This window comes from Dactylosporangium sp. NPDC051541 (assembly GCF_044454505.1).
Lineage (GTDB): Bacteria > Actinomycetota > Actinomycetes > Mycobacteriales > Micromonosporaceae > Dactylosporangium.
The window spans coordinates 1-42,993 of sequence record NZ_JBITDU010000009.1; the positions used below are offsets into that span (position 1 = coordinate 1).

Sequence of the window (42,993 nt, forward strand, 5' to 3'; positions counted from 1 at the left end):
TCCGAAGAAGCGCAGCCCATGCCACGGGGTATATCTATTGGCACTGGCTTAACAAGCACCCTGTTGAGTTCTCAAACAACCAACACACACCGTTTTCACTCGCGAGTGTCTCGCTCGTTGCTGCCCGGTGGCGCTTTGTACCGTTCTAGTCTAGCATGTCCGCTCTGCCGTGTCAAGTCCGTCTTGCGGTACTATGTCCGGTATTGCGAACGCACAACAGCTCTTCCGGTCACCCGGCTGAGTGTTGTAGGTTGTCGGCAGGACGTCCGCTGCGGCTCGCTTTCGCGACCCGCGGAGCTCGTCCGTGTCCCTGCCGGGGTCTTACTCTACCCGCTCCCTGTCTGACATCCAAATCGTGGCTGTCGTTCAGGTCTCGGGCACGACCAGGCACCGGTCACCCGGCTCAAGGTCGCTTCTGGCTTCCGGCAGGACGACCGCGACGGCGCGACTAGCGCTCCGCTTCTTCGTCCGTTTCCCTGCCGGTCATCTACATTACCCGGCCTTCCGATCTCCACCAAATCGATCACTCTCTCTGGTGGCTGACCGGCGCGCCGGGCGCCTGTAGCGAGGACAGAAGTTACACGGCGCCCGGCGGCAGAATCAAATCGAGGCCACGTCGAGGTCACCCGGAAGCGAGCTCGACCCCCGCGAACGTCCGCTTTCCCTTGCGCAGCACCAGAAGCCCACCGGCGAGGGCCCGCTCAGCGGCCACGACCTCCTCGGCGTCGGACACCCGCTCGTTGTTCACGTACGCACCGCCCTCGGACACCGTCCGCCGCGCCTCATTGCGGCTCGCGACGAGCCCGGCCGCGATGAACAGATCGGCGACGGTCGACCCCGGCGGCGCCTTCACCAGGCCGGCCTCGCTCAGCGCGGCCCGCAGCGTCGACGCCGACAGTTCGCCGAGCGAACCGCGGCCGAACAGCGCCTGACTCGCGGCGATCACCTGGGCGGTCTCCTCCGGCCCGTGCACGAGCTTGATCATCTCTTCGGCGAGGCGCCGCTGCCCGATCCGGGCCGCCGGCCGTTCGGCGGTCTCCTTCTCGATGGCCTCGATCTCCTCGCGCTCCAGGAACGTCAGCTTGCGCAGCAGCCCGCCGACGATCGCGTCCTCGAGGTTCACGAAGTACTGGTACAGCGCGTATGGACTCGTCAGCTCCGCGTCCATCCACAGCGAACCCCCGCCGGTGGACTTGCCCAGCTTCTCCCCCGCCGAGTTGGTGAGCAGCGGTGTCGCCAGAAGGTGCACGGACGCGCCCTCCACACGGTGGATCAGATCGGTGCCGGCGGTCAGGTTGCCCCACTGGTCGCTACCGCCGGTCTGGAGCTTGCAGTCGTAGCGACGGTACAACTCCAAGAAGTCCATCCCTTGGAGGATCTGGTAACTGAATTCGGTGTAGCTGATCCCCGCATCGGAGTTGAGCCGGGCGCTCACCGCGTCCTTCGTGAGCATCTTGTTGACCCGGAAGTGTTTGCCGATGTCCCGGAGGAAGTCGATCGCCGACATGGACGCGGTCCAGTCGTAGTTGTTGACCATCCGCGCCGCGTTGCTGCCGGTGAAGTCCAGGAACGGCTCGATCTGCGCGCGCATCTTCCCGACCCACTCGCCGATCTGCTCGACCGAGTGCAGCTGCCGCTCCGCCGACGGCCGCGGGTCGCCGATGAGCCCGGTCGCCCCGCCGACCAGCGCGAGCGGCTTGTGCCCGGCCAGCTGCAGCCGCCGCACCGTCAGCACCTGGAACAGGTGGCCGATGTGCAGGCTCGGCGCCGTAGGATCGAATCCGCAGTAATACGTGATCGGCCCCTTCGCCATCTCCTTGCGGAGTTCGTCGAGGTCGGTCGAGAGCGCGATCATCCCGCGCCACTGCAGATCTTCGAGCACATCGGTCATGGCCGCGATTCTCCCACCGCCCCCTCACCTGGTCCCACGGGGTTTTGTCATACCCGGCGGTTAGGGTGGGTCCATGGCAGTCGTGAAGATCAACGCGATCGAAATCCCCGAGGGCGCCGGCCCCGAGCTCGAGCGCCGCTTCGGTGCGCGGCACGGCGCGGTCGAGGGTCAGCCCGGCTTCCTGGGCTTCGAGCTGCTCCGCCCGGTCGCGGGCGAGACGCGCTACTTCGTCTACACGAAGTGGGAGTCCGAAGAGGCGTTCCAGGCCTGGTCCAACGGCCCCGCGAAGGAGGCCCACGCCGGCGAGCGCAGCCGCCCCGTCGCGAGCGGCTCGAGCCTCCTGGAGTTCGAGGTCGTCCAGCACGCGGACCCGCAGGCCTGACCATGCGCAGATTCGTCCTGTTCCCCGGCCGCCATCACCTCCTGACCCGCTTCCAAGCGGTCTATTTGCGCGGCCTTGCAAAGGACGATTTCCGCATTGGTACTCCCAGTGCCCGCGCAACCGCAGCACCGCAACCGTCGCCAGGTGAAGACCCCACCGCCCGCACCACGATCGTCTGGGCGGTGACGAGCGCCAACCACCAGAACACGAAGCGCAACCCCGTCTCCTACGACCGCCGCGAGGCCGCCATCGAGCGCTTCAGCGTCCAGGAGGACCTCCGCTCCCTGGTGGTGCCCGTCTTCGACACCGCACCGACGGACCGCTTCGCCGAGGTGACCCTCAAGAGCGTCGAGTCCGTCCTCGGCCACCACCTCACCCCGGCCGACACCGTCGTCGCCTGCTCGACACCGGAAGTCGCCGCCCTCTACACGGACCTCGGCTTCGACATCGCTCTGGTGGAGTCGGACCCCGCCTTCGGCACCGCTCCACCCGCGGCTTCCCCCAGCTCGTCCGGCCCGGCGGGGCTCACCGCGCCACCCGGCCGCGACACCGGCGCAGCGGCGTCGGCGACTCGCGAGGACGGCCCGCCGGGCGGTGGGGTGCCGACGCGCGACGCGGCCCGGCCGGAGCGACCGTGGGACGTGCTGCTGAGGCTGGCCGCCGGCGATCCGACGTGGCGGGAGCTGGCGCATCCGGCGACGCTGGACGTCTACGACCGCTATCGCCTCGACGAGCAGATCGCCCTCGTGGTCAATGATCCGGTCGTGGGTGATGAGGGGGGCCTGACCACGACGCGGGACTACCGGACCTACGCGGAGGCGTTCGAGGCCAGCGCCGAGCGCAAGTGGGACCTGGTCAAGCGGCACGTGCGGCCGGGCCGGATCGTCGACGTCGGCTGCGGCGCCGGCGCCGTGCTCGGGCTGGCCGACCGGGAGCCGGCGCTGCGCGAGAGCGACCTGATCGGCGTGGAGGTCGCCCGCCACCTCTACGAGGAATGTGTGCACCGCAAGGCCCAGGGCTGGTTCACCAACCCCAACGTCTACTTCTACTGCCGCAACGTCCTCGGCGGCGCCGTCTTCCCGGCCCGGTCGATCGACACGACGCTGACGTTCGCGCTGACCCACGAGATCTGGTCCTACGGCCACCGCATGGACTCGCTGCGCGCCTTCGCCCAGGCCATCTACGACCACACCGTCCCCGGCGGCGTCTGGATCAACTCCGACGTCTGCGGCCCCGACAACCGCGAACGCCGGGTCCGCCTGAGCCTGCAGGGCACCCCCGCCCCGGCCGGCCCGCTCGACGGCCTCGACCGCGCCGAGATCGCCACGCACGTCGAGTCCATGTCGACCAGGGCCCGGCTGGACCGGTTCGCCGCCGACTTCCACTTCCCGGTGCCCTACAAGGACCTCGACGACCCCACCGACCCCGGCGCCGTCGAGATCGCGCTGTCCGACGCCATGGAGTTCCTGACCCACAAGGACTATCCGGACAACTGGCTCTCCGAGGCTCACGAGCAGTTCTGCGGCCTCGAGTTCGCCGACTGGAAAGCCCTGCTCACCGACATCGGCTTCGAGGTCGACCCGGCCTCCCACGCCTGGCGCAACGACTGGATCGTCGACAACCGCATCCGCCCCTACGCCCACCTGTCCACACCGGACGGCCGCCCACTCGACTGGCCGGACACCCACGTCCTGCTCATCGCCCGCCGCCCACTGAACACCTGACTCCCGCAACACGCACAACCCAACCGCAGACCTGACACGCCGATCCAGGCGGCGGCCAAGGCGTTCCGCGCGGAGGCCTCGACGTTTCCCGCGACCGCCCGGACGATCCGCACGGCTGGCGGGACGTTCCGAGCGGCGGCCCCGGCGATTCGCGCGGCGGCCGGCTGACGGACGATGGGCACCGACCGGCCGGGCGCTGACCGATTGCCGGCCGCGGCCAACCGTGGACGGCACCGCCGAACAGAATTTGGAGCACATCGTGAAGGCGTTGCAATACTCCGAGTACGGGCCGTCGAGCGTCCTGCACGTAGCCGACGTCCCCGAGCCGCAGCCGTCCGCCGGGCAGATCCGGGTCGCGGTGCGGGCGGTGGGGGTCAACCCGTTCGACTGGAAGGTCCGCAGCGGGGCGTTCGGTGACACCACGCCCAGCCGGCTGCCGGTGATCCCGCACTCCGACGTGGCCGGCGTTGTCGACGCCATCGGGGCCGGGGTCACTGATGTCGCCGTCGGCGATCGGGTGTTCGGGGTGGCGGTCGGGGGTGGCGCGGCGGAGCACGCCGTGCTGCGGGCGTGGGCGCGGATGCCCGTCGACATGGAGTTCCCCGAGGCGGCCGGCCTGCCCAACGTCGTCGAGACGGCCGGTCGGGCGCTTGGGCTGCTCGGCCTGGAGAAGGGCCAGACGCTGGTCGTCAACGGCGCGTCCGGCGGCGTGGGGATCGCGGCGGTACAGCTCGGCGTCTCCCGCGGTGCGACCGTCATCGGCACCGCGAGCGAGCGCAACCACGACTTCCTGCGGCAACTGGGAGCGATCCCGGTTACGTACGGTGCGGGCCTGGCCGACCGCGTGCGTGCCCTGTCCGAGACCAGCGCGGACGGCGCCGAGGGCGTCGGCCGCAGCGGCGTCGACGTGGCCCTGGACACCGCCGGCCAGGGCGCGGTCGCGGAGCTCGTGACCCTGACCCCGACCCCCGCCGACGTGGTGAGCATCGCCGACTTCGAGGCCGCGAAGCTGGGCGCCCGCGTCACCGACGGCTCCGAGGGCCGCGCCTACGAAACCCTCCAGGAGGCCGCCATCCTCTACTCCGAGGGCCAGTTCACGATGCCGGTCGAGCGCACCTTCCCCCTGTCCGAAGCCGCCGCCGCCCACGACCTGAGCGAGTCCGGCCACGTGCGAGGAAAGGTCATCATCACGCTGTAACTCCCGCGCCTCCGAACCCCGGCCGGGGTCGACAAGGGTCCCCGGCCAGGCGCCCCAACGCGCGCTCCGCCCCACGCCGCCGCGCTCAGAACAACGCCGCCGCGCCCGAAGCAACGCCGCCGCGCTCAGAACAACGCCGCCGCGCTCAGAACAACGCCTCGCGCAGGCTGCCGCGCTTCAGACCATGCCCGCCGCGCTCGAAGCAACGCCGCCGTGTTCCCAACCGCGCCGCCGCGCTCGTCGCCTTGGCCCAGCGGCGCACCGCGACACCGCTTGGCCGCCGACAATGGCCTCGGCGATGCCCACGCCGCGCATGGCCGACGCGTCGAGGTGAGCATCGGCATCGAGGGCGGAACTAGGGCAGCGTCGGCGTGGAGGGGAACTATGGCGGCGTGAGTGGGTCAGGCTTCCAGGTGGACTGGGGTGGGGGTGGCGCGTTTGCATTCGCGGTTGTCGCCGGAGCTGCGGCCCAGGAGGTGGCGGCCCGCCCATGGGAGCATGTGGCGCCTTATCCACGCCAGTTCGGCGGCTATCGCTCGGTGGCGGGGGCGGCGGACGGGGGGTGGGAGAGATACGTTCCAGGAGTCGTCGAAGCCCTCCAAACCCAGAGCGTAGGCGAGGGCGTTGCCGATTCGTTCGTGGCCGGCACTGTTCGCGTGGAGGCGGTCGTCGCTCCACAGGCGGGGGTCGGAGGCTACCGGGTACGCGCCCAGGTCGAGCAGGATGGCGCCACTCTCGGCGGTTACCTTGCGGATGGCGTCGTTGAGGGCCAGGACGCGGCCGCGGAGTGGTTTGGCCAGCGGCATGACCGGGGCCGGGTCGGGCAGGGTGAAGGTGAGGACGGTGGCGCCGGTTGATACCAGAGCGTGCTGCATGGTGAAGATGCCGGACGCTACCGCCTGCAGGTCGAAGGAGCCGCGCAGGATGTCGTTCATGCCGGCCACCACCGTCGCCAGGTCCGGCTCCAGCGCCAGGGCGGGAGCCAGCTGCTCGGCCTGGATTCGGGCGGTTGTGCGGCCGCGGATGGCCAGGTTGGCGTATTCGAGTGGCTCCGGGCTCTGCGCTCTGGCCACGTGCTCGGCGAAGCGGTCGGCCCAGCCCCGGTAGCCGCCGTTGCCGTCGGGGTCGTCCATGCCTTCCGTGGTGCTGTCGCCCACGGCCACATAGCGGCGATACACCCTGGTCATGACGTGCGCGACGCGTAGGCGGTGCGGGCCGACTCGACGGCCGCCAGATGTCGCTGCGCCCACTCCCGGCAGGCATCCATCGCCGGGAACAGCGTGCGGCCCAGGTCGGTGATCGCATACTCGACGCGAACCCGCCGCAGACCGACGGCGCTGCCACCGACGGGGCCCGTGTCGCCTGACCGCCGCCGCAGACCGCCCGCGCCGCCATCAACCGCGCCGGTGCCGGCCGACTGCCGCCGCAAACCAACCGCGCCGCCATCAACCATGCCGCCACCGACCGGGCCGGTGCCGTCTGACTGCCGCCGCAGACCAACCGCGCCGCCATCAACCGCGCCGCCATCAACCACGCCGGCACCGACCGGGCCGGTGCCGTCTGAGTGCCGCCGCAGACCAACCGCGCCGCCATCGGCTGCGGCGCCACCCACGGAGGCTGGGGCGCCGGGCTGCTGCCGCCGGGGCGGTGCGGCGCCGTCGGTGGGGGGTGGGGCGGCCGGCGGTGAGGGCTCTTCGTAGGCGTGGCGGGTGATCATGCCGTCGCGTTCCAGGGCTCGCAGGGTTTCCGACAGGACCTTCGCTGAGACCTGGCGCATCGGGACGCGCAGTTCGTTGAAGCGGCGGGGGGTGCCGTCGCGGAGGCAGGTCAGGACCATGCCGGCCCACTTGTCGCCGATCTGGAACGGGGTGGCGGACGACGGGCAGGCCGGCTCGAACAAGTCCGGCGGGAGCGGGGCGGCGCGCATCCGGTCACCGTAACTCCCGTGGCTTTCTCCGCGCTGTGACGCACGATCCAATCGGCGGGCGGTTACGTTGCGGTTACCTCGGGAGGTCGTTCTACGGTCCGGGCATGACCTCAGTAGTGGTGTTCGGCGCGGGTGGGCGGGCCGGGCGGGCGGTTCTGGCGGCGGCTCGGGCCCGTGGAGTACCAGCGACGGCAGTTGTGCGAGATAACACGAAATATCCGGATATTTTGGGAGCTCGAACTGGGGACGCAACGGACGCCGCGCTTGTGGCGGACGTCGCGCGCGGGCATGACGTGGCGATCGTGGCCGTGTACTCGGCGGAGGTCGGAACGGGCGACTACGCCAAGCACACGGCCGCGCTCCTGGCCGGGCTCGAGGCGGCGGCAGTACCAAAACTGCTGCTTGTCGGGTTGGCAACCACGCTTCGAGCCGAGCCCGGCGGGGACCGGATCTTCGAGGCGGCCGAGTTCAACCCGGAGTGGCGGCCGTTCTCCGAAGGGCGGGCGGGCGAGCTGGCGGTCCTGGAGGGGTACACGGGGACGGTCGACTGGGTGGTCCTCACGCCGCCGATGGCGCTGGTCGAGGGGGACGATCCGGGCTACCGCATCCAGGATCTCGGCTCGCCGCTGACGTATGCGGGGCTCGCCGCGGCGCTGCTGGATGAGGTGGCCGCGGATCGTCACCATCGCGTGCAGATCGGTGTCTCCGGGAACTGATCTAGACCGACTTCTGGTACGACCGGAAGGTCAGCGACGACAGCACGAGCAGGGCGGCGGCCAGCAGCAGGAGGCCGCCGCCGTACTGCAGCGTGCGGGGCCAGTCCGCAGCGCCGGCGAGGGCGGGGCGGCACACCTCCAGGGCCCAGTTCACCGGGTTGCCGCGAGCCACCGCCCGAATCCAGGCGGGCATCAGGCCGGGGACCATGAACGCCGAGGACAGGAACGTCAGCGGCAGCAACAGCAGCGTGTTGAGGCCGATGATCGACTCACGCTGGCGGACCAGCATGCCGGCGATGTTCGACAGGGCGCTGAACACCACCGCCAGCAACGCCGCGGCCGCGAGGAGCAGCAGCACGCCGCCCCACGTGTACTCGGCGCCGGCGGCCAGGCCCAGCAGGACGATGACGACGGCCTGGAAGGTGACGCTCAGCGTCGTCTCGATGACGACGGCGTCGAGGATCGCGCCGCGACGGGCCGGGGTGGCCAGGAAGCGGTTCATGGTGCCGCGGTCGATCTCCTCCAGGACGCCCATGCCCGACCACATGCTCGACGAGACCGCGGTCATCACCACGATGCCGGGGATCAGGTAGGTCAGGTAGTTCCCGCCGCCGAAGCCGGGCAGGTCGACGATCCGGCGAAACAGGTTGCCGAACAGAAACAGCCAGATCACCGGCTGGATCAGGGTCGCGAGCAGGAACGCGGGCTGGCGGAGGAAAACCTTCAGGCGGCGCCCGGTCAGATGGAAGAGGCTCATGCCGCCACCTCCAAACGACGACCGGCATGTTTGTGGTACACGTCGTCGAGGCTCGGTCTGGCGACGGTCACGGTGGCGACGCCGAGGCCGCGGGCCTCCAGAGCCGCGAGAGCACCCGGGACCGCGGCCGCACCGTCGTCGGCGCGGGCCGAGAGGCGCTTGCCGTCGACCGTGAGCTCGCGCAGGCCGGGCAGGTTCAGGGGGCTCGCCGGTGGGTCCAGGAGCTCGATGAGTACCGAATCACCGCGCAACTCGCCCTTGAGGTGATCCGGAGTGCCCTCCGCGACGACCCGCCCGCCGTCCACGATGACGAGCCGGTCGGCCAGGCGGTCGGCCTCGTCGAGGTAGTGGGTGGTGAGCAGGATCGCGATGCCCTCCAGGGCCTTGATCTCGCGCCACAGGGCGGTGCGGCCCTCGGGGTCCAGGCCCGTCGTCGGCTCGTCGAGGAACAGGACCTCGGGCCGGTGGATAAGGCCCATGGCGACGTCGAGGCGCCGCTGCATGCCGCCCGACCAGCCCCGGGCGAGGCGGTTGGCGGCGGCGCCAAGATCGAAGCGTTCGAGGAGCTCGTCGACGCGGCGGCGCAGGCCGGCACCGCGCAGGCCGAACAGGTGGCCCTGCAGGGTGAGGTTGTCGCGGCCGGTGGCGGCCGGGTCGAGGCCGGAGCGCTGGGCGACGACGCCGATCACGCGGCGGACGCGGGCCGGGTCCTTCCCGACATCGTGGCCCATGACCTCGGCGTGGCCGGAGTCGGCGCGGGCGAGCGTCGTGAGGATCTTGACGGTGGTGGACTTGCCGGCGCCGTTCGGGCCGAGCAGGCCGAGGATCTCCCCCGGCTCCACGTGCAGCGCGAGGCGGTCGAGGGCGCGGACGCCCTTCGGATAGGTCTTGACGAGGTCGCGTGCCATGACGGCAGCGGGCATGACGGTCTCCCGTTTCGGTCGGACCGAGCCCGCGGGGTTCGCTATCCTGGCGGTTGCAGACACCAGAGACCGGATGCGTTCCCGCGGATTCGGTTGAGGTCGTTTCCCGGGTCGTGGTGTTCCCGCACCGCGACCCGGGTTTTTCGGTTACTCCGCCTGGCGTTCCCGCGCCAGGCGTTCGTGCTCCGCGCGCCAGAGGTCGACGCCGGACAGGGTGCCGGCCTCGATCTCGGCGACGATCCCGCGGACGAACTCGGCCTCGGCGCGCAGCAGCGCCAGCCCGAACTCGGCCTCGACGGTGAAGATCCGCGGGACGGCGCCGGACGCGGCCGTGAGCTGCGCCTCCTCGGCGGCGATCTGGTGCCCGAGGATCTCCACCCGCTTGTGCAGCAGGTAGACGGCCTCGTCGGGCGGCAGGACGCCGAGGACGGACAGCGCCGCCCGCAGCTTCGGGTACTCCCGCTCGGGCGCGCCCACCAGCTCCCGCAGCCAGTCGACGCACTCGTCGCGGCCGGCCTCGGTGAGCGAGTACACGGTGCGCTCGGGCCTTCGGCCGGCCCGCGTCGTCTCGGCGGCCTGGATGAAACCGTGCTTCTCCAGGTTGCCGACCACGGTGTAGAGCGACCCCCACTGGATCTTGAAGTCCTGCTCCTTGCCGCGGCCGCGCATCTCGGCGGCGATCTCGTAGGGGTGCATCGGCCGCTGGTACAGCGTCGCCAGGATGTGCAGGGCGAGCAGGTTGCCGACCTTGCGTCGCCTGGCCATGCCCACCTCCACATCCCCGCACACGAGTACTCGCCGCCGAGTATAGACACATACTCGTCGGCGAGTAAACGAACGTTACGAGCGACGCGGGCCCGCGTCGGGGCGACCCAGCGGTGCCGGATCGAGCGGAGCGCCTCGTGCCGGTCGCGGCAAGGTCAGGAGCTGGCAGCGAAGGCCTGGAACTGGTCGGCGACACCGGACAGATCGGCCTGCTCCGAGGTGGAGGAGCCGGTGGACACGAGCCAGCGCCGCTGGGCCGGGACGAACGCGACCTTGATCGACGAGCCGTCCTCCCGCCAGAGCTCGGCCGTCGTGTTGTCCTCGTCGAGCCGCCCGATCAGGTCCCGGATGTCGTCACCCGTCGGGTGGTGCGCGAGGGAGCCGTCCTCGGTGGTCATCCGCGGCACCGGCACCCGCAGCAGCCGCCGTGGCTGCCACAGCGCCGCGGGCTGATGGCGCCCGGGCCGCTGGAAACAGAGCAATTCGCACTCGTCGGCCAGCTTGTGGATGAAGTGCAGGGCCTCCCTCGGCGCGTCGCGGTGCAGCGCCACCAGCACGTGCGTGGGCGCCCCGAAGACCGGCTCGGCCCAGAGCGCCGGATCGACGCCGGCCCGCACCTCGCGGTCGAACCGCTCCACCCCGGGATCGACGATCGCCCATTCCGCGTCACCGCGCCGCAACGCCTCGTATCGGTCGACACCCTGGTCAACCGTGATCGGCCGGGCTTCGTACCAGACACCAGCCTCGATCAACTCCGCCATGGAAGACCACCGTACGGAACCGCCGGAAAGCCGTGCAACTCAGCCACGCAGCGTGCCGTGTCCGTCACCCATTCCCGGTTTCACCCTCGGTGATCGCCATTCTGCGCTATGTGGTGTTCGGCCACGGCCGCGACCAGCCCGCCGGCCCCGCGCCCGGTGATGATCAAGGGTCCGCCCGTATCGCCTGGTAGGTCGAGGGTCACCACCGTCAGCGGCAGCAGCGCGACCCGTCCGTGGGCGGTCAGCCACCCGGCCGGCTCGGCCCGCGCGCCGGCGATGTCGGGCCACAGGACCGTCACGGACGGGTGACGCTTCCGCAGTGGCCATCGCGGGCAAAGGGTCAAACCGCCGTCGCCCAGCGTGACCACGACCGGGACACCACCGCCGAACAGCAGCGCCAGACCGGCCCCGACCTCCCAGATGAGGGCCGCCCGCTCCAGTGGGATGCGCCCGCACCAGCGCAGTGCCCCTTGCACCATGTCAAGGCTACGCGGGAACGGGGGGACGAATCCCGCTCCGGCACCGCTACGACGGCGCTGACCGGGCATGATGTGGCATGCCCTCTGCACGCCTGTTGCGGCTGCTCCCGGTGGCGGCCGTCGTCGCACTCGCCACTGCCGGCTGCGGCGGGGAGCAGGACCCGCCGGCCGCGGCACCGCAGTTCGCCTCGGCGTCGGTGGCCCCCTCGTCCGCGGCCGCGCCTCCGCCGTCGAGCGCGCCGCCGTCCCCGTCGCCGACCAGTGCCGCTCCGGTGACGATCCCGGCCGGCGTGACCGCGGGCATCGTCGTTTACGACCGAGAAGCGGCGGCATTCGTACTGCAACAAAAGGGTGCCTGGCGCTTCCGCTCGGCCTCACTGGTGAAACTGCTGATCGCTCTGGACTACTTCTGGAACAAGGGCCCGGCATACTCGGTGCCGGCGGGCGACCAGCCGAAGCTGCAGATCATGTTGCGCAGCAGCGACGACAGTGCCGCCACCGCGCTCTGGAAGGCCAATGGGCAGCGCGAGATCGTCAACCGGATGGTCAAGCGGCTCGGGCTGCAGGACACGGAGCCGCCGCCGGTGAGTCAGCCCGGGTACTGGGGATACACCGCGGTGAGCGCCGGCGATCTCGTGCGGGTGTATCAGTACATCCTCGACAAAGCGCCGGCTCCGGTGCGCGAGTTCATCATGGGCAACCTGCACCAGACCACCAAGTGCGGCACCGACCACTACGACCAGTCCTTCGGCATCCCGAGCGTGTTCAAGGCGCCGCGGGCCGCGAAGCAGGGCTGGTCCGGGTTTGGCGACAACCCGGCGACGCCGTGCGTAGCAAACGCCGGCTACTCGGGGGCGCCGGGGGCGTTCGTGCCCGCGGCGGCGGCTCCGAACAAGCCCGACATGATGGGTGAAGTGCTGCACACCACCGGCACCGTCGGCGAGAACGACCGGTACATCGTCGCCGTGTTGTCAGTACACCCGGATGGATCGCAGTTCGCGAAGGCGGCCGCGAATCTGACCAAGATCGTCAAGGCGCTGCCGCTGCCGGCGTCGACCAGGCTCTGAATTTATGTAGAGACGGCCCGGGCGGCTCCGACCGTGTGCTGACCGCTTTCCTCGGAAGGGATATCGCCGTGAAGTATCTGTTGCTGATCCACATGAACCCGGACATCTGGTCGACGCTGACGCAGGACGACATCGACGAGGTGATGTCCGGGCACGACCAGTTCATCAAGCACATCACGGAGACCGGTGAGCTGATCCGCACCGACGCCCTCGGACAGCCCGCGCAGAGCGCGGTCGTGCGGGTCCGGCAGGGGGCGCCGACCGTCACCGACGGGCCGTACGTCGAGGCCAAGGAGTTCCTGGCCGGGTTCTACTTCGTCGAGTGCGACACCAAGGAGCGGGCCCTCGAGCTGGCCGGGATGATCCCGGACGCGAAGTGGAACGCGATTGAGGTCCGCCCGATCGTGCACACCCAGGAGAAGTAACGCTGTGTCGCGGGTTGGTGGCCGGTCCGTCACCGGGCGGATCGGCCCCAACGGTTTTGTCGGGGGTGGTCCGTAGAATCGCGGCCATGGAGAACGCACTCGATGTGTTACGCAGGGTGTTCGGCTACGACGAGTTCCGCGGCAGCCAGCAGGACATCATCGAGCACGTGATCAACGGGGGCGACGCCCTGGTGCTCATGCCCACCGGCGGTGGCAAGTCGCTGTGCTACCAGATCCCGGCGATCGTCCGGCCGGGCACGGCGGTGGTCATCTCCCCGCTCATCGCCCTCATGCAGAACCAGGTCGACACCCTGCGCGAGCTCGGCGTCAAGGCCGGGTTCATCAACTCCACGCTCGACTTCGACCTGCGCCGCACCGTCGAGGCCGAGTTCACCGCGGGCGAGCTCGACCTGCTCTACCTGGCCCCCGAGGCCCTCGCGTCACAGGGCACGATGCGGCTGCTGGAGCGCGGGAAGATCGCCCTGTTCGCGATCGACGAGGCGCACTGCGTCTCCCAGTGGGGTCACGACTTCCGCCCCGACTACCTCAACCTGTCGATGCTCCACGAGCGCTGGCCCGACGTCCCGCGGATCGCGCTGACCGCGACCGCCACCAGTGCCACCCACAAGGAGATCGCGACCCGCCTCGGGCTGGACCAGGCCCGGCACTTCGTCTCGAGCTTCGACCGGCCCAACATCCAGTACCGGATCGTCAGCAAGCAGGAGCCCCGCCGCCAGCTCCTGGACTTCCTCCGCGGCGAGCACCGCGGCGAGGCCGGCATCGTCTACTGCCTGTCCCGCAACTCGGTCGAGAAGATCGCCGAGTTCCTGAAGACCAACGGCATCCCGGCGCTGCCCTATCACGCCGGCCTCGACGCCCGCACCCGCGCCACCAACCAGGACCGCTTCCTGAAGGAGGACGGCCTGGTCATGGTGGCCACCATCGCGTTCGGCATGGGCATCGACAAGCCCGACGTCCGCTTCGTCGCCCACGTCGACCTGCCGAAGTCCATCGAGGGCTACTACCAGGAGACCGGCCGCGCGGGCCGCGACGGCGAGCCGTCCGTCGCCTGGCTCGCCTACGGCCTGCAGGACGTCGTCCAGCAGCGCAAGATGATCGACACCTCCGAGGGCGACGCCGCCCACCGCCGCAACCTGGGCCAGCACCTCGACGCGATGCTCGCCCTGTGCGAGACCGTCGAGTGCCGCCGCGGGCAGCTCCTGGCCTACTTCGGGCAGGAGCTCGGCAAGCCCTGCGACAACTGCGACACCTGCCTGGCGCCCCCGGAGTCCTGGGACGGCACCATCGCCGCGCAGAAGCTGCTCTCCACCGTCTATCGCCTCGACCGCGAACGCGGCCAGAAGTTCGGCGCCGGCCAGTGCATCGACATCCTGCTCGGCAAGAAGACCGACAAGGTCGTCCAGTGGCACCACGACGAGCTCTCCGTCTTCGGTGTCGGCTCCGACCTGCGCGACACCGAGTGGCGGGCCGTCATCCGCCAGCTCCTGGCCCAGCGCCTGCTCTCCGTCGAAGGCGACTACGGCACCCTGGTCCTGACCGAGGCCAGCAGCGAGGTCCTCGGCCGCCGCCGCACGGTCATGATGCGCCGAGAACCGGAGCGCACCGTCTCGACCGCGAAGGCCGCGAAGTCCGCCCGCCAGGAAGCCGCCGCCGCCATGCCCGCCGCGGCCACCCCGGTCTTCGAGCACCTCCGAGCCTGGCGCGCCGCCACGGCCAAGGAACAGTCAGTCCCCGCCTACGTCATCTTCCACGACGCCACCCTCCGCCAGATCGCCACCGAACGCCCCCGCACCCTGGCCCAGCTGTCGTCGATCTCCGGCGTCGGTGAGAACAAGCTCGCCAAGTTCGGCCAGCCGATCCTCGACGCTTTGGCCGAGCTCGACGACTGACAGCGACCCCACGCCGGCGCCCGGCCGGCTCATCAATTCGCGACCGGACCGGGGACTCAACCGCCGGTCGCGCAGTCCCAACGCCTTCACGGCCGGACGCCGCCTCCGTCGCTGCCCGCGCTCCGCTGACCGACCGACGCCGGCCGTCCGCGCCGGCCGCCACCACCACGGTAGGAGCGCCTGCTCCGGGTACCGGCGAGACCCGTTTCCCACGTTCGCCTCGCTCCGCGGCACCGCAACATTCGGCCCGACCGGCTACGCATATGTGTGCTTCACCTGCGGCACGCACTGTTGCATGAACGTCGCCATCGGCGTTGCAGGCGTCACTTCGGCTGCCCGGACTGATGCGGTCCCGGCGCGGTGGCGGCTCGGCTGAGCGGCCGACACGACTGCTGCGGCGGCTACCTGCTCGGACCGTCGGCCGACCGGGAGACGACCCGGCTGAGCGCTGATCGTCAGTGCGGGAACGCTCGTGGGATGCGGGCGGTGGCCAGTTCGTCGCGGAAGGTCTGGATGCGGGTGATGACCTGGCGGCGGCCGATGGTGTTCTCGATGCGGTCCAGGTACAGGCAGCGGGCGGCGAGCTGGTCCAGGTCGACGGTGAAGTAGACGGCCATCAGGGGGTTGACGAACAGGTCGCCGTGCCTGGTGCGGGTGGTGAAGCGGACGTCGCCGAATTCGCCGTTGGTCGCGGCGGCGATCTGGCCCTGGACGATGCTCGGGCGGTCCGGGGTGGCGGCCTGTGCGTGGGCCACCGCCGCGCGATACAGGCGGGCCTCGGGACTGGTGCGCGGGATGGACAGGGCGCCCAGGTAGCCGCCCGCCCGGTCCAGGGCGGCCAGGTTTTCCAGGACCTGCACGTGGTTGACGCCGTCGTGGGCATCGATGCCGAAGCCCAGGCTGACGACCAGCTTGGTCGGCACGTCGAGTCCGTGCACGGCGGCGACGCTGGTCATGTCCTCGACGGGTGTGCCCAGGTCACTTTCGTCGCCGCGCAGGAGGATGTCGGTGCCGCCGTCGACCAGGCCAGGTGTACTCGGGTGCCGCCGGACTGCAGCGCGAACGCCAGCGGCAGGCCGGCGTAGACGTCGAACCCGCCGCCCGCACCGGCGATGAGGACGTTGCGAGCCGGGGCCAGTGCGGTGAACAACGGCGGTGCGGCCAGTGCGAAGGTCACCGCCCCATCATGACGGCCAATTGCGTAAGCTGGAGCTTACGCGTAAGGTGCAGCTTACCGATGAACCTCGAGCAGATCTTCGTCGCGCTGGCGGACGGCTCGCGCCGGGCCATACTGCAGCGCCTGTCCTACGGACCGGCTACCACCGGCCAGCTGGCCGAGCTGCTGCCGGTCAGCCGACCGGCGGTCTCGCAGCACCTCAAAGTGCTGCAGGACGCCGGCCTGATCGAGACCGAGCAGCGCGGCCGCCACCGCTGGCACCGGGTTGTCGCCGCGCCGCTGACCGCCGTCGCCGCCTGGGCGACCGACCTGACCACGCGGAGTGTGTGATGACCCAGCCGGTGAGCTACATCGAGATCAACAGCCCGGACCTGGCCGCGACCCGGCAGTTCGTCACCGCCGTCTTCGGCTGGGACCTGGCCCCGTTCTCCGCCCCCGACTACCTGGTCGCCCCGCACGGCGACGCCCCCGGTGTGGACACCGGCCTCCTGCCGTCCCGCGACGGCCAGCCGCGCACCGTCCCGATCATCCGCGTCGGCGACCTGGAAGCGGCCACGCGGCTGGTCCGCGACCACGGCGGCCAGGTGGTGGTGGAGCCGTTCACCCTCCCGGGTGTCGGGCGGGGCTGCTACATCACCGACCCGGCCGGCGTGCTCATCGGGCTGCACGCCTACGACCCGCAGGCCTGAACCCGGCTACCAGCAGGGGTCGCGGGACGGGACGCGGTCCTCGTCGGGGAGGCGGATGGCCGTGGATCGGGGCGGGCGTTCGTATTCGCGGTCCGTCACTGGGTCGCCCCACTCGGCGCCGGCCGTGTCCGGGTCGGTTTCGCTGGTCGAGACCATGGCCACGAACGTGGTCGGGGCGGCGCCGTGCCAGTGCCACTCGCCCGGGGCGACGACGATGGTGTCGCCGGCCTTCACCTCGTGGACCGGGCCGCCGCGGCGCTGGACCCGGCCCGTGCCGTGCAGCACGTGCAGGACCCGGCCGTACGGGTACCGGTGCCACGCCGTCCTGGCACCGGGGTTGAACTGGGCGTGGAACGTCGACAGGCGCGACGGCTCCATCGTCGTGACGTCCCGGCCGATCCAGGCGACGCCGGAGTAGCGCTGCTGCGGGGCCGGACGGCTCGTGCTCGGCGCTCGGATGACCTCCATGACAACGCTATCCCTTCTGGTACTCGCTCCAGGGCAGATCCCACGCCGTCCAGCCGTCGCCCGGGTCCAGCGGCACCTCCGTGCCCCTCGTGGTCACCGGATCGCCGACGAGGACCTCGTCGTAGAGCCAGCGGGCGGCGTCCGTGGAGACGTTCGTGCAGCCGTGCGACACGTTGCGCTTGCCCTGGTCGCCGACGGACCACGGTGCGGCGTGGATGTACTGGCCGCCCCACGTCAGGCGCATCGCGTACTGCACGGTCGTCGTGTACTCCGGCGTGCGGAAGACGGCCGACGGTTCGCGGGACATGATGACCGTCGTGCCGCTGGACGTCGGGGTCGACGGTTTCCCGAGACTGACCGGCATTTCCCGAATGAGAGCGTCATTGCTGTACACCCGCATCGTCTTGCTGCTGTTGTCGATGTCGATCGTCAGCTTGCGGCCGATCGTGACGGTCGCGGCGAAGTCGTCGTCGGCGTGCCCGGTGCCGATGGGGACGCCGTTCAGGGCCTTGCGGGCGGTGATGGTGGTACCGGGCTGCCAGTATCGCTCGGGCCGGTACATGACCTGGCGGCCGCCGAACCAGTGCCAGGCGCCCGGCTGCGGCGGGTCGCTGGTGACGAACAGGCGGTGTTCGACGGCGGCGCGGGACGCCTCGGGGACGTCGGTGCCGAACTCGACCACGATCGGCATGCCCACGCCGTAGGTGCCGCCGTTGGTGAGCAGGAGGTCGGAGCTGACCGCCGGCCCTGTCGGCTTCACCGCGGTGGTGAAGGTCGTCTCCTGCGTGAGCGGCTGGCTCGCCGCGCCGACGGCGGTGACTTTCGCCGTGTAGGTGGTGTTGTACCGCAGCGCCGAAGCCGGGATCCACGACGAGCCGTCCGCCCGCGGCGCCCCCGCGATCAGGTTTCCGCCGGCGTCGACGAGCGTGACCGCGGTGACCTTGCCGTCGCTGACCGTGGTACCGATCTCCGCGCTGACGGGGACCGCCGCCGCGCCTTTCGCCGGGGTGACGCTCAGCGCGACCGGCTTCGGCGGCGGCGGCCCGGGCACGAGGGCGGCCTTTGTCGGCGGCGACCCGTGGCCGGCGGTGAGCCCGGCCGCCACCAGGACCAGGGCCACGACAGTGTTTCGTTTGCGCATGCGGGCATCCTCGGACCCGGGCGGGCGAGGGTACTGCCGCATTCGGAGTGAGATCGCGGGTCTACATGGTGGCGTCGGCGATCTGCGTGGCCAGGGACTCCCACTTGGCGTACGCGTCCGGGAAGGCCGAGCGCTGCACCATCTGCGCCGCCACCGTCACCGCGTAGTCGCCCCACCCCGGGATGCCGGTCAACGCGGAGTAGAACCGGCGGGCCGACTCGTGCGGGTCCATGAGCTGCTCGACGCTGCCCCAGTTGGGGCGCTGCTGGAACAGGCCCACGGAGTCGTAGTCGAAGCCGACACCCTGGTTGGGGCGGCCCAGCGACTCCGGCAGGTTCGCGTTGGCCAGGTTGCGCAGGTGGCTCTCCTGCAGCGCGGTCGCGAGCGCGACCACCGCGGCCCGCTTGGGCAGTTGCTCACGCTTGGCCACCTCGACGATCGCCAGCGCGTTGTCCATCTCCGCCCGGGACAGGCCGCCGACCGGCTCGGTCGGGACCGGCTTGGCCGGGGCCGCAGCCGCGGCCGTGGGTGTCGGCTCCGTGGTGCGGTGCGTACCGCGCGCGGCCGGGGCCTCGGTCGAGCGCTCGGCCATGACGACCGGCTCCGGCCGGGCGGCCGGTCGCGTGGTGGCGGTGAGCGAGGAGGCCAGGGCGAACGTCGCTACCGCGAGGAGGGTCACGGCCGCGGCACCGCGCCGGGCGGCCGGTCGGATCGAGACCGGGGCCGCGTGGGCGAAGCGCTGCGGCCGCAGGTGACGGGGACCGCTGATCAGCATCCGGCGAGACTAGGTTTGCGCTGGTCCGCGGGTGGTTTCGGGGATGAGAAACGGCGCTCGGGCTTACCGCCCGGTAGCCGTTTCACCCGGGGGTGAGATGGCCTCTGAGCGGCGCGTTTAGCGTCGGCTCCCATGTCGTACCTCTACCGATCCCGGCACACGCAGCGCATCCTGAAGTCGCCGCGGCTTCCGGTCGCGGCGGCCTCGGCGGTTCTGGCGCTCGCGGCCGGCCTCGGCGCGTCGAAGCTGGACGACCCCGCGCCCGCGCCGCCGCCGGCCGCCGCCGCGCCGGCACCGGCTCCACGGGAAACGGCCACCGCGGCCAGCCGGGCCAAACGCCCGGAGCCCACGCCGGCACAGACCCGGACGCCGGTCCCCGCGGAGATGAACCTGCAGTACCAGTTCGCCTGGCAGGAGAACTTCTACTTCTGCGGACCGGCGGCGACGCGGATCGCGCTGACCGCCCGGGGCCTCACCCCGTCGCAGTCGCAGGTGGCGCAGGCGCTCGGCACGACCGTCAACGGCACGAACTCGTCGGCCGACACGACGCGCGCTTTGAACGAGTACACGGCAAGCGGCTTCTACAGTTCGCACTTCATTCGCGGTCAGGCCGCGTCGGAGGGCGATGTCGCCGAGCTCAAGCAGTCGGTGGTGCACGCGATCGGCAACGGCTACGCGGTGGTGGCCAACATCGCCGGGTCCACAGTGGACGACGGCGGCCACGCGCACGCGTACCCGGGCGGCCACTACCTCACGATCGTCGGCTACCGCGACGGCGGCGACACCGTGAAGATCGCGGACCCGGCGGACGCGCTCGGCGTCGGCTCATACACGTTGAGCGTCAAGAAGATGGCCGACTGGATCGCCCTACGTGGCTATGCGGCGTGACGGAGGCGGGAAGGCCTGGGGTGGCCGGCCGCGGAGGGCGGCCGCCATGGTCTGGGCCACCGCCGCGTTCACGGCGTTGGACACGCCCGCGCCCACGTGGTCGCCGGGGTTGTCGGCGTTGACGGCGATCCCGGCCGCCGCCACCTGCGGGGTGAAGCCGGCGAACGTCTCCGTGGCGTTGTTCTCGGAGCTGCCGGTCTTCCCGGCGACCGGGCGGCCGGCCAGGATCGCGGACACGTTCTCGGCCGTGCCGCCGTCGCACCTGCCGGCCGCGGAGGCCTTGCCGACCGGGCAGCGGGCGGCGTCGGTGGCGGCCGCGGCCACGTCCGGGTCGACGGCCTGGCGGCAGCGGGGCGCACCGACGTCCAGGGTGCGGCCGTCGGGGTCGGTGATGGACAGCACCGGCAGCGGCTCGCAGTACACGCCGCCCGCGGCCACCGTCGCGTAGGCGTTGGCCAGGTCCAGCGGCGTGGTCGACGCCACGCCGAGCGTGAACGAGCCCCACTGGTCGGCCTTCGCGGCCATCGCGGCGTCGGCGTCGCCGCGGAAGACGATGCCCAGCCGCTGCGCCATCTCGACCACGCGGCGGGCGCCGACCTGCTGCTCCAGCCACACGAAGTAGGTGTTCACGGAGCGGCCGAACGCGTTCCACATGGTGCGGTCGCCGTCCATCCACTTCGGGTTGTCGTTGCCGGGGCACCAGCGGCCGCCGCAGCTGCCGGGCCCGCTCGCCGGCCAGATGCTCGCCAGCCGGCTCGGGGCCTTGAACTTCGTGCCCAGCGGCATCCCGGCGTCGAGCGCGGCCAGCATCGTGAACATCTTGAACGTGGAGCCGGCCTGGTACCCGCTCACCCCGGCCCCGCCCGCGACGAGCTGGTTCACCGTGTTGTCGCGGCCCGGTTCGAGGCTGTAGTGCCGGTTGACCGCGAGGGCCTGCACGCGGCCGCTGCCGGGCGTGACGACGGCCAGCGGGAACGAGCGGGCGTTGCCGTACCCGTAGACGCCCAGGGACTGGGCGAGCGCCGCCGACTGCACGCCCGGGTCCAGCGACGTGACGATCCGGAACCCGCCGGTGCGCAGCAACTCGTCGCGGTCGGTCGGGGTGGCGCCGAACTCGGCCCGGCCGTTCCACCACTGGCGGAAGTAGTCGCAGAAGAAGCCCCAGTCGTTGTGCTCCGGCGCGACCGACGCGCAGTCGTTCGGAGGCCGGTGCGGCGAGACCTCGAGCTCGGCCTCCGCCGCCGCGGCGGCCGCGTCCGGCGTGATGACCTTCATCTTGGCCATCGCGTCCAGGGTGTAGGCGCGGCGTTGCAACGCGGCCGCCCGGTCGCCGCTGATCGGGTTGTCCGCGTCCGGGGACTGCAGGAGACCGGCCAGCAGCGCGGCCTCCGGCAGGGTCAGCTCGGCGGCGGACTTCCCGAAGTAGGTCTGTGCGGCGGCCGCGATGCCGTAGGCGCCGGCGCCGAAGTAGGCGATGTTGAGGTACCGCTGCAGGATCTGGCTCTTTCCCAGCTTCTTCTCGATGGCCTGCGCGTATCGCATCTCGCGGAGTTTGCGTGTCGGGGTGTCGGCCAGGGCTTCGAGGTGCTGCTGCGGGGTGAGGCCGGGGTCGTTCTTCAGGACGTTGCGGACGTACTGCATGGTCAGCGTCGACGCGCCCTGCTGCGCGCCACCGCGGCTGTTGGACACGAACGCGCGCGCCACACCGCGGATGTCGACGCCGTGATGTTCGTAGAAGCGCGTGTCCTCGGCGGCCACGACGGCCTGGCGGAGCACCTCGGCGACCTGGTCGAGCCCCACCTCCTGGCGGTTCTCGTCGTAGAACGCGGTGATCAGCGTCTTGCCGTCGTTGGCGTAGACGAACGAGGTCTGCGCGGGCGGCGGTGTCGCCAGGTCCGTCGGCAGCGACTCCCACGTGTCGCCGCCGGCCTTCACCGTCCCGCCGCCGAGGATCGCGAGGGGCAGCGCCGCGGCCGCGATGACCGCGCCCCCGAGCACTGCGCACAGCAGGAGCCGCACAAACTTCAGGAGCATGGCGGGCGGCTACCCGGTGGTGCGCAAAACCTTGCTCACCCCCGGGAGCAAGAAAGGGATGGACCGGGTCCTAGTCCGCGGTCGCGGGCCGCGAGTGCTGGTCGGCTGAACGGCATGTGCGGCTTCCTGGTGTACACCGGCAACGACATCATCACCGCGGAGACCCTCGGCGCCATGGAGCGCCGGCTCGGGCTGCTCGAGCACCGCGGCCCCGACGACATGGCCCTCGAACGGGTCGGCCCCGGCACCGCGGCCGGATTCCGGCGGCTGGCCGTCATCGACCGGCAGGGCAGTCGCCAGCCGCTGCGGTACCAGGACCGCTGGACCTTGGTCTTCAACGGCGAGATCTACAACTATCAGGCCCTGCGCGCGGAGCTGATCGAGCTGGGTCTGCGGTTCACCACCGACGGCGACGCCGAAGTGGTCGCGGCCGCGTTCCACGCGTGGGGCGAGGCGGCCCTGGACCGGCTGCGCGGCATGTTCGCGTTCGCGCTGTGGGACTCGCTCACGGAAACGCTGTACGCGGCCCGCGACCCGTTCGGCATCAAGCCCCTGTACTACCTCGTGACCCGCGACGGCCTGTGGCTGTCCAGCGAGAAGGCCCCGCTGCTCGACGAGGCCGGCCCGCAGCTCGACGCCACCGCGCTGTCGCTGTACCTCACCATGCAGTACGTCCCCGAGCCGTACACCCTCCACCGCGACATCGCCCGCCTCCCGACCGGCGCCCTGCTGACCAAGGAGCTCGGCCGCGCACCGGTGATCCGCCGCTACGCCCGCCCCGCCTTCCGCCCCGACCCGGCGGCCGACGAGGCGGCGGTGGTGGCCGACCTGCGCGAGGCGCTCCGCGACAGCGTCCGGGCGCACCTGCAGGCCGATGTCCCGGTCGGCGCGTTCCTGTCCAGCGGCGTCGACTCGACCGCGATCGTCGCCCTCGCCGCGCAGGAGTCCGGGACCGTGCACGCGTTCTCCGCCGGTTTCACCGACGGGTCCGGGGAACTCGAGGTCGCCGAGCGCTCGGCCCGGGAGCTCGGCGTCCGCCTGACCCCGGCCATCGTCCGCCCCGAGGAGGTGATGTCGGCCCTGCCCCGCATCATCTGGCACCTGGGCGACCCGGTCGCCGACCCGTCGATCGTGCCGCTGTACTTCCTGTGCCGCACCGCCGCCGAGCACGTCACCGTCGTCCTGTCCGGCGAGGGCGCCGATGAGCTGGCCGGCGGCTACACGATCTACCGCGAGCCGCAGTCGCTGTCGCTCATCTCCGGCCGTGGCCCGACGGTCCAGCGAGCCCTCCGCCGCGTGGCCCGGGCCATGCCGGAGGGCCTGCGCGGCAAAAGCTTCCTGGAGCGGGCGACAACGCCAATGCGGCAGCGGTACTTCGGCAACGCGCGCGTCCTCACCGAGCCGGAGCGGTCGAGGCTGCTCCGCGGCGTCCCCGCTGTCGGCCACCCGCACGTGACGGCCGCGTTGTACGCCGAGGCGTCCGACCTGGATCCGATGACGGCGATGCAGCACATCGACCTGAACACGTGGCTGCCCGGCGACATCCTGACGAAGGCCGACCGCATGTCGATGGCCCACTCCCTCGAACTGCGGGTCCCCTACCTGGACCGCCGCGTCTTCGAGGTCCTGTCGACGCTGCCGCCCCGGCTGAAGGTGCCGCGGCGCGGCCGCACCACCAAGTACGCCCTGCGCCAGGCCGTGGAGGGGCTCGTACCGCCGTTCATCAAGGACCGCCCGAAACTGGGCTTCCCGACCCCGGCCCGGGCCTGGCTGCGCAACGACCTCGCGGAGTGGGCCCACCACATCCTGTCCACGTCCGGCGCGAAGACCCTGCTGGACCTGGACTACGCCCACGACCTGCTCAACGCCCACGAACGCGGCGAGGCCGACCACGCCCGCAAGCTCTGGATCGTGCTGAGCTTCTGCATCTGGCACAGCATCTTCGTGGAGGGCGCGGCCCTTGACGCCTCTATTCATCCGGTGAATAGTTAGGGGGTGTCCGCGTCCTATGTGCTGCTCGGCCTGCTCGGGGCCGGGCCGCGCCATGGGTACGAGCTGAAGCAGGCCTACGACCGGACCCTGCCGCGGGCCAAGCCGCTCGGGTTCGGGCAGGTGTACGCCACACTCGGCCGGCTCGCCCGGGACGGGTTCGTCACCGAGGCCGGCCAGGATCGCGAGGGCGGGCCCGACCGGACCGCGTTCGCCATCACCGACGCGGGCCGGGCCGAGCTCGAACGCTGGGTCGCCGCCGTCGAGCCGCCCGCCCCGCACGTCGGCGCCGTGCTGCTGACGAAGGTGATGGTCGCGCTCATGTGGCCCGACCCGCGGCGGGCCGTGGACTACCTGGCCGCCCAGCGCCGGGCCCACGCCGACCGCCTGCGCGAGCTCACCGCCGTGAAACGCGACCCGGGCGCCGCGCTCGGGGACGTCATCGCGGCCGACTACGCCATCGCCCATCTCGACGCCGACCTGGACTGGCTGCGGACCACGCTGGCCCGGGTCGCCGACCGGCAACCGGGGGTACCGACATGACCGACATCCTGCAGGCGCGGGCGGTGGTGCGCTCCTACGGGGCGACGCCGGCCGTGCGCGGCGTCACGCTCGACGTCGCCGAGGGCGAGATCCTGGCCGTGACCGGGCCCAGCGGCTGCGGCAAGTCGACGCTGCTGCACTGTCTCGCCGGGATCATGCGGCCCGACTCGGGCGAGGTGACGTACCGCGGCCGGCGCGTCGACACGATGAGCGAGTCGGCCCGTTCGCGGCTGCGGCGCACCGAGTTCGGCGTGCTGTTCCAGTTCGGGCAGCTCGTCGCCGACCTGACCGCGGCCCAGAACGTCGCCCTGCCGCTGCTGCTGGCCGGCGCCGGCCGCCGGGAGGCGCGCACCGCGGCGCTGGACTGGCTCGAGCGGGTCGGGGTCGCCGACGTCGCCGACAGCCGGCCGGGTGAGATGTCCGGCGGCCAGCAGCAGCGCTGCGCGATGGCCCGGGCCCTCGTCACCGGGCCGCGGATGGTCTTCGCCGACGAGCCCACCGGCGCCCTCGACACGCTCACCGGCGAGCAGGTCCTCGGCCAGCTCGTGCGGGTCGCCCACGAGCAGCGGACCACCGTCGTGCTCGTCACCCACGAGGCCCGGGTCGCCGGCTACGCCGACCGCGAGATCGTCCTGCTCGACGGCGAGGTCGACACGAGCGGCCTCGGCATCGCCCTGCCGACCGGAAGGCACGGCCGGTGAAGCCGGGCACGCTGCTGCGCCTCGGGCTGGCCGGGTCGCGGACCGACACCGTGCGGGTCGTGCTGACCGGGCTGAGCGCCACGCTGGCCACCCTGGCCGTGCTCACCGCGGCCAACGTGGTCGCCATCGGCCGGTTCGACTTCGGGGGCGGCGGCTCGGACGAGTGGGCGAGCCAGTACAGCAACGCCCTGCTGCGCGAGCCCGGCCTGCGCCCCGGCACCACGCTGACCCTGCTGCTCATGACCATCCCGGTCTTCGCGCTGGCCGGGCAGTGCGCCCGGATCGGCGCGCCCGAACGGGACCGGCGCCTGGCCGCCTACCGCCTGGCCGGCGCCACACCGGCACAGACCGTCGCGATCTCCGCGGCCGAGTCCGGGTTCGCCGCGCTGACCGGCTCGCTCGCCGGCCTCGGGATCTTCGCCGCCGGCCACCGGCTGCTGCACCGCCCCGGACCCGACGGGCTGCTGCCCCTGCCGACCGACGTCTGGCCGGCCGGCTGGTTCCTGGCCGTCGCCGTGGCCGGCATCCCGGCCCTGGCCGCGCTGTCCGTCGCGCTCGTGATGCGCCGGGTCACCGTCAGCCCGTTCGGGGTCGTGCGCCGGGTCCGCCGCACCCGCGGCCCACAGCCCTGGGCGGGACTGTTCATCCTGCTCGGCGCGCTGCTGCTGGGCGCGGTCACGGCGCCGGCGAAGCTGCACCAGTACCTCCACATCCCGTTCCTGACCGGCTGGCGCGCCGCCGTCCTGCTGTTCGCCGGCGTCGCCTCGGCCGGGCTCGGCGTGGTCCTCGGCACCGGCTGGCTGACCTGGTCGACCGGGCGGTTGCTGGCCCGGTGGGCCCGAAAGCCTTCGACGGTACTGGCTTCGGCCCGGCTCGTCGCCGATCCGTGGAGTGGCAGCCGTACCCTCGCCGTCCTGCTCATCTGCGTCCTCTTCGGCGCCGGGGCCGCCGGCATCCGCGCCCAGTTCGAGGCCATGGCCTCGGCCGAGCGCGCGTCCAACGCCCTGCTCGACCCCGCGCTGCGCACCGAGCGCGACCCGTTCTACCTGCGCACGATGGACCTGATCGACCTGGCCGTGTACACCGCCATCATCCTGACCGCGCTGGCGATGCTCGTGATCGTCGCCGAGGGCGTCGTCTCCCGCCGCCGCGAGTACGCCGCCCTGGTCGCGACCGGCGTGCCCCGCGGCCCCCTCGGCCGTGCGATCCTCTGGCAGGGCCTGCTCCCCGCGATCCCGGCCGTGCTCCTGGCCCTGGTCGTCGGGGTCGGCCTGACCCGCACGCTCGGCACACAGGTCGAGGCCGGCGGCGGCCGGAGCCATCACTGCCTGGTCGACGACGAGCAGGTGTGCCGCACCACCACCCCCAGTTCGGACCCGGACAAGTGGCGGCTCGAGGAGGACCCCACGATCGTGCGCGAGGTCCAGATCCCGTGGCGCGAACTCACCGAGGACGGCGCCGTGGCCCTGCTGTCGGTCCTGGCCACGACCGGTGTGGGCGTGCTCTTCCTGCGCCGCAGCACCGACCTGTCGGAGATCCGCACCACGTAGAACGCCCCCGCCCGGTTCAACCCGGTCGCCCACCCATCGCGTGACGGCCCGCGGCCGACGCTCACGGCGTCGCGTTGTCGAGGATGCCGAAGAAGGTCAGGAACGTGACGCCGCTGGTGACGAGCAGGGCGACGACAACCAGGAGCACGAGGACCTTCGCCCACCATTCGAGCTTGACCAGCGGATCGGTATGGCCAGGTGCGCTGCGAGGCGTCTCGATCGTACCCGCGAAGTGCAGCTCGCCGCGGTCGAGGCTGAACGTCATGACGTCGGCCAGGCCGACCTGGCCGCCGCCGGCGATGTCGCCGGTGCTGAGGTCGAGCAGGAGCCAGGACGCGGTGCCGGCGCTGAGGAACCGCAGCAGTCCGGCGGTGCCGAGGATCGAACGGCGGGTGACGGTGTCGGCGGCGATCGCGTCGAGGTTCGCGTAGAGCACGTGGGTGACCGCGCCGGCGCCGGTGACGGCCGGGGCGAAACGCTCCCGGCGGACGGCGACGAGCAAGGGCGCCTCACCACCGGCCGCAGGCTGGGACAGAGCGCTGACGGCGGCGTCGACGTCCGCGATCACCTGGGCCGCCTGCGCGGCGAACGACTGCGCGGGGGCCGCCGCTCGCTCCAGGGCCACGGTGCGATGTGCGGCAGCGGCCGCCACGTCGTGCAATTGCTCGATCGCCGCAGTGGTTTTCGCATCCGCGACCGCAGCCGTCCAGGCCTGTTCCAAGCGGACGGCCCGGGCTCTGAGGTCGGCCAGTTCGCCCGGCACCGGCGCGAGGCGGAGCTGCAGTCGCGACAGAGCCCGCAGCGCCTGGTCGCGGGCGGTCAGCACTGCCTGGAGCCGGTCCATGGTCGGTGAGGTGCGCACGGCGGTGAACCCGTCGACCTCCGCCGCGACATCGGGTTGACCCGTGTCCGGCGCGCCGGCACGGTCGGCCGAAGCGACCGGAGGCGGATCGGCGATGTGGGCCGCGACCAGTGTGGACAGTTCCGACGGGGCAGCGGCGACGCGACTCGCGGTGAGGGTGTAATCGGTGCGAAGCAGACCGAGAAGATCCAGTGCCGCGCCGAATGGATTCATCGGGTTCGCTCCGCCCGGGCCGGGCGACTCGTCGGGTTTGGCGCCGGCGCTGGTCGGCTCAGTGCCGACCCGCGGACCGGCATACCGGTGCTGGCCGTGGGCGGCTCGGGCGTGATCGTGCGCCTCGAGCGCCGCGGCGAAGGCCGTCGTAACCGTGCCGGTCTGGGTGCTCAGCGCAGTGAGCTGCCGATGCAGCCGGTCGAGGATGTCGCGGACCTGGCGAGCGGTCCACGTGGCCGGCAGCAGTGCCCGGTCCTCGACCACGAGGACACGCGCCGCTTGCCGGGACTTGCGCAGGTGGCCGGTGACCCCGGCGGCGATGTGCCGGGCGGCCGCGTCGATGACCTGATGGGCGCGCCACGGCCCGAAGGCACCGGCGGTGTCGCCGAGCGTCACGGTTCCTTTCGGCGCGTCGGCGACGGCCGGGACCAGACGGCCGAGGGCGCCCGCATCGGTGTCCGCGGCGCTCTGCCGGGCGGTGGCGATCGCCGCGCGCAGCTTCGCTTTCTCGGCGTCCAGCTGGAGCTGCCGACCTTCCGCGTCGAGCTTGATGGGGGCCGCCGCGGCCGGGTCGTCGCCTGCCGTCATCGCTGCACCAACTTTCCGTGCCCGGGTGGACCTCCGGTGCACTGTCATGTCACTCAACGCGGGCCGCACCCGGAACGGGGTCGGCCGGCCGTGCGACCCGAGTCACCAGAACAGCGGTCGATGTCCGCCGTTCGGGTCGACGAGCTGCGGGACCTCGCCGTGCTGACGTGCTCCGCGCCGCTGCCCTCGTCCGTGCCGGCCCTGATGGACTCCGGTTCCGTCGCCGCCGGAACCGAGGTCGCGGTGACCGGCGTCGCGGAGTTCACGAACGCGATCCCGTACGAGTACACGAGCACGACCGGAGTGTGGCAGGTCGTCGTGGCCATCGCCGCCCCGGACACGGGCGGCAGGCCGGAGCTAGACTACGAACGGGAGCTCGCCGCGGTCCTGTCCGCCGTCCAGGCCGCCCGGCAGGACGCCGCCGACGTGCGGCCGGCAGGACGCCGCCGACGTGCGGATCGTGCCGTTCGCGACCACCGCCGCCCTCCGGGCCGCACTCGACGGCGGCGGCATCCACGTGCTGCACGTCTCCGCGCACGGCGAGCCCGGTACACCGACGTCGCCGGCCAGGAACAGCAGCAGTCGTTCGCCGCCGGGCTCACCGCGGCCGGCGCCACCGCCGGCATCGTCCTGCACGGCATCGGCGGCGTCGGCAAGACCACCCTCGCGACCGAGGTCATCCGCCGGTACCGCGACCACGTCCCGGCCCTCCAGGTCGTCACCGGCGCGGGCCAGCTCAACGTCGACAGCGTCCTCACCGCGACCAGCAGTCCCGCAGCATCTTCGAGCAACTCGGCGACCAGCCTGTATCGCGAAAAAATAACCATCAGCTCGGCGTCGTCGCCCATCTGGAGGGCGACTATCTCAAAGCCGAACGCCGCGTCCGGCGCGACGAGGCCTTCGCCCACCACGCCCAGGAGCACCTCGATCCGGACTCCTACGAGAACCTCATCTCCATCTTGGATCGATACAGCGACACCAACGCTTGAGTCGGGTCAGCGGCGTTTGGGGACGTGGCGGCGGTATTCGCTGACCGTTGGGTCGCCCGTCAGCCAGAAGCGCCACGGCACGTCGAGGGCGCCCGTCACGCCGACGCGCGGGCCGGTCGTGATGTTGGCGACGGGTGAGGGCGGTGGCGTCAAGTAGTCGTCCAGCAGGTAGGTGCCGTAGAAGTCGCGGCCGATGTCCAGCGCCGAACACAGCCGCGCCGGCCCCCGCGCCAGCTCCGCATCGGTGCGAGCGGCCGGCCGCCGTGCGTGCGCCACGTCCAGGCCGGAGACGACCGAGCCGGCCCGCAGGAGGACGGCCGACGCCACGCCCTCCACGCCCGTGACGATGTTCATGCAGTAGTGCATGCCGTAGGTGAAGTACACGTACGCGTATCCGGCCGGGCCGAACATGACCGTGTTGCGGGGGGTGCGGCCGCGGTGGGCGTGGGAGGCCGGGTCCTCGCCGGTGCCCGAGTAGGCCTCGACCTCCGTGATCCGGATGGTCACGTCGTTGACGGTCAGGTGGCAGCCCAGCAAGGAACGGGCGGCCTGGTCGACCGGGCCGGTCAGGACGTCGAAGAAGCTCATGCCGTGATCAGGCCGATGCGGTGGACCAGGTCGTCGACGGCCCGTTCGATGGGTGGCATCGGGAAGCCGGGGACGAACTGGCGCATGACCACGGCGCCGTGCATCGAGGTCCACAGGGTGGTGGCGTCGGCGAACGGGTCGGTGCTGGTGGAGCGGCCCGCGGCCACGCATTCGCGGAGGGCGTCGACCAGGACGGTGAAGGCTTCGAGGCGGCGGCGCCAGACTTCGGGGAGGTCGGCCAGGGCGGCGACGCTTTCCAAGGTCGGGCGGCCGGTTCGCTGACGGCCGAACAGGACGCGGTAGCGGGCCGGGTCGTCCATGCCGAAGCGGGCGTACGCCTGGCAGCCGGCGACCAGCCGCTCGACCGGGTCGGCGACGTCCTCGGCCGAGGTGAGGACGATGCCGCGGAGGCGTTCGAAGGCGATGTCCAGGACCGCTTCGAGGATCGCGTCGCGGTCGGCGAAGTGGGTGTAGATCGACGGGGCGGAGATGCCGGCCTCGCGGGCCACCGAGCGCAGGGTCAGGGCCTCTTCGTTGCCCTCGCGCTCCAGGACGCGCTCGGCCGCGGCCACGATCTCGTCACGCAGGAGGGCGCCCTCGCCACGGCGGTTGCGGGTCCGGCCGGTGGCCGAACCCGCAGCTTCCGACTTCATGACACCCATCATGCCGTCTGGGCGGCGAGCTCACGCGCGGGGACCGGGGCATCGGCCGGGCGGGCCGGGCGAACCACCAGCACCAAAACCGCCATGACCAGGGCGAGACCGGCCGCGAGCAGGGAGCCGCGGGACATGGCGTCGGTGAACGCCTGGTCGGCCACCGCGATGACGTGCTGTCCCTGCGCCGCCGGCAGTGTCGCGGCGAAGCCGTGGGCGGTGGGCAGGTCGGTGCCGGCCGGGCCGAGGTCGGTGCCGACGGAGGAGCGGTAGGCCGAGGAGACCACGGTTCCTAGGACGGCGATGCCCAGGACGCCGCCGAGCTCGCGGATCACGCTGTTGAGGGCGCTGGCCATCGAGGCGAACTGGGGCGGGACGGAGCCGCTGATCTGCAGGCTGGCCGGGGCCATCATCATGCCCATGCCGAGGCCGATGATCCCGGTGCCGACGGCGACCTGCCAAAACTCGGTGTGCACGCCGGTCGCGGCCAGGACCAGCAGGCCGGCGGTGGCCAGGAACAGGCCGAGGGCGAGGGTGCCGCGGGTGCCGAGGCGGCGGGTGATCAGCGGGGAGGTGGCCGACGTGGTGGCCATCGCGACGGCGAAGGGCATCGCCCCGAGGCCGGCCACGAGGGGGCTGTAGCCGTGGACCAATTGGAGGTACTGCGAAAGCTCGAACAAGGTCCCGAAGAGCACGAAGAACACCACGGCGAGGGACAGGGCCGCGACCGCGAAGGTCCGGTTCGCGAACAGGTCCAGCCGCACGAGCGGCGAGGCGGCCCGGCGCTGCCAGATGACGAACGCGACCAGCAGGAGCAGCGAAGCACCGAACTCGGCCAGGGTCACGGTGTCGGCCCAGCCACGGGTCGGGGCCTGGATGACGGCGTCGACCAGAGCCGCGACCGCGGCCGTGGACAGCAGCGCACCGAGCAGGTCGAGGCGGCCGCCGCGGACCACGGGGATCGACGGGACCAGGGCGAACACGGCGCCGACGGCGAAGGCGACCAGCGGCACGTTGATCCAGAACGCGCTGCTCCACGAGAAGTGCTCGAGCAGGGCACCGCCGGTGACGGGGCCGATGAGCACGCCGATGCCGGCCGCCGCCGACCAGGCGCCGAACGCCTTGGGGCGCTCGTGGGCCGGGAAGATCCGCACGATGATCGCGAGCGTGGCCGGCATGACGAAGGCCGCGCCCAGGCCCATCACCGCGCGCCAGGCGATGAGCTGGCCGGGCGAGTCGGACAGGGCCGCGATCGCGGAGCCGCCGCCGAAGACGACCAGGCCGCCGAGCAGGGCGGTGCGGGAGCCGAGGCGGGCGCCGAGGGTGCCGGCCAGGATCAGGGCCGAGGCGAAGACCAGGGTGTACGCGTCCGTGATCCACTGCAGATCCGAGGTGCTCGCCTTGAGGGCGTGTGCCAGGGACGGCAGCGCGGTGTTGAGCACGGAGTTGTCGAGGGTGACGGCGACGAGCGTCAGGCTGAGCACCGCGAGAGCGGCCCAGCGACGCGGGTGGGCCGGTTCGGCCAAAGAAGAAGACTCAACCAACGAAGGAGACATGCCAAAGCTCCCTTACGGACGTTTGTTTACGTCCGTAAGGTTAGACCCGTCAGCTAACGCTTGTAAAGTTAATCCACTCTGTTTCCGTCGTCACAGCGTCCAGGGCGTCGCGCAACGGCTCCACGCCGATGCCAGGGCCGGTCGGAACCGTCACGTGGCCGTCCTTGAGCACGAACGGCTCGGTGATGTCCTGGGCGTAGTACCGGTCCGACGCCGACGTGTCCCCCGGCAGCGTGAACCCCGGCAGTGCCGCGAGCGCGATATTGGCGGCCCGGCCCAGTCCCGTCTCCAGCATCCCGCCCGCCCAGACGGCCACCCCGGCGGCCGCGCACACGTCGTGGATGCGCCGGGCTTCCAAGTACCCCCCGACGCGCCCTGGTTTGATATTGACGATCCGGCACGCGCCCAGAGCGATCGCGTCGGCCGCGGCCCGGGCATTGACAATCGACTCGTCGAGGCAGATCGGGGTGCGGATCAGCTCGGCCAGCCGGGCGTGCCCGCGGATGTCGTCCTCCGGCAGCGGCTGCTCGATGAGCAGCAGGCCGAACGGGTCGAGCCGGGCCAGCTGGGCGGCGTCCTGCAGGGTGTACGCCGTGTTGGCGTCGACCTGCAGCAGGACGTCGTCGCCGAAGCGCTCACGGACGGCCCGGACCGGCTCGACGTCCCAGCCTGGCTCGATCTTGAGCTTGATGCGCAGGTAGCCGGCTTCGAGGTACCCCCCGACGGCCTCCAAAAGGGCGGGGATGGAGTCCATGATGCCGACCGAGACACCGGCCGGGACCTGCTCCTTCACCGCCCCGAGGAACGCACCCAGCGGCAGGCCGGCCGCGCGCAGGTGCGCGTCGAGGACGGCCGTCTGCACCGCCGCCTTGGCCATCGGGTGGCCCTTCAGCGGCTCGAAGAGCGGCTCGAGCTGGAACACGTGGCCGTCGAAGCGGCGCAGGAGCGGGATGAGGTACCGCTTGATGAACGCCTGCGCACCGTCGACGTACTCGGGCGAGTAGAACGGCCCGCTCAGCGCCACGCACTCGCCCCAGCCCTCGGCCGCGGCCGTGACCGCGCGCACGAGCAGCACGTCGCGCGCGTGCTCGGTGCCGAACGAGGTCCGGAACGGCGATACCAGCGGCATCGCGATCCGGCGCAGCTCGATGCCCTGGAGACGTCCGGTCATGATGCGCGCTCCAGCAGGTAGTGGCCGTCCCGGGTCATGCCGGCGATGCGGTAGCCGGCGGCGAGCCGGCTCATGAGCGCGTCCCGCACGGCAACGCGCCAGGCCAGGGCGGCGTCCCGGTCGACGGCTCGGAGCTGTTCGGCGTCGACGGGGACGGCTACTGACAAAATCCTTGAATCAGACATATCGCACAGCTTCGGATGGCGGTCGTCGGTGCGAGACACCAGTGGCACCGCGTCGGCCGGTGCCGCCGGCTGGGTCCGCGGTCGGTCGAGGCGCCAGACGACGAGGATCCGGTCGGTGAGGTCGCCCGCGTTGATGCCGTCGGTCATCGCACCGTAGAACTCCGGCAGGTACTCGGCCGCCGATGCGCCGAGCTTCTGCAGGTTGAAGTAGGCGTTGCGCAGGATCAGCGGGTCGTAGGTCCAGTGCACCTCGTCCACCCCGCGGGCCAGGGTCCAGGCCCGCTGGTGCATCTTCAGCGCGTAGCCGACGCCGTGGCCGTGCCCGTCCCGCTCGACGCCGGCCAGGTGCGAGTGCAGGTGGGTGTGCTCGCCGTGGCGGCCCCAGAAGCCGACCGAGGCCCCGACCAGCGCGGCGCCGCGGTAGGCGCCGGCCACGTAGTTGCCCGAGTGGACGTAGGTGCGCAGCATCGACGGCGAGCAGATCTCGGCCGGGTGCTCGGCCCGCCAGACCCGCTGCAGCAGCGCCGAGCACTCGGCCAGCTCGGCCGCCCCGGTCAGCTCGACCACCTTGACCCCGATGCGGTCGGCGGCGGCCGCGGCCTCCGTCCAGGCGTCCATCACTCGGCCCGGCCGATGGTGGCGGCGAGGGTGCTGACCAGTGCGGCCCGGTCGTGCAGGCTGGAAACCTCGATCCACTCCCCTTCGGCGTGGGCGTTGCCGCCGATCGCGCCGAGCCCGTCGAGGGTCCGCACGCCGATCCCGGCGGTGAGGTTGCCGTCGGAGCCGCCACCGACCGCCTCGCCCGGGAAGTCGACCCCCATCAGGCGCTGGGCCAGGGCGAACAGCTCGGTCGCGGCCGTCTCCGGCATCGCCGGACGGGCCGGGCCGGCCTCGATGTCGAGCCGGGCGCCCTCCAGGACGGGCTCCAGCGCGCGCAGGGCGGCGTCGACCCGCCGCAGCTCGCCCTGGTCGAACGAGCGCACGTCGACGCTGACCCGGGCCGCGGCGGGGATGGTGTTGCTGGTGGTGCCGGCGACGGCGTCGGTCGGCGAGACCGTGGTGCCGCGCTGCGGGTCGGCCAGCTCCGCGATCCGCAGGATCTGGTGGGAAAGCTCGACGCCGGCGTTGATGCCCAGGTGCGGCGCGTTGCCGGCGTGCGCGGCCCGGCCGGTGACCCGCACCGAGTAGTGCGCGATGCCCTTGCGGGCCACTTTGAGCCGGCCCTGCGAGCTGCCCTCCAGGACCAGTGCGCCGGCGGCGCCGCGGGCGGTGTCCTGGATCAGCTCGGTCGAGGTCGGCGAGCCGATCTCCTCATCGGCGTTGACGATCACGGCCACGCCGTCGAGGTCGTCGCAGGCGGCGAGGGCGTGGAACAGCACGACCAAACCGCCCTTCATGTCGACCACGCCGGGGCCGGTGGCCCGGTCGCCGTCGACGCTGAAGGGCCAGCGGGCCAGGGTGCCGCGCGGCCACACCGTGTCGTGGTGGCCGATGAGCACGACCCGGGCCGGCCCGGCGCCGAAGCGCCAGCGCAGGTGGGGCCGGTCGGCGACGACCACCCGCTCGGGGGCCTGGCCGGTACAGCGGGTGCCGAGCGCGGCGACCACGTCGGCGCTGCGGGCCAGGGCGTCCGGGTCGGACGACGGGGACTCGACTTCGATGAGCTCGGCCAGATCGTCAAGCATCCGAGGTGCGGCGGCCGCCAGGTGCGCCCGTAAGGAGGAAAGCGCCGTCATCCCCTCACGGTAGCGGGCGCCGCGCCCGGAAGCTTGGCTCGCACCACAGCCGCCTGCGCCGGATCGAACTCGTCGAGGATCTCGGCGCTGCGCTTCCAGGCGTCGGCGGCCGCGACCGCGTCCCCGAGGTCGGCCTGGGCGTCGCCCAGGTGGCACAGCACGCAGGCCTCGCCGGAGCGGTCGCCGAGCTCGCGGTAGGCCCGCAGCGCATGCCCGTAGCAGGCGACGGCCTGGCGCGGGTCGCCGAGCCGGTGATGCGCGTAGCCGACCGCGTCCCAGGTGCCGGCCTCCCCGTGCCGGTCACCGACCTCGCGGTTCTCGACCAGGGCGTCCCGGCAACGGCGCAGGGCGCGCTCGTACTCCCCCAGCTGCCCCATGATCCAGCCGGTCGCATTGAGGGCACGGGCCCGCCACAGCTTGTCACCGAGCCGCTCGAACAGGGCCAGGGCCTGCTCGCTGTGGCTCAGGGCCTCGCGGTATCGCCGCTGCGCGTGCTGCAGCCAGCCCAGCTGGTAGTGCGCGCGGGCCAGCCCCGGCGCGTCGTCGAGCTGCTCGAAGAGCGACAGGGCGGTCCAGAGGTACTGGTGGGCCTCGTCGAACCGGCCGATCCGGGCGTAGACCTGGCCCAGCTCGCACGACGCCGCCCCCTGCCCCGGCCGGTCGCCGAGCCGGCGCAGGGCCCGCAGCGCCGCTTCCTGGGTGGCGACGAGCTCCGGCCACTGCCCGTGCCAGTCCAGGAACGTCGTCAGCGCCGCCGCCAGCCGCCAGGTGTGCTCGTCGAGGCCCAGCTCGGCGGCGAGGCGGACGGCGGCCAGCAGCGAGCGGTGCTCGTCGTCGAACCACGCCTGGGCCTCCTCCCGCGGCGGGGCCGGGACCGCGATCGCCGGGTGGCGGGCCGCCCGCGGCACCGGGTCGCGGGCCGGGTCGAGCCGCTGCGCCGCCGCCTGCGCGGTCGCGACATAGTGCTCCAGCAGCCGGTCGACGGCGGCCGCCCGCCCGGCCTCGGCGTCGGCGGTCTCGACGAGCTCCGTCGCATAAGCCCGGAGCAGATCATGGAAGGTGTACCGCCCTGGGCGCTGCTCCACCACGAGCCCGGCCCGGTCCAGCTCGGCCAGGCTCGTGCGGGCCTGCCGACCGGGGACGCCGGCCAGGCTCGCCACCGCTCCGATGCCGAGGTCCGGGCCGGGGCCGAGACTCATCCGGCGCAGCACCGCGGCCGCGGCCGGGCTCAGCGCGCGATACGACCAGGAGAAGACGGCCCGCACGTCCGACGCCGGGTCGGTGCCGGCGACCGCGTCCAGGGACTTCTCGTAGGACCCGAGCTCGTCGGCGAACGCGGACAGCGGCAGCTCGGGCCGGGTGGCGGCGCGGCCGGCGACGACGGCCAGGGCGATCGGCAGGCGGGCGCAGCGGGCCGCGATCCGCTCGACCGCGTCCGGCTCGGCCGCGACCCGCCGCGCCCCCAGCCGGCTGATCAGCAGGTCCCGGGCCTCGCCGTCGGTGAGCAGGTCGACCGGCACCGGCACCGCGCCCTCGATCGCGACCAGCGACGTCAGCGAGTCGCGGCTGGTGACGACGACCAGGCAGCCGGGCGCGGCCGGCAGCAACGGCCGGACCTGCTCGGCGTCGCGGGCGTTGTCCAGCAGGATCAACACCCGCCGGCCGGCGAGCTGGCTGCGCAGCAGCGCGGAGAGCCCGGCGAGGTCGGCCGGGATCCGCTCGGCCGGCACCCCCAGCGCGTCGAGGAAGCCGCGCACGGCGTCGGCCGGCGGCATCGGGGTGTCGGCGGGGTCGAAGCCGCGCAGGTTGACGTACAGCTGCCCGTCGGGGAACCGGTCGGCCACCCGGTGCGCCCAGTGCACGGCGAGGGCGGACTTCCCGACCCCGGCCGTGCCGGAGACCACGGCGACGAACACGGCACTGCCGGGCGGGGTCCACTCCGCGGGCAGCAGCGCATCGAGCCGCGCCAGCTGCCCGTCCCGGCCGGCGAACGTGCGAACCGCCAAAGGAATCTGCGCCGGTACTGTCGCCCGGGGCACCGGCGGCGGCTCGACCGTCGGCACCGGGACCTCGATCCGCTGGACGGGCGCGTCGAGGTGCTCGTCCTGGCGCAGCATCGCCGACTCGAGCTCGCGCAGCGCCGGCCCGGGCTCGATGCCGAGGTCGTCGCGCAGTGTGCGGCGCAGGCGCTGGAACGTGCTCAGCGCGTCGGCCTGGCGGCCCATGCGATACAGCGCGAGCATGAGCTGCCCGTGCAGCTGCTCGTCGAACGGGTGCTCGCGGGTCAGCTGCTCCAGCTCCGGCAGCAGCTGGGCGTGGTGGCCGAGGCCGAGCCGGGCCGCCAGCAGCGCCCGCTTGCCCTGCAGCCACAGCTGCCCGAGCCGCTCCGCCTGCTCCTCCAGCCAGGTCACGCCGGTCGCGTCGGCCATCGGCTGCCCGCGCCACAGGTCCAGGGCGCGCTGCAGATCGCGGGCCCGGGCGGCGTCGTCACCGTCGCGCAGCCCGGCCCCGATGAGCCGCTCGGCGACGGCGACGTCGGTCCCGTCGGGGCCGACGTCGAGCACATACCCCGGCGGCCGGGAACGCACTGCCGCCTTGTCGGACAATGTCCGACGTAAATACGACAGGTGACTCTGCAGGGCGTTGACGGCATTGGGCGGCGCGGCGCCGTCCCACACCAGCTCGACCAGGCGGCCGGTGCTCACCACCTCGCCGGCGTGCAGGCCGAGGATGGCCAGCACCGCCTTGCGGCGCAACCCCTGCACCGCCCGGGCCTCGCCGCCGACCACCACATCGATAGGTCCCAGTAGCCGAACCCGCACTGGCTGCCCCCCAACTGCGCGATTCGCGTCGAAACGATACACCGCGAGGGGGTTTGCGGGTGCTGACTATCTTGGGGGCATGGCGCAGCAGGCGAAATACGACCGCCGGGAGCAGTACGACCAGATCGCGTCGGGGCTGCTGCCGGGTGAGACCATTATCGCCGTCTATGACGCGGTGGGGGTCGGCACCGGCTTCATCGGCCTCACCGACAAGCGGGTCATCCTGCAGGACCGCTCGTTCGTCGGGAAGCGGGTCGCGATCACGTCGATCCCCTACGGCAAGGTGACCGCGGTCTCCGTCGTCAGCAACAAGTCGTGGGCGGGGAGCTTCTTCAGCAGCGGTACCATCGCCGTGCACGTCGGCACACACACGTACGAAGTGGACGTTCGCGGTGTCGAGAAGACACAGCACATCCACAACGTGATCCTGCACTACTCCGCCCGTTAAGCCCCCCGCTCCTCCGGAGGACCCCCGTTGCCGATCCTGTTTCGCAAGGCACTGCGCCTCGGACCACTGATCCTGAACTTCACCCCGAAGGGCTTCTCCTCGTGGTCACTGAAGATCGGCAAGTGGTCGTGGAACTCCAAGACTCGTGCCCACCGCTATGACCTGCCGGGCCCCTTCTCCTGGCGCAGCAAGGGCAAGCGTTCATAACTGACGGGGTGGCCGCCATCGCAGCGGCCACCCTTTTCGTTTCACTGCACCTGAGTCGGTACCGCCGCGATATGTAGCGAGACGATCGGCAGGGCGCGCGGGTCGAGGCTCCACTCGGCCGCGGTGCGGAACACGTCGTTCTCGTCGATGAGCGCGTCCTCGTCGGACATGCTCACGTCCGCGCCGTAGGCCCGGGCCCAGCGGTGCATCACCAGGCTCCGGTCGGTCGCGAAGTATTGCACCTCGGCCCCGAGCCGCATCGACAGCGCCGCGATGCCGTTCCAGCGGAACAGCCACTTCCCCGCCACCAGGCACCACTTGTCGACGACCGCGACCACCACCCGGTCGTCGGTGAAGTGCGCCAGGTCGAGCCCCGTGCGCGGCTCCACCACGCCCAGGTCGCGCAGCTCCAGTGCATCCATCACGTGCGCCCACTCGGCCGCCACGGCCAGCCACGCCATCTTCGGCCCGAAGCCCGTCGTCCTCACGCGGACAAAGATAACCCTTGACACCCGGGTTCGTCGGTTGCATGGTTAGTTACATGAGTAATGAACCCCCGAACCTCACGCCGGGTGGTCGTGATGGATGAGGGGCGGCCGATCTTTCTCCAGATCGCGGAGCAGATCGAAAACTCGATCATCGACGGCAGCCTGGCCGAGGAGGCCCAGGTCCCCTCGACGAACGAGCTCGCCGCCTTCCACCGCATCAACCCGGCCACCGCCGCCAAGGGCGTCAACCAGCTCGTCGACGACGGCACCCTCTACAAGAAGCGAGGCATCGGCATGTTCGTCTCCCCCGGCGCGCAGGCCAAGCTCCGGCAGCGGCGGCGCGACCAGTTCACCGAGCAGTACCTCCAGCCGCTGTTCGCCGAGGCGGCGAAGCTCGGCATCCAGGGCGTCGAACTGCGGGCCATGATCGAGCACTACCTGACCAAGGAGCAGTCATGAGCACGGTCGTCCGCGCCGACGGGGTCACGAAGCGCTTCCGCGGTGTCACGGCCCTCGACGGGGTCAGCTTCGAGCTGCGGCGCAACGGCATCTACGGCCTGCTGGGCCGCAACGGCGCCGGCAAGACCACCCTGATGCAGGTCCTGACCGGGCAGCAGATCGCCTCGGCCGGCTCCGTCGAGATCTTCGGCGGCCACCCCTACGAGAACGCGGCCGTCCTCGGTGAGGTCGCGTTCATCAAGGAGAGCCAGCGGTACCCGGACAACTTCCGCGTCCGCGACGCACTCACGGCCGGCCGGCTGCTGTTCCGCTACTGGGACGAGGCCTTCGCCCGGTCCCTGGTGCGCGACTTCGACCTGCCGGTCAAGCGCACCGTCAAGAAGCTCTCCCGCGGCCAGACGTCGGCCCTCGGCGTGATCCTGGGCCTGGCGGCGCGGGCCCCGCTCACGTTCTTCGACGAGCCGTACCTCGGCCTCGACGCGGTCGCCCGGCAGCTGTTCTACGACCGCCTCCTGGCCGACTACGCCGAGTTTCCGCGCACGATCGTGCTCTCCACGCACCTCATCGACGAGGTCGCCGACCTGATCGAGCACGTCCTGCTCATCGAGCGCGGCCGGCTGGTCCTCAACGAGAGCGCCGAGTCCCTCCGCGGCCAGGTCATGACCCTGACCGGCCCCTCCACCGCGGTCGACGCCCTGACCGCCAACTCCGACGAGTTGCACCGCGAGCGCCTCGGCAACCTGACCCGGGCCACGATCCGCGGCCGCATCGAGCCGGGCGCCGCCCGCGCCGCCGGTGTCGAGCTCCAGCCCGTCTCCCTGCAGCAACTGGTCGTCCGCATCACCACCGCCGCCGTCGAGAAGGAGCCCGTGCCGTGAACCGCATCGTCTCGATCGCGCGCCTGCAGACCCTTGGCCGCCTCGACGCCCTGGCCTGGCCCGTCGGCGTGCTGATGATCGCCTTCGCGATCAACATCATCATCTTCGCCAGCCTCCCGCACGGCGCCCTGGAGACCGACCCCATCAGCGGCGCCCTGGCCAGCATCTACATCACCTGCCTGGCCTTCGGCGCGGTGGCCGTGAACCAGCACTTCCCGCTCGCCCTGGGCCTGAGCGTGACCCGCCGCGACTTCACCCTGGGCCTGTCCCTGTTCGCGGTCATCCAGGTCGTCGCCTACGCCGTGTTCCTGATCATCATGCAGTCGATCGAGGACGCCACCGACGGTTGGGGCCTGCACCTGCGCTTCTTCGGGCTGGGCTTCATCCAGGACTACTCGCTCCCGGTCCAGTTCGCCGTCTACGCCGTCCCGATGCTGGCCATGACCCTGTTCGGCACGACCGCCGGCGCCCTGTACATGCGCTGGCGGGCCACGGGCCTGCTCACCACGCTCACGCTCGTCCTGCTGGCCCTGGGCGGCGCCGCGGCCTTGATCGGCCACTACGGCCGGTGGGAGGCGGTCGGCCACTGGTTCATGCACACCAGCCTGGTGGCCCTGACCGCCGGCTGGCCGCTGGTCCTGGTCGCGGTGCTGGGCGCCGCCTCCTGGCTCTCCCTGCGCCACGCCACACCGTGACCTTCGCTCAGGGCCGCAGGATCAGCTTCCCGGTGGTGTGCCCGGCCTCGCCGACCTCATGGGCCCGCGCCGCCTCGGCCAGCGGAAACACCTGATCGACGAGGACCCGTAGCTCCTCCTCCAACGCATGGGCGGCCAGCACGTCCAGCCCCGCCCGGTCCGGCTCGACCAGCAACAGGACGCCCTCGACGTCAACGACGTCCTGGGCGTCCTCGCTGTTGAGGGCCACGATCAGCCCCTCGGGCCGCAGGGTCGCGGCGAGCTCGGCGATCTGCCCCGGAACGGTGGCGATAGCGATGTCGATATCCTGCAGGCCGGAGTAGTCCTCGGTGTGATGGTCGAGCATGAGGTCCGCCCCGAGCGACCGCACAAGATCATGCTTGCCCGCCGACGCCGTCCCGATCACGTACGCCCCCCGCATCTTGGCGATCTGCACCGCCAGATGCCCAACCCCACCAGCCGCCGCCGGCACGAGCACCCGCTGCCCCGGCAACACAGCCGCGGTTTCGACAAGCACCTGCAACGCCGTCAACCCGGCCAGCCCCAGCCCACCAGCCTCCTCGAACGTAAGATTCGGCGGCTTCCCCGTGAAATGCCGAGCCGGCCCGGTCACAAACTCCGCGTACGCCGCCGCCTCCTGCGGAAACCACGGCATCCCGAACACCTCATCGCCAACCGCGAACCGCGTGACCCCAACCCCGGTAGCGGCCACGATCCCCGCGACCTCCCACCCAACGGTGAACGGCGGCGACCCCAACGACCCACCACTCGTCCGAGTCTTCCAGTCGACCGCGTTCACCCCGATAGCGCGAGTCTCAACCAGGATCTCAGTAGGCCCGGGCGCAGGCACCTCAGCCTCGACAACCCGAAGCACCGAAGGGCCCCCAAGCACATCCTGCGTGATCTTCCGCATGCCCGAATTGTCCCAAAATCGCCACCCCACCACGCCAGAACCCACAACGAACCACAATCTCGATCTCTTTCGTCGCCGCAGGCGCCGCGGATCGTCACCACCGAATGCCGACCACGACGGACCCGCCGCCTTCCCACGGACCCTGCCACCGATCGGGTGACCAAATTCGCGGTCGCGCCCACGCAATCCGGTAGTTCCCATCGGCCGAGCGCACGTCTGCGGTGCTCCTCCAACCGGGATTCGACTTGCACCGCACAACGTGACGTCCCCGCGGGGGTGATACCGGAGTAGTGTGGTCCGGACCGTAGGTTGGTTACGGTTTGTTGGTTACGGTTCGTGAATGCACCGGCGGGTCCGTGGTGGTCATTATTCGGTGGTAACGTTTCGTGGGCGCCTGCGGCGACAAATGCAGGATTACGGTTTTTGGTTGACTGCGGCTGGTTTTAGCTTGGCTACGGTTGCGTACTGAGCGGCGATTGGTTTTGACGTCGGCTCTGCACGTTTTTGGCTCAAGCAGCCCGGGCGGCTTGCGTGGCGCTGGCGGCGATGGCAACGTGGCGGCCTCACCGGCAGCGGTCGGCACGGCAGCGGTCGGAGCTTCGTGGGTGGTCGGCGCGGCGGCGGTCCGAGCTTCGCGGGTGGCCAGCGCGGCGGCGGCCGGC

At 71.6% G+C, this 42,993-nt stretch carries 43 protein-coding genes and 2 pseudogenes; 19 read left to right on the top strand and 26 right to left on the bottom strand.

Features of this window, described 5'->3' with window-relative positions:
- Positions 1 to 622: 622 nt before the first annotated feature.
- Positions 623 to 1,891: a tyrosine--tRNA ligase gene (gene tyrS / locus ACIA8L_RS34185; protein ID WP_395910954.1), complete on the bottom strand. Its 1,269-nt coding sequence runs from the start codon at positions 1,889 to 1,891 to the stop codon at positions 623 to 625.
- Positions 1,892 to 1,964: 73 nt separating this feature from the next.
- Here tyrS and ACIA8L_RS34190 point away from each other — a divergent pair, with 73 nt between their 5' ends.
- The 3 genes from ACIA8L_RS34190 (at position 1,965) to ACIA8L_RS34200 (ending at position 5,195) form a co-directional block, all read left to right on the top strand.
- Positions 1,965 to 2,273, top strand: a complete 309-nt coding sequence (locus tag ACIA8L_RS34190; protein WP_395910956.1) for an antibiotic biosynthesis monooxygenase family protein — start codon at positions 1,965 to 1,967, stop codon at positions 2,271 to 2,273.
- A gap of 2 nt (positions 2,274 to 2,275) precedes the next feature.
- The gene (locus ACIA8L_RS34195; protein ID WP_395910958.1) at positions 2,276 to 3,997 is read left to right on the top strand and encodes a class I SAM-dependent methyltransferase; all 1,722 of its coding nucleotides are present in this window, start codon (positions 2,276 to 2,278) and stop codon (positions 3,995 to 3,997) included.
- 259 nt (positions 3,998 to 4,256) lie between these two features.
- Complete coding sequence (locus tag ACIA8L_RS34200; protein WP_395910960.1) at positions 4,257 to 5,195, top strand: NADP-dependent oxidoreductase; 939 nt, start codon at positions 4,257 to 4,259, stop codon at positions 5,193 to 5,195.
- A 401-nt stretch (positions 5,196 to 5,596) separates the two neighbouring features.
- Here ACIA8L_RS34200 and ACIA8L_RS34205 read toward each other — a convergent pair whose 3' ends face one another.
- Positions 5,597 to 6,382 (bottom strand): SGNH/GDSL hydrolase family protein, encoded by a 786-nt coding sequence (locus tag ACIA8L_RS34205; RefSeq protein WP_395910962.1) that lies wholly within the window; start codon positions 6,380 to 6,382, stop codon positions 5,597 to 5,599.
- Complete coding sequence (locus ACIA8L_RS34210; protein ID WP_395910964.1) at positions 6,379 to 7,122, bottom strand: winged helix-turn-helix transcriptional regulator; 744 nt, start codon at positions 7,120 to 7,122, stop codon at positions 6,379 to 6,381. Before ACIA8L_RS34210 ends, ACIA8L_RS34205 begins: the two co-directional genes overlap by 4 nt.
- Before the next feature lie 104 nt (positions 7,123 to 7,226).
- Here ACIA8L_RS34210 and ACIA8L_RS34215 point away from each other — a divergent pair, with 104 nt between their 5' ends.
- Positions 7,227 to 7,838 carry an NAD(P)H-binding protein gene (locus ACIA8L_RS34215; protein ID WP_395910966.1) on the top strand — a complete coding sequence of 204 codons (612 nt, stop codon included), beginning with the start codon at positions 7,227 to 7,229 and terminating at the stop codon, positions 7,836 to 7,838.
- 1 nt (position 7,839) lies between these two features.
- Here the strand turns inward: ACIA8L_RS34215 and ACIA8L_RS34220 are convergent, their stop codons facing one another.
- The 5 genes from ACIA8L_RS34220 to ACIA8L_RS34240 all read right to left on the bottom strand — a co-directional run bounded on the left by ACIA8L_RS34220 (position 7,840) and on the right by ACIA8L_RS34240 (position 11,520).
- On the bottom strand, positions 7,840 to 8,595 hold the full coding sequence (locus tag ACIA8L_RS34220) for an ABC transporter permease (RefSeq protein ID WP_395910967.1): 756 nt from the start codon (positions 8,593 to 8,595) through the stop codon (positions 7,840 to 7,842).
- Positions 8,592 to 9,503, bottom strand: coding sequence for an ATP-binding cassette domain-containing protein (locus ACIA8L_RS34225; RefSeq protein WP_395910969.1), 912 nt, complete (start codon positions 9,501 to 9,503; stop codon positions 8,592 to 8,594). The genes ACIA8L_RS34220 and ACIA8L_RS34225 overlap by 4 nt, the downstream gene beginning before the upstream one ends.
- Before the next feature lie 162 nt (positions 9,504 to 9,665).
- Positions 9,666 to 10,283: a PadR family transcriptional regulator gene (locus ACIA8L_RS34230; protein ID WP_395910971.1), complete on the bottom strand. Its 618-nt coding sequence runs from the start codon at positions 10,281 to 10,283 to the stop codon at positions 9,666 to 9,668.
- A gap of 155 nt (positions 10,284 to 10,438) precedes the next feature.
- Positions 10,439 to 11,044: a hypothetical protein gene (locus ACIA8L_RS34235; protein WP_395910973.1), complete on the bottom strand. Its 606-nt coding sequence runs from the start codon at positions 11,042 to 11,044 to the stop codon at positions 10,439 to 10,441.
- Positions 11,045 to 11,124: 80 nt separating this feature from the next.
- Positions 11,125 to 11,520, bottom strand: a complete 396-nt coding sequence (locus ACIA8L_RS34240) for a hypothetical protein (RefSeq protein WP_395910974.1) — start codon at positions 11,518 to 11,520, stop codon at positions 11,125 to 11,127.
- An 80-nt stretch (positions 11,521 to 11,600) separates the two neighbouring features.
- Between ACIA8L_RS34240 and ACIA8L_RS34245 the strand changes: the two genes are divergently transcribed.
- From ACIA8L_RS34245 to recQ, 3 genes are all read left to right on the top strand, one after another.
- On the top strand, positions 11,601 to 12,590 hold the full coding sequence (locus ACIA8L_RS34245) for a hypothetical protein (protein ID WP_395910976.1): 990 nt from the start codon (positions 11,601 to 11,603) through the stop codon (positions 12,588 to 12,590).
- 68 nt (positions 12,591 to 12,658) lie between these two features.
- The gene (locus ACIA8L_RS34250; protein ID WP_395910978.1) at positions 12,659 to 13,015 is read left to right on the top strand and encodes a YciI family protein; all 357 of its coding nucleotides are present in this window, start codon (positions 12,659 to 12,661) and stop codon (positions 13,013 to 13,015) included.
- A gap of 86 nt (positions 13,016 to 13,101) precedes the next feature.
- Positions 13,102 to 14,925, top strand: a complete 1,824-nt coding sequence (recQ, locus tag ACIA8L_RS34255) for a DNA helicase RecQ (protein ID WP_395910980.1) — start codon at positions 13,102 to 13,104, stop codon at positions 14,923 to 14,925.
- A gap of 455 nt (positions 14,926 to 15,380) precedes the next feature.
- Here recQ and ACIA8L_RS34260 read toward each other — a convergent pair whose 3' ends face one another.
- Entirely contained in the window at positions 15,381 to 15,950 is a 570-nt protein-coding gene (locus tag ACIA8L_RS34260; protein WP_395911736.1) for a DUF1152 domain-containing protein, read from the bottom strand.
- Positions 15,878 to 16,102, bottom strand: coding sequence for a hypothetical protein (locus tag ACIA8L_RS34265; RefSeq protein ID WP_395910982.1), 225 nt, complete (start codon positions 16,100 to 16,102; stop codon positions 15,878 to 15,880). Before ACIA8L_RS34265 ends, ACIA8L_RS34260 begins: the two co-directional genes overlap by 73 nt.
- 60 nt (positions 16,103 to 16,162) lie before the next feature.
- Here ACIA8L_RS34265 and ACIA8L_RS34270 point away from each other — a divergent pair, with 60 nt between their 5' ends.
- Complete coding sequence (locus ACIA8L_RS34270; protein ID WP_395910984.1) at positions 16,163 to 16,432, top strand: ArsR/SmtB family transcription factor; 270 nt, start codon at positions 16,163 to 16,165, stop codon at positions 16,430 to 16,432.
- The gene (locus ACIA8L_RS34275) at positions 16,432 to 16,791 is read left to right on the top strand and encodes a VOC family protein (RefSeq protein ID WP_395910986.1); all 360 of its coding nucleotides are present in this window, start codon (positions 16,432 to 16,434) and stop codon (positions 16,789 to 16,791) included. The genes ACIA8L_RS34270 and ACIA8L_RS34275 overlap by 1 nt, the downstream gene beginning before the upstream one ends.
- Positions 16,792 to 16,797: 6 nt before the next feature.
- Here ACIA8L_RS34275 and ACIA8L_RS34280 read toward each other — a convergent pair whose 3' ends face one another.
- From ACIA8L_RS34280 to ACIA8L_RS34290, 3 genes are all read right to left on the bottom strand, one after another.
- The gene (locus tag ACIA8L_RS34280) at positions 16,798 to 17,259 is read right to left on the bottom strand and encodes a cupin domain-containing protein (protein ID WP_395910988.1); all 462 of its coding nucleotides are present in this window, start codon (positions 17,257 to 17,259) and stop codon (positions 16,798 to 16,800) included.
- A gap of 7 nt (positions 17,260 to 17,266) precedes the next feature.
- Positions 17,267 to 18,400, bottom strand: a complete 1,134-nt coding sequence (locus tag ACIA8L_RS34285; protein WP_395910990.1) for an Ig-like domain-containing protein — start codon at positions 18,398 to 18,400, stop codon at positions 17,267 to 17,269.
- 61 nt (positions 18,401 to 18,461) lie between these two features.
- Positions 18,462 to 19,175: a hypothetical protein gene (locus tag ACIA8L_RS34290; RefSeq protein WP_395910992.1), complete on the bottom strand. Its 714-nt coding sequence runs from the start codon at positions 19,173 to 19,175 to the stop codon at positions 18,462 to 18,464.
- Positions 19,176 to 19,559: 384 nt separating this feature from the next.
- On the opposite strand from ACIA8L_RS34290, the gene ACIA8L_RS34295 reads away from it, so the two are divergent.
- On the top strand, positions 19,560 to 20,063 hold the full coding sequence (locus ACIA8L_RS34295; protein ID WP_395911738.1) for a C39 family peptidase: 504 nt from the start codon (positions 19,560 to 19,562) through the stop codon (positions 20,061 to 20,063).
- Here ACIA8L_RS34295 and ACIA8L_RS34300 read toward each other — a convergent pair.
- A pseudogene (locus ACIA8L_RS34300) lies at positions 20,061 to 22,097 on the bottom strand (transglycosylase domain-containing protein); the annotation flags it as partial. The gene ACIA8L_RS34295 and the pseudogene ACIA8L_RS34300 overlap by 3 nt on opposite strands.
- 114 nt (positions 22,098 to 22,211) lie before the next feature.
- Between ACIA8L_RS34300 and asnB the strand changes: the two are divergent.
- From asnB to ACIA8L_RS34320, 4 genes are read left to right on the top strand one after another with little or no spacing between them, the layout of a single operon-like run.
- Positions 22,212 to 24,089 (top strand): asparagine synthase (glutamine-hydrolyzing), encoded by a 1,878-nt coding sequence (asnB, locus tag ACIA8L_RS34305; RefSeq protein WP_395910993.1) that lies wholly within the window; start codon positions 22,212 to 22,214, stop codon positions 24,087 to 24,089.
- A gap of 3 nt (positions 24,090 to 24,092) precedes the next feature.
- Complete coding sequence (locus ACIA8L_RS34310) at positions 24,093 to 24,629, top strand: PadR family transcriptional regulator (protein ID WP_395910995.1); 537 nt, start codon at positions 24,093 to 24,095, stop codon at positions 24,627 to 24,629.
- The gene (locus ACIA8L_RS34315) at positions 24,626 to 25,330 is read left to right on the top strand and encodes an ABC transporter ATP-binding protein (protein WP_395910996.1); all 705 of its coding nucleotides are present in this window, start codon (positions 24,626 to 24,628) and stop codon (positions 25,328 to 25,330) included. Before ACIA8L_RS34310 ends, ACIA8L_RS34315 begins: the two co-directional genes overlap by 4 nt.
- Positions 25,327 to 26,880: an FtsX-like permease family protein gene (locus ACIA8L_RS34320; RefSeq protein ID WP_395910998.1), complete on the top strand. Its 1,554-nt coding sequence runs from the start codon at positions 25,327 to 25,329 to the stop codon at positions 26,878 to 26,880. The genes ACIA8L_RS34315 and ACIA8L_RS34320 overlap by 4 nt, the downstream gene beginning before the upstream one ends.
- 61 nt (positions 26,881 to 26,941) lie before the next feature.
- On the opposite strand, the gene ACIA8L_RS34325 is transcribed toward ACIA8L_RS34320, so the two are convergent.
- The 9 genes from ACIA8L_RS34325 to ACIA8L_RS34365 all read right to left on the bottom strand — a co-directional run bounded on the left by ACIA8L_RS34325 (position 26,942) and on the right by ACIA8L_RS34365 (position 38,243).
- On the bottom strand, positions 26,942 to 28,543 hold the full coding sequence (locus ACIA8L_RS34325) for a hypothetical protein (protein ID WP_395911000.1): 1,602 nt from the start codon (positions 28,541 to 28,543) through the stop codon (positions 26,942 to 26,944).
- Positions 28,544 to 28,900: 357 nt separating this feature from the next.
- Positions 28,901 to 29,242: a hypothetical protein gene (locus ACIA8L_RS34330; RefSeq protein ID WP_395911002.1), complete on the bottom strand. Its 342-nt coding sequence runs from the start codon at positions 29,240 to 29,242 to the stop codon at positions 28,901 to 28,903.
- 296 nt (positions 29,243 to 29,538) lie between these two features.
- Positions 29,539 to 30,120, bottom strand: a complete 582-nt coding sequence (locus ACIA8L_RS34335) for a DNA-3-methyladenine glycosylase (protein ID WP_395911003.1) — start codon at positions 30,118 to 30,120, stop codon at positions 29,539 to 29,541.
- The gene (locus ACIA8L_RS34340) at positions 30,117 to 30,773 is read right to left on the bottom strand and encodes a TetR/AcrR family transcriptional regulator (RefSeq protein WP_395911004.1); all 657 of its coding nucleotides are present in this window, start codon (positions 30,771 to 30,773) and stop codon (positions 30,117 to 30,119) included. The genes ACIA8L_RS34335 and ACIA8L_RS34340 overlap by 4 nt, the downstream gene beginning before the upstream one ends.
- A gap of 8 nt (positions 30,774 to 30,781) precedes the next feature.
- On the bottom strand, positions 30,782 to 32,329 hold the full coding sequence (locus ACIA8L_RS34345) for an MFS transporter (protein ID WP_395911006.1): 1,548 nt from the start codon (positions 32,327 to 32,329) through the stop codon (positions 30,782 to 30,784).
- 49 nt (positions 32,330 to 32,378) lie between these two features.
- Complete coding sequence (menC, locus tag ACIA8L_RS34350) at positions 32,379 to 33,500, bottom strand: o-succinylbenzoate synthase (protein WP_395911008.1); 1,122 nt, start codon at positions 33,498 to 33,500, stop codon at positions 32,379 to 32,381.
- The gene (locus ACIA8L_RS34355) at positions 33,497 to 34,303 is read right to left on the bottom strand and encodes a GNAT family N-acetyltransferase (RefSeq protein ID WP_395911010.1); all 807 of its coding nucleotides are present in this window, start codon (positions 34,301 to 34,303) and stop codon (positions 33,497 to 33,499) included. The genes menC and ACIA8L_RS34355 overlap by 4 nt, the downstream gene beginning before the upstream one ends.
- On the bottom strand, positions 34,303 to 35,421 hold the full coding sequence (locus tag ACIA8L_RS34360; protein ID WP_395911011.1) for a M20 family metallopeptidase: 1,119 nt from the start codon (positions 35,419 to 35,421) through the stop codon (positions 34,303 to 34,305). The genes ACIA8L_RS34355 and ACIA8L_RS34360 overlap by 1 nt, the downstream gene beginning before the upstream one ends.
- On the bottom strand, positions 35,418 to 38,243 hold the full coding sequence (locus tag ACIA8L_RS34365; RefSeq protein ID WP_395911012.1) for a BTAD domain-containing putative transcriptional regulator: 2,826 nt from the start codon (positions 38,241 to 38,243) through the stop codon (positions 35,418 to 35,420). Before ACIA8L_RS34365 ends, ACIA8L_RS34360 begins: the two co-directional genes overlap by 4 nt.
- Positions 38,244 to 38,322: 79 nt before the next feature.
- Between ACIA8L_RS34365 and ACIA8L_RS34370 the strand changes: the two genes are divergently transcribed.
- Together ACIA8L_RS34370 and ACIA8L_RS34375 are read left to right on the top strand one after the other, a co-directional pair.
- Entirely contained in the window at positions 38,323 to 38,691 is a 369-nt protein-coding gene (locus ACIA8L_RS34370; RefSeq protein ID WP_395911013.1) for a PH domain-containing protein, read from the top strand.
- A 27-nt stretch (positions 38,692 to 38,718) separates the two neighbouring features.
- Entirely contained in the window at positions 38,719 to 38,898 is a 180-nt protein-coding gene (locus tag ACIA8L_RS34375; RefSeq protein WP_395911014.1) for a DUF4236 domain-containing protein, read from the top strand.
- A gap of 41 nt (positions 38,899 to 38,939) precedes the next feature.
- Here ACIA8L_RS34375 and ACIA8L_RS34380 read toward each other — a convergent pair whose 3' ends face one another.
- Positions 38,940 to 39,386: a hypothetical protein gene (locus tag ACIA8L_RS34380; protein WP_395911015.1), complete on the bottom strand. Its 447-nt coding sequence runs from the start codon at positions 39,384 to 39,386 to the stop codon at positions 38,940 to 38,942.
- A gap of 93 nt (positions 39,387 to 39,479) precedes the next feature.
- On the opposite strand from ACIA8L_RS34380, the gene ACIA8L_RS34385 reads away from it, so the two are divergent.
- From ACIA8L_RS34385 to ACIA8L_RS34395, 3 genes are read left to right on the top strand one after another with little or no spacing between them, the layout of a single operon-like run.
- On the top strand, positions 39,480 to 39,845 hold the full coding sequence (locus tag ACIA8L_RS34385) for a GntR family transcriptional regulator (protein WP_395911017.1): 366 nt from the start codon (positions 39,480 to 39,482) through the stop codon (positions 39,843 to 39,845).
- The gene (locus tag ACIA8L_RS34390) at positions 39,842 to 40,723 is read left to right on the top strand and encodes an ABC transporter ATP-binding protein (RefSeq protein ID WP_395911019.1); all 882 of its coding nucleotides are present in this window, start codon (positions 39,842 to 39,844) and stop codon (positions 40,721 to 40,723) included. Before ACIA8L_RS34385 ends, ACIA8L_RS34390 begins: the two co-directional genes overlap by 4 nt.
- Positions 40,720 to 41,418: a hypothetical protein gene (locus ACIA8L_RS34395; RefSeq protein WP_395911020.1), complete on the top strand. Its 699-nt coding sequence runs from the start codon at positions 40,720 to 40,722 to the stop codon at positions 41,416 to 41,418. The genes ACIA8L_RS34390 and ACIA8L_RS34395 overlap by 4 nt, the downstream gene beginning before the upstream one ends.
- Before the next feature lie 7 nt (positions 41,419 to 41,425).
- On the opposite strand, the gene ACIA8L_RS34400 is transcribed toward ACIA8L_RS34395, so the two are convergent.
- Positions 41,426 to 42,331, bottom strand: a complete 906-nt coding sequence (locus ACIA8L_RS34400) for an NADP-dependent oxidoreductase (RefSeq protein ID WP_395911021.1) — start codon at positions 42,329 to 42,331, stop codon at positions 41,426 to 41,428.
- A gap of 313 nt (positions 42,332 to 42,644) precedes the next feature.
- A pseudogene (locus ACIA8L_RS34405) lies at positions 42,645 to 42,993 on the bottom strand (hypothetical protein); the annotation flags it as partial.

What these genes read in the sequence shown, in the direction of transcription:
- tyrS (WP_395910954.1), bottom strand. Translation starts at nt 1,891, where the DNA reads ATGACCGATGTGCTCGAAGATCTGCAGTGGCGCGGGATGATCGCGCTC.
- ACIA8L_RS34190 (WP_395910956.1), top strand. Translation starts at nt 1,965, where the DNA reads ATGGCAGTCGTGAAGATCAACGCGATCGAAATCCCCGAGGGCGCCGGC.
- ACIA8L_RS34195 (WP_395910958.1), top strand. Translation starts at nt 2,276, where the DNA reads ATGCGCAGATTCGTCCTGTTCCCCGGCCGCCATCACCTCCTGACCCGC.
- ACIA8L_RS34205 (WP_395910962.1), bottom strand. Translation starts at nt 6,382, where the DNA reads ATGACCAGGGTGTATCGCCGCTATGTGGCCGTGGGCGACAGCACCACG.
- ACIA8L_RS34210 (WP_395910964.1), bottom strand. Translation starts at nt 7,122, where the DNA reads ATGCGCGCCGCCCCGCTCCCGCCGGACTTGTTCGAGCCGGCCTGCCCG.
- ACIA8L_RS34215 (WP_395910966.1), top strand. Translation starts at nt 7,227, where the DNA reads ATGACCTCAGTAGTGGTGTTCGGCGCGGGTGGGCGGGCCGGGCGGGCG.
- ACIA8L_RS34220 (WP_395910967.1), bottom strand. Translation starts at nt 8,595, where the DNA reads ATGAGCCTCTTCCATCTGACCGGGCGCCGCCTGAAGGTTTTCCTCCGC.
- ACIA8L_RS34225 (WP_395910969.1), bottom strand. Translation starts at nt 9,503, where the DNA reads ATGGCACGCGACCTCGTCAAGACCTATCCGAAGGGCGTCCGCGCCCTC.
- ACIA8L_RS34230 (WP_395910971.1), bottom strand. Translation starts at nt 10,283, where the DNA reads ATGGCCAGGCGACGCAAGGTCGGCAACCTGCTCGCCCTGCACATCCTG.
- ACIA8L_RS34235 (WP_395910973.1), bottom strand. Translation starts at nt 11,044, where the DNA reads ATGGCGGAGTTGATCGAGGCTGGTGTCTGGTACGAAGCCCGGCCGATC.
- ACIA8L_RS34245 (WP_395910976.1), top strand. Translation starts at nt 11,601, where the DNA reads ATGCCCTCTGCACGCCTGTTGCGGCTGCTCCCGGTGGCGGCCGTCGTC.
- recQ (WP_395910980.1), top strand. Translation starts at nt 13,102, where the DNA reads ATGGAGAACGCACTCGATGTGTTACGCAGGGTGTTCGGCTACGACGAG.
- ACIA8L_RS34270 (WP_395910984.1), top strand. Translation starts at nt 16,163, where the DNA reads ATGAACCTCGAGCAGATCTTCGTCGCGCTGGCGGACGGCTCGCGCCGG.
- ACIA8L_RS34275 (WP_395910986.1), top strand. Translation starts at nt 16,432, where the DNA reads ATGACCCAGCCGGTGAGCTACATCGAGATCAACAGCCCGGACCTGGCC.
- ACIA8L_RS34280 (WP_395910988.1), bottom strand. Translation starts at nt 17,259, where the DNA reads ATGGAGGTCATCCGAGCGCCGAGCACGAGCCGTCCGGCCCCGCAGCAG.
- ACIA8L_RS34285 (WP_395910990.1), bottom strand. Translation starts at nt 18,400, where the DNA reads ATGCGCAAACGAAACACTGTCGTGGCCCTGGTCCTGGTGGCGGCCGGG.
- ACIA8L_RS34290 (WP_395910992.1), bottom strand. Translation starts at nt 19,175, where the DNA reads ATGCTGATCAGCGGTCCCCGTCACCTGCGGCCGCAGCGCTTCGCCCAC.
- ACIA8L_RS34295 (WP_395911738.1), top strand. Translation starts at nt 19,560, where the DNA reads ATGAACCTGCAGTACCAGTTCGCCTGGCAGGAGAACTTCTACTTCTGC.
- asnB (WP_395910993.1), top strand. Translation starts at nt 22,212, where the DNA reads ATGTGCGGCTTCCTGGTGTACACCGGCAACGACATCATCACCGCGGAG.
- ACIA8L_RS34315 (WP_395910996.1), top strand. Translation starts at nt 24,626, where the DNA reads ATGACCGACATCCTGCAGGCGCGGGCGGTGGTGCGCTCCTACGGGGCG.
- ACIA8L_RS34325 (WP_395911000.1), bottom strand. Translation starts at nt 28,543, where the DNA reads ATGACGGCAGGCGACGACCCGGCCGCGGCGGCCCCCATCAAGCTCGAC.
- ACIA8L_RS34335 (WP_395911003.1), bottom strand. Translation starts at nt 30,120, where the DNA reads ATGAGCTTCTTCGACGTCCTGACCGGCCCGGTCGACCAGGCCGCCCGT.
- ACIA8L_RS34340 (WP_395911004.1), bottom strand. Translation starts at nt 30,773, where the DNA reads ATGAAGTCGGAAGCTGCGGGTTCGGCCACCGGCCGGACCCGCAACCGC.
- ACIA8L_RS34345 (WP_395911006.1), bottom strand. Translation starts at nt 32,329, where the DNA reads ATGTCTCCTTCGTTGGTTGAGTCTTCTTCTTTGGCCGAACCGGCCCAC.
- menC (WP_395911008.1), bottom strand. Translation starts at nt 33,500, where the DNA reads ATGACCGGACGTCTCCAGGGCATCGAGCTGCGCCGGATCGCGATGCCG.
- ACIA8L_RS34355 (WP_395911010.1), bottom strand. Translation starts at nt 34,303, where the DNA reads ATGGACGCCTGGACGGAGGCCGCGGCCGCCGCCGACCGCATCGGGGTC.
- ACIA8L_RS34360 (WP_395911011.1), bottom strand. Translation starts at nt 35,421, where the DNA reads ATGACGGCGCTTTCCTCCTTACGGGCGCACCTGGCGGCCGCCGCACCT.
- ACIA8L_RS34370 (WP_395911013.1), top strand. Translation starts at nt 38,323, where the DNA reads ATGGCGCAGCAGGCGAAATACGACCGCCGGGAGCAGTACGACCAGATC.
- ACIA8L_RS34385 (WP_395911017.1), top strand. Translation starts at nt 39,480, where the DNA reads ATGGATGAGGGGCGGCCGATCTTTCTCCAGATCGCGGAGCAGATCGAA.
- ACIA8L_RS34390 (WP_395911019.1), top strand. Translation starts at nt 39,842, where the DNA reads ATGAGCACGGTCGTCCGCGCCGACGGGGTCACGAAGCGCTTCCGCGGT.
- ACIA8L_RS34400 (WP_395911021.1), bottom strand. Translation starts at nt 42,331, where the DNA reads ATGCGGAAGATCACGCAGGATGTGCTTGGGGGCCCTTCGGTGCTTCGG.